This is a genomic window from Halobacillus seohaensis (assembly GCF_042663045.1).
Classification (GTDB): Bacteria; Bacillota; Bacilli; order Bacillales; family Halobacillaceae; genus Halobacillus_A; species Halobacillus_A seohaensis.
On the sequence record NZ_JBHSZV010000040.1, the window covers coordinates 57,672 to 113,717 of the forward strand.

The window sequence follows — 56,046 nt, forward strand, 5'->3', positions numbered from 1 at the left end:
AAACTGACTAAATTGGAAACCTTCCTTATAGATAAATAATGCGACAGAAACGGTGCCATCCAATGGTCCTCCATCTGTCATGACAAAGGGTTCTTCGAAGAACTGCATCCATCCAATTAAAGTGGTAATGGTAACAAAGAACGTTGCATATCTCAGCAATGGCAACGTGACATTAAATAGAACTTGGAAGCGATTGGCCCCATCCATTTCCGCTGCTTCATAATAAGATTTCGGAATGCCTTGTAAGGCTGCCAAGAAAATGATCATATTAATCCCAATACCTTTCCAAACAGCCAAAATAATAAGTGAAATTTTGGCTATCGTCGGCTCTTCCAACCAAGGAATATTTTCAACAGTAAGCAATGAGAGTAAGAAATTAAATAGACCATATTCTGTGTTATATAAATAACCCCAAATGACGGCAACAGCAATAATGTTTGTGATGGAAGGCATATAATAAACGGCACGAAATGTGTTAAAAATCCTGCTCGTGCCATAGTTCAACAGCAAAGCGATTGATAACGAACTAATAATCACGAGTGGTACACCAATGACGACATAAAACACTGTATTGAATATCGACTTAATAAACGTATTATCTGATAAGAGATCTTTATAGTTCTCGATTCCAATAAAATTGACAGAGGACCAATCGACCAAACCTTTTAAATTTAAATCTGTAAAGCTAATAACAAAAGCTATAAGTATAGGGATGATACTAAATAATAATAGCAAGACGACAGCCGGAGCTATGAACATATAAGGGTGTCTGTTTTTGAGCAACTTATTCATGAAAACCCACCTATCTATACATGACAGGTACAAAAGATGATGAAATGAAGAACTTGTACTCTCCTCCCATCACCCTCATACCTTTGTGTTTTATTCTTCTATGAAGCTTTGTGCTTTCTGATTAAATTCTTCAAGTTCTTGATCTACATCAGCACCGCCTTCGGTGATTCGCTCAATTGAACTTAATAACTCCTGTGCAATTCGTTCAAATTGCTCGATTTGAAGTCCTGGCTTGGCATCTTCCAATTGCGTTCCGAACGTTGCATACATAGGGTCTTCCTTCATCACAGGATCTTCCCACGCTTCGGTTCGAGAGGGTAGTGTATTCGATACATCTAACCAATCCAGTTGGGTGTCCACATCAGTCATAAAGGAAATATATTTTAGAGCTCCTTCTACGTTATCAGAGCTATCAAATACTGAAAGAACGGATCCCCCCATGCTTGACGTATTCGATTCTTTTTCAGGCATAACAGCCGTTGCCCATTTTCCTTCAAGGTCTGGTGCTTGATCATTGATTATGTTGATCATCCATGGACCACTAAAGAACATGGGCTTTGAACCTTCTTTAAAAGCTTCAGTGATATCTTTCCCTTGCTGTTTTTGGCTAAGTCCTTCTTCAAAGTAACTCGTATAATATTCGATGGATTCCTTAAATTCTGGTGTATCGAAGTTCAACTCTTTCTCTTCTAAATTCGCTTCATATCCATTTTGCCAAGCAAAAATGAATGGAGTAATCTGGTCATTACGATCAATATCCAACCCATAAGCATCCTCACCGCGGTCGGATAATTGAGTAGCTGCATCCTTCATATCATCCCACGTTTTAGGTGCTTCTTCATATCCAACCTCTTGCAACAAATCTGTACGGTAATACATGACACGAGTATCCACATACCAAGGAATTCCTACGACTTGGTCGCCATGTTCCATCGTTGTTACAGAACCATCAAAATAGTTTTCTTTAGCAAAGGTTTCATAATCTCCCATGTGTTCTGAAAGGTCTTTCAATGCTCCAGCTTCAGCAAACTCAGGCACCCAGGTTGTCCCTAACTGAACAACATCAGGACCGTTTCCAGAAGCTACAGCGGTAAGTAACTTGTCATGCGCTGTATCCCATGGAATTGCTTGAACGTCGACAGTCATATCTGAATGCTCTTCTTCGAACCTTTTACTAAAGTCTTGAAGTTTTTTACCTTCCTCTCCCATCGCCCAAACAGTAACCGTATTCTCATCTCCACCAGAAGATGAACTATTATTTGAACATCCAGCTAACACACTTGATAAAATGACTACCACAACAAAACTTAACAATTTCCACCTCAATGAAAGCACCCCTTAAAATTTATTAGAATATCATCGAAACGTTTCAATAACTGAATTATAGTTTATTTTGAATCCGCTTACAATACATTTATTAAATTTTTTGAAAAATACATTAAAAACTCTATATATAACGCTTTTTATATTGACTATTGAATATACCACGCTTATACTTCAATTATAAAATTAAATCGAAACGTTTCACTAAATAACTTTTAGGAGGATATATATTAATGAATGATAACCAAGTGACAAATTTACTGAAACAAATGACGCTCGAAGAAAAAGTAGGACAGCTCGTGCAATTAGCTACACCGTTTTTCAAAGGGGCTACGGATCGAGGAGAAATTACGGGACCCATGGAAAACATGAACATTAGTGAAAAAGATATTCAACACACTGGCTCGGTATTAGGTGCTTCAGGTGCGCGTGAAACGATCAATATCCAAAAGGTACATATGGAAGAAAGTCGTCTCAAAATACCTTTATTATTCATGTCTGATATTGTTCATGGATTTAGAACGATTTTCCCAGTCCCTTTAGCTATCGGATGCTCGTGGGATCTTGGTCTTGCAGAAATAAGCGCCTCCATTGCTGCAAAAGAAGCATCTTTGTCTGGAGTGCACGTAACATTTGCACCCATGGTCGATTTATCACGAGAACCTCGATGGGGACGAGTGATGGAAGCGACCGGTGAAGACACTTACTTGAATAGTGAATTTGCCCGATCATTCGTTCGAGGTTTTCAAGGAGATTTAGAAAAAGACCCTTATAAAGTCGCTTCCTGTGTTAAGCACTTTGCCGCTTATGGTGCTCCGGAAGGCGGTAGAGATTATAATACCGTCGATATGTCAGAATGGATGCTGCGAGAAAACTATTTACCTGCTTATAAAGCCGCACTAGATGAAGGCTGCCAAATGGTAATGACTGCTTTTAATATTCTAAACGGAATCCCCTCCACAGGCAATGAACCGTTAATGAGAGACATCCTAAGAGGTGATTGGGATTTTGATGGTGTATTAATATCAGACTGGGGAGCTGTTAAAGAACTTATCCCCCATGGAGTGGCAGAAGATCAAAAGCAAGCAGCGATGAAAGCGATGAAAGCCGGCGTCGATATTGAAATGATGACATCATGTTACGTCAACCATGTCCAAGAATTAATTGAGAACGGGCAATTAGAAGAACAAACGTTAGATGAAGCCGTGCTACGAATTCTTACATTAAAAAATAAGCTCGGATTATTCGAAAATCCATATCGCGATGCAAATGAAGAGGATGAAAACAAATATATCCTCTCGCCTGAACACCGTAATGCCTCTCGTGACCTTGCATCTAAGTCCATTGTCTTACTAAAAAATGAAGATACCTTACCTTTAGATAAAAATAAAAAAATTGGTTTGGTTGGTCCGTTTGCAAACAGCACGGATATTTTAGGTCCATGGTCTTGGGGAGGTTCTTCGAAAGATACCATTACCATCGATGCCGGTTTAATCAACCATATAAGCCAAGACCAACTATCCATTTCAGAAGGAACCGATATTGAGTCAGGATCTGATGCCCAATGGCAGGAAGCCTTACAAAAAGCAGAAGAATCAGAAGTGATTATCTTAGCGCTAGGAGAGCATTCCGATATGAGCGGAGAAGCTGGATGTCGTGCTGATATCCGCCTGCCTGAAGTACAATTGCAGTTATTGAAAAAAATGAGATCCCTCGGAAAGCCAATCGTGGCTGTATTATTCAATGGCCGCCCATTGGATTTAAGAGAAGTTGTCGAACATGCCGATGCCGTTGTAGAAGCCTGGTACCCAGGTACAGAAGGTGGAAATGCTATAGCAGACATCCTTTTTGGTGAAGTCAATCCATCTGCTAAACTATCCATGTCCATGCCTTATTCTGTTGGACAAGTGCCAATCTATTACAACCGATTTAATACAGGCCGGCCTAAAGGTGCCCCCGACGCTCAAGAACGCTATGTATCTCAATACCTAGACATTCCAAATGAACCACTCTATCCATTTGGTTATGGGTTGAGTTACAGCACTTTTGAATATGGGGATGTACATCTTTCCTCCGATCAAATCACAGCAGAAGATACACTAACAGTCACCGTTCAATTGTCCAATACAAGTAAAGTGGCGGGTGAAGAAACGGTTCAACTATATATTAGGGACCTCGTTGGGGATGTTGTGCGTCCTTTGAAAGAACTGAAGGCGTTCGAAAAGGTAAATCTACAACCTGGTGAAACAAAAGAGGTAACATTTACAATAAATGAAGATCAGTTGCGCTACTATCACTCCAACCTCGAATTTAAGAGTGATGCAGGAGAATTTAAAGTATTCGTGGGTACCAATAGCAATGATGTCAAAACGAAGAATTTTCATTTAATGAAAGATTAATAGATATAACAAAGCCGCATGGTATTATACCATGCGGCTTTGTTATTTGATTCTTATTATATTTTTACTAGATATAGTAGAAGAAGGTAAAAAAATAAACGCCCTATAATTACACTGTATATTAATTACCACAAGATGAAGTGGTGTCTGGTGAACCCAGATTTTAACGATTTTCTTTTATACGTAGTAAACATGACACTTTTCCTTGATCAGAAAAATTTTACAACCATAAAAAATAGGCAAGCACTCTGACTCGAATACTTGCCCCTAGTTAATGATTTTATTTTAAATAATGCGAACAGTAACGATACCTTCAATCTGGTTAATATTCTCTTCTAAGTCAGGAATAATTCTATCGTCTACTTTATTGTCAATATCAATCATTGTATAAGCAGAATCTCCTCGGCTTCTGTTAACCATGTCAGCGATATTCAAGCTATAGTTTGATAAAGCGGATGTGATTTGTCCGACCATATTTGGAACGTTATAGTGGTAAGCAGTCACACGGCGCTTCCCTGTATACGGAAGAGAAGCATTTGGGAAATTCACTGAATTTTTGATGTTCCCTGTTTCCAGAAAATCCTGCACCTGGCGAGCAGCCATCACAGCACAGTTTTCTTCCGATTCTTTCGTGGAAGCTCCAAGATGAGGGAGGGGAATAGCATTTGTCATTTTTAACACGTTTTCATTTGGAAAATCGGTAACATACTTCCCTACCTTTCCACTTTCAAGGGCAGCAGCCATATCACCCTCGTTAACCAGTCCTCCCCTAGAGAAGTTTAGAATATGAACACCCGGTTTCATCATGTTAAATGCTTCTTTGTTGAACATGCCATTATTCTCATCTGTTAGCGGAACGTGTACGGTAATGTAATCAGCATGGGCAAACATCTCTTCGATCGTCATAGCGCGTTGTACCTTGCGTGACAAATTCCACGCTGTATCCACAGAAATGAACGGGTCAAAACCGATAACATCCATGTCCAAATCTAGCGCATCGTTTGCTACTAGGGAACCGACTGAGCCTAAACCGATTACGCCTAAGGTTTTTCCTTTAATCTCTTTTCCGATAAACTGTTTCTTACCAGTCTCTACAAGATTCGGAATTTGTTCTCCTTCTCCTTCCAACGTCTTCGCCCAAGTCACACCAGAAAATAGGTTACGGGATAAAGCCATTAATGATGTTAGTACAAGTTCTTTCACGGCATTAGCATTGGCACCAGGTGTATTAAAAACAACAATTCCACGTTCGTTACAATCTTCAACTGGGATATTATTAACACCCGCACCTGCCCTTGCAATTGCTTTAATATTTTTGTCGAGCTCCATCTCATGCATGTTATTACTTCGTACAATAATGGCGTCAGGTTCCTCACTATTATTATCTATTGTAAAACTTTCCTTATCGAATACATTCAGACCGCATTCAGCAATATTATTTAACGTCTTTATTGTGTTCGTTTTGTTTAACGTTAGTGTGGTCATTTTACTTCCCCCTTCTACTTATAGTGGCTCTTCATGCTTTTATAATGACAAACTTCCCCTTCGATTCCACCCTTCTTTTGTTGGTTTGATATACTCGCAGTTTTGGTCAAAAGGAAAAGGTCTAGAAATGTAGAATGATTTCTACCTTCTAGACCTACAGAAGTCAAAGCATAAATAATTAAGCAAAAGTGAAGCTAATGCTAAATCATAAAATTAGCTGCAATAAAAAAAGCCGAACAGCCAAATACTTTAACTCGTAGTCTAGTTCTTTCAATGGGAACCAGGTAGAGACACTCAGACCATATTACCGAGGATATACGAGTAATGATATTTAATGTTATTACTATGATAATATAGCAGACACATCATAGATAATCAACGAAAAAACGAACTTTATACAAAAATTAATTATTAATGTTCGCTTTTTGAGAGGGTAAAAGAACAGTACCTAAAAATTCAGCGAACTAATGAGTGGCTCATTAAATATAGCATTATCTTCGTTATGTATTACATGAGCAGGATGTTTCTTGGTATCAGGTGCAGTGCGTAATTAGTCTTGCTGCCAATACATTTAGTAGTATAAATACAAAATCTTACGTTCCCAGTAAATCTTCGATCGCATTATTTTTGAATTCATTCCCGCGATTCCACATGAAACAATTCCACGTCATGTAAATGGGCATCGATGGAAGTAAAGACTTGTTGAACCAATGCAGCATCTTCTTTCTTTGGTTTGAACTGAATCCTATAATTTTTCGATTATACAAGCTGGCCCAAGAATGAACCAGCTTTATTTATTAGTAATATAATGCTTCTGCCTTATTACATTTCAAACATCTTTCAAAGTTGTGATTCCTTTTAAAATCATGATCACAATTCTTTTGTATCTCTTTTAAACGATTCTCCAAAAAAGCAAGATGATTTTTCGTTTGATTTATTTCTTCTTCAATATTTTGAACCTTCACTCGTAGCCCCTCCTACGGAATTTACTGATAAATATTACCCCCTGATTTCTTAAATTCCTCTGCTTTATCCTTCATCCCTTTTTCAATAGCTTCTTTTGTAAAAAGTTCATTCTCTTTTGCGTAGTTACGAATATCTTGGGAAATTCTCATACTACAGAATTTTGGTCCGCACATGGAACAAAAATGCGCCGTTTTTGCCCCTTCAGCAGGTAACGTTTCATCATGATACTCCGTAGCACGTTCTGGATCCAAAGATAAGTTAAATTGATCTCTCCAACGAAATTCAAACCGTGCTTTCGACAAGGCATCGTCCCTTTTTTGGGCTCCAGGATGTCCCTTTGCTAAATCAGCGGCATGGGCTGCGATTTTATAAGTAATCACTCCTTCACGAACATCATCCCTATTGGGTAAACCTAAATGTTCTTTTGGAGTTACATAACAAAGCATAGCTGTTCCATACCAGCCAATCATAGCTGCGCCAATTGCAGAAGTAATGTGATCATAACCAGGAGCCACATCTGTTGTAAGAGGTCCAAGTGTATAAAAAGGAGCTTCTTCGCACTCTTCTAATTGTTTGTCCATGTTTTCTTTAATAAGATGCATGGGCACATGGCCGGGTCCTTCAACCATGACCTGAACATCATGCTCCCAAGCGATTTTTGTTAACTCTCCAAGCGTTTCTAACTCCGCAAACTGGGCTTCATCATTGGCATCTGCAATGGAACCAGGACGTAATCCATCCCCTAAGGAGAAGGTAATGTCATAGGTTTTCATAATCTCACAGATTTCCTCAAAGTGAGTATACAAAAAACTTTCTTGGTGGTGATACAAACACCACTGTGCCATGATCGATCCCCCACGAGAAACGATACCCGTTAATCGCTCTGCTGTTAGTGGGACATATCGTAAAAGAACACCTGCATGGATTGTGAAGTAATCAACTCCCTGCTCTGCTTGTTCGATCAACGTATCACGGTAGACCTCCCACGTAAGATCCTCGGCAACGCCATTCACTTTTTCTAATGCTTGATAAATGGGGACTGTGCCAACCGGAACGGATGAATTTCGAACGATCCATTCTCGAGTTGTGTGAATGTCTTTCCCCGTTGATAAGTCCATGATATTATCAGCTCCCCAACGTGTAGCCCAAGTCATTTTTTCGACTTCCTCTTCAATAGAGGATGAAACAGCCGAATTTCCAATATTCGCGTTAATTTTGACATGGAAATTACGCCCTATAATCATTGGTTCAATCTCTGGATGGTTAATATTAGACGGAATAATCGCACGGCCTTTTGCCACTTCATCTCGGACAAATTCCGGATCCATATGTTCCCTTAGTGCAATAAATTCCATTTCAGGAGTGACCATACCCTGTTTAGCGTAATGGAGTTGAGAGACATTTCTTCCCTCTTTAGCACGCCATGGTTTCCGGTTTAATTCAGGGAACACTTTATCGTTTACCCGAGGATCGTTTTCGTCCTTATACCCATTATCTTCAGGACGGATTTCTCGTTTTTCATATTCTTCAACATCGCCACGTTCCTGAATCCATACACTGCGAGGGGTTGGAAGTCCTTTTGTAATATCAACAGAATAGTTTGGATCTGTATAAGGTCCACTTGTGTCATAAACCCGTAAAGGAGGATTTTCCTCTTCTCCAAAAGTACCTGTCGTTGGACTTAAATTGATTTCGCGCATGGGTACTTTTATGTCGGTTCTTGAACCTGGCACATATACTTTTTGACTTCCTGAAAAATTAGACATAATTGAAATGTTTTCTTTGTTTAATGAAGATGGTGACATCCTAAATCTCTCCTTTTTTTAAATATGAAGGACAAGATAAAGAACACACGAAGCAGGAAAGCTTATCGAAGCACATAAAAAAGCCGGGTCCATAATAAATGGTGGAACCCGGCTAATATGTATATAGAAGTTGTGTTACGTTGATGATTGTTCTAACTTCCCTACGCTGGCATGATCCAGATCAGGTCCAAAGAGTCAAGAAACTTTAACGCGTTTCCTTCTCAGCCCAGCTTATTGGGCTCCCCTAGTTATTTCTATTCAATTTGACTATAGTATATATGAGTTTTTTAAAAATTCCAATACCTAACCTGAGAATCGTTCTTTTAACTCATTTATTCCTAGAACAAAATATATATTTAGACCCTTATCATTACTGATTGCATTCCTCTATAATCTTAAAAATAATGATAGGAATCTTACTTTGACGACCTTATCCTGAAAAGACTGGTCTGATAACCTTGAAAGGAGTTTACGGTATTTTGTTTCGGTTGGGCTGGAGAATATAACGAAATACGTTTAGTCCGGTTCCGTTCTCTTCGGTCTGGAATGAGCAAGGGGAAACAGGGATACTCGCCGTACACCTACGGAAAGCGAACCATTTCCCCTGATCCCCATTCCTCTTTCTATAAACGGAACTTCCTTTCTTAAACTCTTTCAAAAATCCTGCTCGATTGCTTAATACCAACTATCCATTTTATAGAGAATAAGCTAACGACTTGGTGTTATGGATGAATGGATAAATCGAGCTAAATCGTTACTTACCTTTCCAAACTCTGATGCATGCGGCCGATCATTTCCCTCAGAATACCCATAGTCGACCATCCGATTCCGATTCAAGCATAGCTTCGTCAGTTTAGGTTGGAAGAAGTCAAACAACTTGAAACGTTCATATAAATGCGGGAAGCGATTTTGATAATCAGTAATTGATTGAGCCAGTAAGCTCCAAAAAGTTTCTTCATCTACCAGTTTATGATTTACTAATAAATTACTGAGGTACCTCAAGTGACAAATGAATAGGCCAGTAAAAATAAATTGAGTCAATCCTTCAGGTGGTTCCGTTCTTAGGACATGTTTAAGTTCACTTGTAACCCCTTTTAGTTCTGGAAAGTCTTGATCCGTAACATTGACATCATCCACAAAGTCCTTGATCGCTAACCGATGCGGCTTGGCATCTTTTAAGACAAGAATCGTGTTTTGCCCGTGTGGGGAGAAAACAGTCCCATATTGGTAAAGATAATGAAGAAGTGGATCCATAACGACTTTGAAAAATTGCCTCATCCATTCCTCTGCTTCAATATCAGATGCTTCTATTAAACTCATCACGAATGGATGGTCTTGATGATCTTCGTGTAGTAGAGCTGCTAAGGTAATTGCCTGCTCCCCTTCTTCAAGATACGTATAAATGCTCTCTCTCCAAATTGCACCGAGCATTTCGAGGTATTGATAGGGGGTATTCTCTATTCCACTATAAAAACGTTGATCGACGTTGATACTGGCATTTTCACCCGGCAAAATCACCCGGCACTCTTCTTTAAGAAAGGAATCATTCTCACACATACCTTTAATCAATTCAGTAACCTTAGGTGTGATCAACGTACGTTCTGAAGGTAAACCTCGATAAACGAGGGTATTTAAAATGCTCATCGGAAGTTTCACATGATGTTTCTTCTTGGAACTTTGATTTACGAAAGTTCGAATCGATTGTTGAGGAAGGTACAGATCTTCCCCATCCCCTAAAGGAATCAATTGTTTCTTAGCTATTTCTTCAGGAAAGTTCTGAATTAAAATATTTTTCCATTGCCATTCATGAACGGGTAAAAAGAAATAATCGGAAGGATCCTTACCATTTCCTTTAATTTCCTCATAAAAACGCCCCCTCTCTTGTTCGCTTAATTCTTTTGCTAATAAATCTTGATAGTTTAAATCGGACACAGATTGAAAGGATGCTTTATTTTGGTGGACGGCTATCCAGGATAATCGTATTTCTTTTTGTTGCTCAGGAGCATAAGAAAGATAATCATCATAACCAAAACCTATTCTTCCTTTGTTATACGTAATCCACGGGTGCCCCTTCATAAAGCCTTCTAATAGGGTATAATCTGTGTTCACAAGATCATCTGAATTGTTTGAGTCTTTTTCAAGCAGATGAACGTCAGCAATTAAAGTTGCGTTCATTTCTTTGATAAGATGACCCGTCGTTTCAGCCGACATCCCAATCAGTGGCTTAATATCAACCAATAACTCAATCACACTATCCGCATTTTTTCTCTCTCCACATTCCATGATTTCAATGGACCGCCATTTTACATCGAAGCTATCAAAGAAACGTTCCTCGGCTAAAAAGCAATACTTTTTGTCCTCCGAAACCTCTAGTTCATACTCACCTTGATTATCAGTCTTGGATCGTAATGTAGGCTTAATCATGTCCTCATACATATATTCGGAAAGCATTTTTGCTAACAATTTTTGATTAACCTTTATCCAATTTTCATGATTAAGTACATTCTTTATATCTTTAGTAAACAACATTAAATCCCCGCTTTCTTTACTTTTATCTAATCAGTCCATTTCGGAAAATGAATTAGAGAGAGTTTTCTCCGTTTTCCTGTGAATGCCAAACGTTTGAAATACATGTTCAGAATAGAGCGTATACACTTCTCTACCTGCAATCTGATTAATAATCACCGCGTTTCGATGAGCCCCAAGCCCAAGATCAGGTGCACCCACTCCATGGGTATGAAGTTCTCCATTTTGCACGAAAATCTCGTGATCTGTACTTAAACAGGTCTCTAATCCATATCCTTTTTTCACTTTATACCGACCGTGATCATCTATGTCTATCCACTCTTTCATATCATCTAGAAATTCAGGGAGTTTAGGTTTATAACCAGTTCCCAAGATGATAAGATCAACTTCTACTTCAAAATATTCCTCGTTCACATGATGGTAACCTACAAGCCTTAGATTATCCTCCTTCTTTTCAAGACTGATAATTTCTGTCATAGCCTGCAAATGGATATCAGGATATTCGTTTCCAATGGAACTTTCATATAAATAATCATAAATTTCGGCAATTGTGTCTGAGCTGATCCCCTTGTAAAGTAAATCTTGCTCTTTGAGGAGCTTATCCTTTTTGATCTGGGGTAGTTCGTAAAAAAAATCGATATATTCGGGTGAAAAATATTCAAGACCCAATTTCGAGTATTCCATGGGGAAAAACCCTTTCGATCGTGTGTACCACTGTAAGGAAACATCTTGATCTTGCTGGTTCTTTGCTATATCGAGAAAAACTTCCGCTGCACTCTGACCTGAGCCTATGACTGCAATAGAATCCGCTTCCCGACAAGTCTCTTTATTCGATAAATAATCAGCCGTGTGAAATACCGATGCACCTAAATGATCTTTCACATGTTCTGGTACAGAAGGTATAGAACCAATTCCCATGACAATATGTTTTGTTACATATTGCTCCAACGCTTCTGTCTGTTCATTCCATGCTGTGACTTCATAAACAATTTGCCCTGATTGCTGTTCGATCGGATTTACCTTTTGAACATTCATACCGAACCGACATGGTTTCAACTGTTCACTCACCCACCGACAATAGTGGTTATATTCTCTACGAGGAATATGGAATTTCTCAAAAAAATAAAAGTGGTACAGTCGATTATGTTCTTGAAGATAGTTAAGAAAACTGTAGGAACTTTTCACATCAACCATGCTTACAAGGTCAGCTAAGAAAGGAACTTGTAGGGTTGTTCCTTCTATAAGCATGTCCGGGTGCCAATTGAATTCCCTTTCTTTTTCTAAGAATAGGGACTGAACTTCAGATACAGAGTCTAGTAAAGCAGCCAATCCTAAATTGAATGGACCAATCCCTATTCCGATCACATCATAAATTGGGTTGGAGTGGTTCGTAGAGCCGATCATCTAAACCACCTCTTTTCAAATTCATTTCGTTCACAAAACATTAACAGTCCCGTTTTTTCTGGAAGGGAGATAGGTTTTAAAGGGACAAAACCGCACTTTTTAAAGACATGAATCATTTTTTCATTTCGAATATCTGGTTCAGCGATAATTTTTGTCGTATTTGCAATTTGGAATTGAAAGCGGATCATAGCTCGCAATAAAGGGAACGAGTATCCTTTTCCAAGAAACGCTTTTTCCCCTAAAAGTAAATGCACTCCTTGATCATAAGCGGAGGACGAATACGTGTGTTCTATAACGTCCCCCTTCACCCAGTACGCCTCCCAATAGCTCATTACCTGACCGTCTAAGTAACCTAAGTAAAGCGTATGGTGTTGATCCGCCAAGGCCTCTTTTAAATGCTCTTGAAACTTATGAAGCGGCAGGTTCAAATTCCAGAAAGGGTGGACATGCTCTTCATTCATCCATTTATGAAGGAGTTCATGATCTTCATAAGTCACTTGCCGAAAAGCTATCGTTTTCTTAATATCGTGGTCATAGCATTCGAATTCATAAGACATAGGTTCATTTACACCTCTCTAGCCAAAGGGTTATTCACGTTTGTATAAACAGATTGGGACTCCATCGGTCCAACAAGTTCATCCATATCATGAAAACGTGTCAGTAAGTTCGCTTTACATGGTAGGACTGGCTCTTCTAACAAACTATTTAAGAGTCTCATAGATTGGTTGGAATTTTGGTGATGCCCAACTAAACGCTCTCTTAGTACATTCAAAAGTTTCTCTTCTTGAATCAGGCCACTAGTACCAAAGCTGTTAATCAAACCAAACAAATGATTAAAGATAAAATAATAGCGCAAACGCTCCTCTGCCACTTCATCATCACAAATCGTGTCACTTTCTTGATTTAAACTAGGAAGTAACCTCTTGAGTTGATCAGATTTGGATTTACAGAAGTAGAATCCTTGATTATCCCGATAATAGAATGTGTCTGGATAACCATTTTTCATCCTAACAACAGAATTTTGCTGGTGTGCCTCTAGTGCCATTCCATAGGTCTTAAATAGCCATAACATAGGGTCCACAGTCAGAGACAGATATTGATTGAACCAGTCTAAACTTACTTCATCAACTGGACGTCCTTCTCTTTGAGCGATCCCTTTAATAATCGAGTAAATTCTAGGTCTACCTCCATATGCATGGTCTTGACCTAAGGCAGCGATCACACTCGTATTCTCGGCCTGTTTATAAAAAGGATTCTCACGTATGACCATTTCAAATCCTGATACTTCTTCATCTATATTCAAATTAAGATAAGCAGGATCGTTTACTATATGGAAGTTAGGAAAAGCCTCCTTCAACTTCCCTCCAAGTTCTGTACCAAGCAACCTTGAAACTTCCACCCCTCGCGCTAGTTCTTTTCGTTGGTTGATACGCAGAGAGTTCGTAATTTTTATCGGCACTGAGAATTTATACATATACTTGGACTCCCGGCAATAAACCGTCCTAAACGATGATGTCGGTGTAAACGACTTCCCAAGCGGTCCTATATACTCTAATTCTCTTTTTGCCAAAAGCGCTTGAATCTCTGATTTATCTAATAGGTACGGAACCTGGAGTGGGTGTACAGGAATCAAAATACGTTTTTTAGCAATGAAAGTATCCAGCCACTCTTGACCAACATCTCCCGCTTCATATAAATCTTCATATATAATATCGGAGGCTGATTTTTGGAGACTAGAATCTTGTACAACCGATGCTGTTTTTGCACTAAAATAATGAAGCTGAAATTCCCCTTGATGTTCTGGGGAATATTTTTGATCTTCTTGGTCCGTCAACCCTTGTTTACTTTTTGGTGTTGGATGAAGCAAATGACCGAATATTAAGGATTGTTCAGCATCGATATATTCAAAGTCTTCATTGTTAAGAGCCTCGGCATCCTTCATACGATAGTCAATATAAGTTTTTATCTTTTGGCAGCTCAGGATCACTCTTAAGATCAGCTCATCTTCCGCCTGCTCGTTCCCCTTTTCTAGTAACCACTCCTTGACTAAGAGAGTGACTAACGTAACATAGTCTATGTTCTTTACATCTTCATCGTCTCCTATCTGATAATAAAGAGGGAATTGAAATAAATGGCGATCCGTCAGCGACCAATACCTAACAGGAATAATCAATTTGATTTGCTGCCTGTTCAACTTGATGCTGATTACTTTCTCCACTTCACTGGATAAACGTGACATAAAAGAATCACGCTTATACGCATACTCTTCTTCATACTTGCCTACCTCTCGCAAATAGCAATTTAAAAAGCTTTGCATCGTTGCGTTTTCGGCTATTACTTTGGAATTCATCAACACTTGACACCCCCGTTTACTAATTGATTCCCTATCCCTTCTATATCATGGATGACTTCTTTCATATCACTAAACGTTGTTCTTGGGTTTAATAAAGTGAATTTTAGATAAGTGTCTCCATTGAAAGAAGTTTTGGCGACTACCGCTTTCCCTTCGTGAAGCAACTGTTGCTGGATCGACCGATTCAAGTCATTTCCATCGATAGAAATAGATGCTTTAGGTTGAAATCGAAAGATAACCGTGTTCAATTCAGGATCTACATTTTGAATGGAAAAGCTTTCAAGTCCTTTTAAATAATTAGCGGTCTCTTTGGCCAGCTCTAAGGTATCATCGATCATACTCCCCAATAAGTTGGTTCCTAACGTTTTTATCGTAAGAAAAAACTTCAATGCATCAAATCTTCTTGTCGTTTGGACCGACTTATTGACAAGGTTCACAATGCCATCTTCTTCATCTCGAACTGGATTCAAATAATCCGCATGATGAGAAAGGTAATGAAAATTATTTTGATCTTTAACTAGAAACAAGCCGCAGCTGATTGGTTGATATAATAGCTTGTGGAAATCGATGGTGATGGAGTCGGCCAATTGAAGTCCATTAACTTTTTTACAATGGGAATGACTGAAAAGAAGCCCTCCCCCAAAAGCTGCATCTACATGAAACCATATGTTATGTTCCTCAGATACTTCAGCGAGTTCAGGTAGAGGATCAATACTGCCAAAATCCGTCGTCCCACACGTTGCAACGATTGCGAATGGTAACAAGTTGTCTGTTTCCATTTGTGCCAGCGTTTGTTTAACATCGTCCACTTTCATACGATGATGTGCATCTGTTTTAATAGTCACTACGGCCTGTTCTCCTAAACCAAGGTGGGCGGCAGATTTTTTCACAGTAAAATGGGCTTCTTCTGAACAGATAATCCTCAAGCGACCAAATCCTTCTGGTAACCCATCCTGCTGTACACGTTGATCCCAATAGGTATGGCAGAAAGAATCTCGTGCTAGTAAGAGACCCATGTAATTAGACTGTGTCCCTCCACTAGTAAAGACACCGTCCGCTGTTTCAGGTAAATGAGCTTTTTCTGCTATCTTCTTCACCATCTCTTCTTCCACATAAGTAGCCGCAGTGCTTTGGTCCCATGAATCCATCGATTGATTCAGTGTCCCGATAACCAACTCTGCTACAATCCCAGGAAGCAGAGGCGGGCAGTGTAAGTGGGCGATGCTTTTTTCATGGGAAATGTGAAGACTATTTTTTAAAATAGGATCCTCCATAGAATCAAGGACTTCCTTTAATGATTGAGTCTCTTTGGTAAATTCCATCATGGGCTGGATCTCACTCTTAATGTCTTCCGGACTTTTTCCAATAAACGGATTATCTGCTTCTGTAATAACTTCCTGTAACTTCTGACTTACCAGCTCTACTTGTTTCCTAAAAGCATGGATCCCCTCTTCCCCTTGATGGAGAAAAAAGGATTCATACGCGTCCACATTCGTACGTGAATTTTCTAGGGTAATCATTCCATCACTCCTTCAGGGAAGCAGATACGGCGTCTTTGAAAATACTTACCACTTCCTTCACTTGTTCTTCCGTTATAATTAGTGGTGGAAGGAATCGAACGATTGAGCCATGTCTTCCGCCTACTTCCAAAATCAAGCCGCGCTTAAAACATTCATGCTGAATGTGACTGGCAAGTTCAGGATTTGCAGGTAAACTTCCAGACGAGGATGGAGCATGTGTCGGATCTACAATTTCAACACCAATCATTAACCCTCTGCCTCGCACATCCCCAAATTCAGGAAAGTCACTTTGCTGCTGTTGCAATGATTGAAGGAGCAGATTTCCCATTTCTTCAGCATGGCGATCTAATTCATTTTTTTTAATATAGTTTAGCGATGCTGTCCCTGCTGCCATGGCCATTTGATTCCCTCTAAAGGTTCCAATATGAGCCCCATGTTCCCAACAATCTAACTCTTGATCGTAAATGACAACAGAGAGTGGAAGACTACCACCAATTGCTTTTGAAAGAACAAACACATCGGGAACAATTCCCGCGTGCTCGAAGGAAAACATCTTACCTGTCCGACCAATTCCAGTTTGTACCTCATCAATGATCAATGGAATCCCACGCTCTTTGGTAATTCGTCTTATTTCCTGCAACCATTCAATTGGAGCTGGAATAGATCCCCCTTCTCCTTGTACCGTCTCTAGGATCATCGCTGCGGGAGGGAGAACTCCACTTTCAGGATCATCGAGTAAATTTTCAATATAAGTACTGCTCAGTCGATGGCCTTCTTCTCCACCTTTTCCAAATGGGCAGCGGTACGTATAGGGATAAGGTAAGAAATGTGTATCTGGCATTAACCCTTGAACTTTTTTCTTTGGACTTAAGTTTCCACTAATGGACATCGTTCCATGGGTAGAGCCATGATATCCACCCTGAAACGTTAGGATACTTTGCCTCCCTGTAGCCGTTTTGACTAATTTCAGTGCGGCTTCGATTGCATCTCCACCTGTAGGACCACAAAATTGAATTTTGGCTCGTTCACAAAACTCTTCTGGTAAGCAAGAGAACAATTCATTAACAAACTCTTCTTTTATTGGTGTTGTAATGTCTAATGTATGTAATGGCCTTTTATCTCTGATAACTTTCTCCATCGCTTCAATAACCACTGAATGATTATGACCTAAAGCTAACGTACCCGCTCCTGCTAAACAGTCCAAATACTTTTTCCCATCCATGTCGGTCACATATATGCCCTCAGCTTCCCCTATCGCTAAAGGAATCCTTCTTGGATAAGATCTCGCATTCGACTCCCGTTGTTCTTGTTGATTAAGTAATTCTTTATTTGAATGTTGTGTTTGAACTGTCATTAATTTCCTCTCCCTTTTGTAGATATTAGGTTTTTCTCTTGCAACGTCATACTAATTGAAAATGATTATCATCGTCAATAGTAATTGATAACCATTATCAATGTGAATGCATATTGTAATTGTTCAGTTTGAGTGAGAAAAACATCGTTCTTTTACGATAAAAACATTGATATAAAAAGGTTTTAAAGGTAGCAGGATGATCTTTCAAATCATGTATAGATGGTCAGGATCTAGTTTAAAAATAAGCATAAAGGCCTCGATGGGGTAAATCGAGCTATTTTCAAGTACATTTACTAGATAAAATCCTTTCTCCACTAAAAACCCTGTGCAAAATTTTTGGCACAGGGTTTTTGGTGGAGAACCATAATTTCATATAGACAATTTACTGGTTGTTAGATAGCTAGCTTACCTTTACAGGAGCAAATACGGACTTCCATTTCTTTATCACTATTGAGCCTTGTTTAATATCTTCCTCCGTTAACAGAGTTTGAACATTTGCTTCCCATAATGTACTAAATTTCGTTCCATAAAATTAGCATCGAAACTGTACCTTTCATCTAAAACCGTCGGACTTTTGATTTAGAAGTTCCTCTTTAGAAAATAAGAGATACCACTTTCTGATAAGTAAAGATCATTTCTAAATAATAAAGAAGCCGAAGACCATGGTATAGGTCTTCAGCTTTCGATACCCTTTTAGTTAAAATTGAATAACTCTTTACCAAACAGGCTAAAAGGAAAGTCCAATTTCTGCACAAAACTTTTTTAATGCTCCATCATTTCATGGGCAATATCATTACCATCCATATCTGATGGGTAGTAGGTAGGCCAATTGGTAACCTCATCCAATAGAGCTCCACGGTCGTCGCCCCAATATAGGTGATAATGATCAGCTTTCGTCGGATAGATACTATGATCACTAAATTGAATATATTGAGGAAGCCCTTCAGTATCTTCATTTAATTTGAAGATGTATCTTACCCCCCTATTTCCAGCATCATATGTTAGAATTTCGTACCCATCGGAGATATACTCACCAGAATTTTCTTCACCATTTTTGAAGAACGTTACCGTATCTTCCTGAATCAAAATACGGTCAACATCGGTTTGATACCCTTCTCTATAATACTTCTTATATTCTTCCGCTGTCTTGTCACCTTCATGTGCTTCTTTATGGTCAAATACTTCGTCAAGTGTGCCATCTTGAAGGTATGGGTAGACAGACTGCCAGTCTCCTTCCCAATCGGAGAGCGAACGGTCCTTCACTTGACTGTCTTCAAAATATCCCTCATAAATTTTTTCGGATTTTTCATCATCTGCACGCCCATGGTCGTGTTCACTGTGCTCATCATTTTCTGTATCGTCCTCTGAAACTGATGAAGGTTCAGACAAAGCTTCTGTTAATTTATCCAAATTGTGCTGCATGAGTGTAAAGTAGTCTTCATTATTCTCAAGATCTTCTTCTGTTAAAACAGATAAATTGTGGATGCGTAATGTCTCTGCATCGATTTCTTTTCTAACAACTTCCGCCACTTTAGGGGTTACATTTTGCTCAAAAAATACATAATTCAAGCCGTGCCTTTCAGCAGTCTCAATGATATTTTCCACTTCTTTTTGTGAAGGCTCGTTAGCAGGGCTTAAACCAGACATGGGCACCTGCTCGATCCCATAGGCTTTCTCCCAATAGCCGTAAGCTGCATGGGATACAATAATTTTATTCTCGGGTAAAGTCTCTAGTTGTGTATGGAACTTTTCGTCTAAGTTCTCAAGCTTTCCTTTCAACTCTTCAAAGTTTTCGTTAAAGGCTTCTTCTTGCTCAGGTTTTAATTCAACTAATGTATCTTTTATATGTTCCGCCATCTGAATAGAACGAACAGGATCGAGCCAAACGTGTGGGTCTTGATCTCCATGATTATGCCCATCATGTTCGTTCTCGTGGCTATCTTCTTCTCCTTCGTGGTTATGAACGTGCTCTTCCAAGTCAATTCCTTTTGATGCTTCTAGTATCTTAACGTCTTCAGATTCAATAGATTCGGAGATTTGATTAGCATACGGTTCTAAACCGGCTCCATTATAAATAAAAGCATCAGATTCAGCGAATTCTATCATTTCTTTGGTAGTTGGTTCATAAGTATGCGGATCTGATCCAGGTGGTAGAATAGAGTCTACAGAAGCTTGATCCCCTGCAATTTGTTCAGCAAAAAACTGAAGAGGATAAACCGTTGTAAAAACCTTCAACTCCTCATTCGAACCTTGTGATTCTCTTTCACTTTCATTACTGCTTGCCTTCTCTCCATCACACGCAGCTAGTGTAAAGATGACAGTAAATAAACTTAGTACTCCTGCAAATTTTTTAAACAATTGCTCTCCTCCTTTTATTCAATAAAATTTTATCGTAATGATTACGATTTGTAAATAGTAATCATTACTCTTAACCTCAGCAACTAAATAAACCATTTTATTGTATGTAGGACATATCCCATAGACATCAAATTTATAATTCATAATAATAATGATTCAGGTTTTTTTATGATATTCATTGGGTAGAAATCAATCGCTTAAGTTTTTCTACAAATCTTAAACGTGTCGGAGAGGAAGCTTTCTAAGTGATTTATAATCTCCTTTAGCTTTTAGCTCTCTTCTCGGTTTAGCATATTTTACTACCATTTCTTGTCTCTTTTTTCCTTTGCTTCGTTAGATTTTTCAGCCATTTTTCTCACCTTTCTTTTTAACGATAATGATTATGATTTATTGGTTTAAAAATATTCTCGTTATCTTTTTAAACTCCTCATAAATTACCTATAAAAATGTATAAAGCCTCACAAGAGTTCAGGAAACTCTTGTGAGGCTTGTGCAATTTGTGCTTTAATAATGTCCTGCAAATTTTCATTTACAGGTTTAGTTGAAATGAGCTTTCCAGCTAGGCCAGCTAGATTACACCGTCATTCCACCATACCTTGGGCAGTAAAAATAATAAAAAAACATCTTTAAACTCCTTATAAAATAAACTATAAGCAAAACAGGCTGCTAAAATTAGGAGCCTGTACCTTCTTTCAATACCAATTTTGTAACAGCTTCAACATGCATCGTCTGCGGAAACATATCCACCGGCTGAATACCTTCAACGTCATACCCATTTTTCTCCAAGTACTTTAAATCTCGCACCTGCGTTTCCGGGTTACAGGACACATACACGATCCGCTTCGGCTGAAGCTGAACGACGCTTGATAAGAATGCTTCGTCACTCCCGCTTCTCGGTGGATCCATAATTACTACATCAGCTTTATCACCACGCTTCGCCATCTCTATCATGAATTCTCCAGCGTCACCTTGATAGAACCGTGCATTTTTCACGCCGTTACGTTTCGAATTACGGATGGCATCACGTACCGCATCCTTATTCACCTCTACGCCAATGACCTTTCCGGCTTTCTGGCTGGCAACAAGACCGATCGTCCCAATGCCACAATAGGCATCAATCACGGTTTCCTCCCCGGTCAACTCGGCCATTTCAATGGCTTTTCCATACAATTTCTCCGTCTGAACCGGATTGATCTGATAAAAGGATTTTGCAGAGATCTCGAACTTCAGGCCGCACAAAGTGTCTGTTATCGTTCCCTTGCCGAACAATACATACTCCTGATCGCCCAGAACTACGCTGGTGTCCCGTTTATTAACATTCAGTAGCATTGTCGTAATTTCTGGATGAGCTTTTCGTAAAGCTTTCACAAAATTCTTTTTACCCTTAAATTCAGAAGATGCTGCGACCAGCACTACCATGATTTCCTCGCTGACTTTGCCAACTTTGATTAGCACGTGCCGCAAGAAGCCACGGCCAGTATCTTCGTTGTACGGCTGCATTTTCGAAGTCTTCATGTAGTCCTTGATGGTCTGCACGATTTCGTCCGCTTTCGGATCATGAATGAGACACCAATCCACCGGAGTGATTTCATGTGTGTTCTGAGCGTACAATCCTCCAATGATCTGTCGCTTGTGATTCAGACCGAATGTCGTATGGCTCTTGTTCCGGTAATTATAAGGGTCATCCATCGTCAAAATGGGCTCCGGTTTTCCGAATGGCTTCATTAAACCATCTATGGTTTGCTGCTTTAAACGCGATTGCGTCTGATTGCTCATATGCTGCAGCTGACATCCCCCACACTCATAATAATACGCACACGGTGGCTCGACTCGTTCTTTGGCTGGATTGATCACACGTTTCAACTCTGCGTTTACAAATCGACCTTTTTGGAACACTGTCACCTCAGCCTTTTCACCAGGCAACAGATGAGGTACTTCCAGCTGCTTTCCTTTCCACTGGGCTATGCCTTTGCCTTCATTGGTCAGGCCTGAGCAAGTCACCTCAGCGGTTACGGATTTCTTGACACGTTGAGATGAGTTCTGTTTCTCGTACGGTTTCTCAGAACGGTTGTGTTTATTTTTGGATTTCTTATATGTCTTATTCTTTTGTTTACTCATAGGCACTTCCTGTCTTTGTTATGTTGCCCCTCATTATAAACTACCCATAACTGATGGTAAAATAAGCGATAGTAAAAAAAGGTGCTCCTAACACTTGACCATGTCTGTTCACCTCTTTGGAAATCATTAAATCTAGAAACTTTAGCTTGTCTTCATCGATTAAGACCACTTTCCGTTGTGGACTCTTTTGATGTACAGCTGCCCCCTGTTATGGAAGTCAACTCAATAACTTATAACAATTTTCCAGAAAAAAGAGAAGGCACTCTATCATAAATGTATGCTTCTAGAGCAAATACATTTTGAAAGAGACCTTCTCACGGAAAGCGTTATTTGGTTACTGTGCCTGCACCGGCTGGATGTACTCCATGACGATAGAAATCGGTATCAATTGGCTCCAGTGGTTTACGTCCAAGGATAAGGTCTGCTGCCTTTTCCGCCAACATCAACACAGGTGCATGGATATTGCCATTCGTAACGTAAGGCATGGCAGACGCATCAACCACCCGTACATTGTCTAGCCCGTGAACTTTCATGGTTTGCGGATCTACGACAGACATGGAGTCTGAAGCAGGTCCCATTTTTGCGGTACAAGACGGATGAAGTGCCGTTTCAGCATCTTCTTTCACCCATTCCAAAATTTCCTCGTCTGTTTGAACAGTAGGACCAGGTGAGATTTCACCAGCATTGTAAGATGACATCGCTTGTTGAGTCATAATCTTACGGGTGACTCTTACCGCTTCAACCCATTCGCGTTTGTCCTGTTCAGTAGAAAGATAGTTGTAGACCATGCTTGGATGCTCTTTAGGATCTTTCGAACGAATCTTTAATGACCCCCGAGCATCTGAATACATAGGTCCGACATGGACTTGGAAGCCGTGATCCGTTGGCGCCTTTTGTCCATCGTACCGCACTGCTACTGGAAGGAAGTGGAACATCAAGTTAGGATAATCGACGTCCTCGTTTGAACGGACGAAACCTCCGCCTTCAAAATGATTGGTAGCTGCCGGCCCAGTGCGTCCAAGCATCCACTGTAAACCGATCCAAGGCATGCGCGCTTTATTTAAGTTGGGCTGTTCAGAAACAGGCAGCGGACAAGCGTGTTGGATATAGGCTTCGAGGTGATCCTGGAGGTTTTCCCCTACACCCGGAAGGTCAACTACGGGTTTAATGCCAAGAGAGCGAAGGTGTTCGGCATCTCCCACACCTGACAATTGAAGTAGCTGCGGCGTGTTGATTGCACCACCTGAAAGTATAACTTCACCTGCTTTAACATGATGAGTCTGCCCGTTTCGTTGATATGTCAACCCTTGAGCTTGAGTACCATCGAAGTCGACACTCTTAACGAAAGCACGAGTCCTCACCGTTAAGTTCTCACGCTTCATTGCTGGATGCAGATAGGCACGTGAAGCTGACAACCGCTGGCCTTTGTACACATGCTTATCAAAAGGTCCGAATCCCTCTTGGCGAAAACCGTTCACATCAGGGGTTCTTGAGTAACCAGCCTCTACACCTGAGTTAAAGAAGGCTTGGAATAATGGGTTGGTGGCTGGCCCACGTTCCAATTTGATAGGACCGTCGTGGCCGCGAAGATCATCATCTGGTGATCCTAAAGCATTTTCCAAGCGTTTGAAATACGGAAGACAATGCGCAAAATTCCACGTTTCCATACCTTCGTCGGCTCCCCAGCGTTCATAGTCCATCGGATTACCGCGTTGATAAATCATACCGTTAATTGAACTTGAACCTCCGAGCAGCTTTCCTCGAGCATGCTTGATACGTCTTCCATTCATATATGGTTCAGGGTCCGATTCGTATTTCCAATCGTAAAGGCTTTTGCCTGCAGGAAACGGCAAAGCTGCTGGCATTTGGATCAATAGGTCCCATGCATAATCACTGCGTCCCGCCTCTAAAACAAGAACACTTTTTTTTCCATCTTCACTTAGACGGTCACCAAGTACAGAACCCGCACTACCGCCTCCAACGATGACAATATCATATGTTTCACTCATATTCTGTTCCTCCTCGTTTTGAAATTGAAAGAAAGGGCTTCATACAATAGGAATAGCATTGCTCAAAACCCTTCTTCATTTATCAAATCTAGTTAATAGTTTGTATTTATAGCATTTACTTTTAAAAAAATCAGTAGCTCAAGCTTGAGCTTGCGAGAGACTTTCAATTTTCTTCCTCATAGTGCGTGTTCAAAAAGATGCCAAATTAGAAGCAAGCAGGTCGAGGCGGCGAAGTTTCTGAGGACCAAAGTGTAGGCTTTTCCTACATGAGGACCGGAAGAACAAGCCAACGAAGAGATGCGCCGCTTATCATTTGGTAACTTTTTGAACATCCTCTCATAATGATTTTATAGAGAATGAATAATAATTTGTTAGCTTAGAACCAGTTAATAGGTTCAGGTTTAAGGTTTTGGAATATATGCTTTGTTTCTGTATATTCTTCCATGCCTAGTCTGCCTAGTTCGCGTCCAATACCAGACTGTTTAAATCCACCCCACGGGGCGTGTGGGAAATAAAGGTTGAATTCATTGATCCAAACAGTACCCATGCGCATTTTTGCTGCACAGCGTTCAGCCTTTGCAATATCGTTTGTAAAAACGCCGCCAGCAAGTCCGTAGATCGAATCATTCGCAAGCTTCACCGCTTCTTTTTCTGTACTGAATTTCTCAACCGTGATAACTGGACCAAAACCTTCCTCTTGAACAACGGTCATGTCTGTTGTGCAGTCTGTGAAAATCGTAGGCAAGTAGAAAAAGCCATTTTGCAATTCCGGATCTTCTGGACGTTTGCCCCCAACTGCTAAGGTAGCACCTTCTTTAATCCCTGCTTCTACATACTTTTCTACTTTCGCACGGTGGTCAGCTGAAATGAGTGGCCCCATTTGAGTATCTTCGTCAAATCCGCTTCCGAGCTTGAATTGTTTCACTCGCTCCACAAGCGCATTCACGAACTCATCGTGAATACTTTCTTCCACAATCAGTCTTGTACCAGCGGAACAAATTTGTCCTGCGTGGAAGAATACTCCGTTTAACGCTTGGTCGACAGCTATCTCAAAATCAGTATCAGCAAATACGATATTCGGGTTTTTCCCACCAAGCTCAAGTGCTAGTTTCTTCACATTCACGCTTGCCGCTTGCATAATTTTTTTCCCGGTAACAATACCGCCTGTAAAAGAAATAAGGTCTACATCTGTGTTATTAGACAGCTCTGCGCCAACTGTATCGCCTGTACCAAGCACCAGGTTAGCAACACCAGCAGGCACCCCAGCCTCTTCCATTAGTTCAAATACTTTTATAGTAGTAAGCGGTGTAATTTCACTTGGCTTCATGATTAAAGTATTTCCAGTCGCAAGCGCTGGAGCCAGTTTCCAGGACGCTTGAAGTAAAGGATAATTCCAAGGTGTAATCTGCCCACAAACCCCAACAGGTTCGTGAACCACTTTACTGGTAGAGTTTGACACTGGAGAATCCACTAGCTCTCCGCCATCTTTATCTGCAATTTCTCCATAATAACGAAACACACCAGCGATATCATCCATGTCTCCACGGCTTTCTTCTACTGTCTTGCCAGTATCCAATGATTCTAAATGAGCAAGTTCTTGTTTGTCTCTTTCAATCAATTCAGCAATTTCCCTTACGACAGCCCCTCGCTCAGTTGCTGTAGTAGAAGCCCATTCCCCGTTATCAAATGCTTCTCTTGCTGCAGCAATGGCTGCTCTTGTATCTGATTCATCACCTTCAGGAACAGTAGCAATAACTTCCTGGTTAAATGGATTAATAATCTCACGCGTATTCTCCGAGTTCGCGTCCACCCATTTGCCATTAATATATTGTTGTAGTTTAAGATCCATATCTATCAACTCCGATTTTGAATAAAATTAAGTTTATTAAAAATTTATTTAACGTTCTTAACAATAACACGCCTTTTTATGGCTGTCAAAATAAGTTCAAACATAATATATAGAAAGAATTAGAATGAACTAGAATGGCTATGATTAGTGAAATAGCGGACATTTTCAATTGGTGAAAAATATAATTTTCCCATTTGACTTTTTATCTGAACACGTTAACATAAAGTTCGTGAAGAAGATTTAATAAATTTTTAACACGATTTACTTTATATTGAAGGAGCGACCTTATGAGTGAATCTACTGAAAGATCCAGAGTCAAAATAGAAGAAGCCGAAGATAAAGTCATTGGTGCCATTGCAGAGACTATGGATTTATATGGGGTCACACCAGCTGCTGCAAATTTATATGCGACGATGTACTTCAAAGATCAGATGACGCTTGATGAAATGCGTACAGAACTCGAAATGAGTAAACCAAGTATGAGTACTAGCGTCCGCAGGCTCCAAGAAATAAAAATGGTAAAAAAACATTTACACGCGGTTCTAGGAAACATACTTATGTAGCAGAGAAAAATTTCTTCCGTTCCTTTATGGGGTTTTATTGTCAGATGTGGGAACGAGAAGTGAAAATGAATATGGAAGCAATTGAGGAATCACAAGGAGATTTCATAGATATTATAAAAGATTCCACCAGCACACCAGAAATTGTTGCAGAAGCAAAGAAATACTATGATCAATTAGAAGAGTCTAAAACATACTATCACTGGTTGGATGACTTAGTTGCAAGTATAAGAAGCGGTAAGATATTTGAATTTTTACCGAAAGATTAACAATATAAAGTGGACAAGAAGTTACCTACTTATTTGAATGAAAAATTGGAAGATGTATGATCAACAAATCCGCAAGCTTATTGACTATGCAGAAAGTACCGAAGAGTTTCTGGATGGGGCCTAAGAAATGGTGTGAATAGAATCAACATTTAATTGGTGAATGGGGAACATAAGGCATAGACGTAGGAAATCCAGAAGTTAGTCGCTCATTTATTGTGGGGGCTAGCTTCTTTTTTGGTATTGATGAAAATATTGTCGCAGAAAAGTTACTCTAACAATCACTTCCATAAAGTCTGTGGTATTTTTTCTTTTTTTCAGTGACAGTTTACCGTACTTAAAAAGAGACTACTTTCCAATATAGGAAGTAGTCTCTTTAGTTTAATAGCTTTAATACATATGGAGGTAATGTAAGTAAAACCTATATCATGCCGCCCGTAAGAAAAGAGTGCGGTATATGTAACATCTTTGACAGGAGTTTATTGTTTTTCACTTGATTGCGTTAGCAGAATGTTAGCGCTGACAAAATGATGTAGGAGTATTTATCTTAACCTGAAAACTCTATTGTATTTTTTTACTAAGTGTTTTTAATTTATTGTACTTAAATATAGGTTTAATGACTCTTCTACTTCATTGGTGACTAACTTAATAAAGTCATCGTATTCTTCTTGTGTATGTGCTTTATCTAATGCTTCATAATAAGCTATTCGATTTTCCACTTTAATAACAATTGGTGGAAAACCATCTTTCATGAGTTCTAAATTTAATAACAAACGTGATGTCCTACCATTTCCATCAATAAATGGGTGAATTCCAACAAAAATAGCATGTAGCATAGCTCCACGAGCAACCGGATGCAATTTTTTCGTTTCTGCTTGTTCATACCAAGCCATCAACTGCTCCATCTCTTCTTTTATGAGGAAGGGAGTTGGAGGTGTATGCTTAGCACCAGAAATAAAAACTTGCTGATCCCGATATATACCTGCGTATTCATCATCAATTCCTTTTAATATAAGTCGATGTAGATTCTTAATTTGCCACTCCGAAAAAGGTTCATCCTTTTGTACAATCTCCTCTACATATTTGATGGCATCCCGATGATTAATAACCTCCAAGTGTTCACGTAGCGTTTTGCCACCAACAGTAATTCCTTCTAGAACTACCTTCGTTTCGTTGATAGTTAAGGTGTTTCCTTCAATTGCATTTGTATTATATGTCCATTCGAGTAATAACTTTTCACGTAGGCTTTTTACTGTATATTTAGGTAATGGTCGATTGGCATCTAGATGTTCCTTCTTTTGATTAATAAGTTCGAACATTTGCTTCACCTCTCTCACTGAGACAATACTTAAATTGAGAATACCAGTGTTGCTCTGAATATACCTTCTAAACCAATTTTAATCAAATATTTGATTAAAGGTATTTCTATTTTGCACCAATCTATTTTCCTCAGTTTCATTACCCGATTGTCATTAATACTGTTCAACTTAGAATGGCATGGCTTTTAACCAACCGAGTAACTTTCTTGTCCATATTTTAACTTTACTCAATTATACATACTATTCCGATAATATTAGTATCATCCGTTTGACTTATATATCAAAGAAAGCTTAACATTTAACGTTTTATAACTTAACTAGCAAAAAGTGAAACCGTTCTCCGTTTTTTCTGAGGGAAGCCATGAGAATGGTTTTCCTCCTTTATTGTCTTGTGGAGAGTACATAGGCATATCTTCATATCAAACTCCGATTTGTGTTATTCTTGAAGTATTATAGTAACAATTTGTCGAGGAATAGGAAGGACTCAAAAGGGGGTGATGAACTATGGAAAACTTCTACTCTTCTACGCTTGAGAGTTTGGAAAGAACATTCATGCCGCATACCTCCGAATACCAGCGCTACATCGATTTTCACACGATGAAAGAAATGAAGCAGGTCATCAAAGGGAAACTCCCTGTTTATTTCGGTCTCCATGTAAAAGAACTGGTAGAGATGAACACGAGATATATTTTGGATGTATTTTGGAACGGTGTCTTTTTTACCGTAGTTATTCCAGCTTCCAACACATTCAAGGGTACGATCGAGGTGTGCGGAAAGCCGCCGCATATGCTGCTTGGCCGTTTCGAAATGAGAGAAGAAGAAAAAACACTTTCCACTACGTTATTGAAAGATGAATTCACGAGAAGAAAAGGACTAGGGGACACATTGCGTGATTTTTCGAATGCCTTGTTTACGTATCTGGATTCCTACGTGGAGCAAAAGGAAAAATCCGGAGAGGACACAACTTTGGAACATCCCGGAGAAGCCATCCTCGAAAGCTGGGACTTCCCGTTTCTCGAGAAACACCCTGACCTCCAAAAGGAATGGGCGTCTCTAAAGAAACGGACAGTGAAACAATTCAAACGAATGGAAGAATTAGAAATAGAAGAACAACACGCCCTTGAAACGATGATGGACAAAGACGTTCCTAACTTCATCAAATCGTTTCAGCGATTGTCGGATGTCAATAAGGAAAATCGGAAAGACGAACTGTTGGAGACGATGTACGATTTGCGTAAGTTCATCACCACACTTGAGCAAAAAGAAGAAGAAAGTTATGCGCATAATTTTTCCAGAAGCAAGGGAATTATTACTTCCAAGTATAACAAAAAAGAAGAGAACTTCTTCTCGCAGAAGTAAAAAAGATGTTTAGCAACCGGACGTTTTACTTTTCTCGAAACCAACTAATAGCAGATAGGAGATAGACATGAGTAAAAATTCTTTCCATAGAGACAAAGAAGCTGAAATGAATCATCAGGACTTGAGAGAAGCGATGACTCTTATTGAAAAAGAAGATATCGACCGCCTGAATGCAGAGGCCGAAGCCTACGCGGAAAGGTTCAAACCTTCCAGTGACGACTCCCTTTCAGAAGTGATGAGAGAGCTCGGGGACCTCGGAGAGAAGGAACAGCGAATCGCTGGGGAGACGATGGAAACGTTGAAGCGCCCGGTAAACGATCTTATGACCAAAGGCAATAACGAGATTCCTGAAACGTTGAGTGAACTCGAGGTTATCGTGTCGGACCTTGATCCGAAGCGTACCGAAGGCAACAGTGTTCAGAGATTCTTTTATAAACTTAGTAAAAAACAGTCAATCGACCGCTACATGAAGAAGTATGAAACGGTAGACTCGAAGATTGATACGGTTGTTCGCAGTCTGCTGGCGGGGAAAGACCGCCTTGAAGAAGACAGCGTCGAATTACAACTTATCAAAGAAAACGCCCAGAATCGCATTTATGACCTGGACAAGCAAATCTATCTTGGGAAGAAGCTGTTTGAGCTTTTGAAAGAAAAAGAAGCTAACGGCGAATACGACCTGGCGCTGCTTAATGAAGGAAAAGAGAAGATCATTACGCGCACGAGAAACATGACCCAGATGAAAAGCGTGCTGCATCAGAGTATTTCTTCTGTGGATATTATCAAGAAAAATAATGAAAAGCTGAAGGAATCGATTCGTAATGCAGTTACGCTAACGAAAAATATTATTACCGTCTCCGCTTCGATTCAGTTGGCTTTGAATAATCAGCGGAAAGTGATCGATACCGTGAACGGCGTCAATAAAGCGACCGAGCAGATGCTAGTCTCGAACTCCAGGAATCTGAAGGAGAATGCGGAAGAGACGACACAGATGATGGAGAATCCGGCGATCAGTATGGAAGCTCTTCAGGAGTCTTTTGATAACGTATTCGAAGCACTGAAAACGACTGAGCAGTCGTCCGAGCGTATCATCACTTCGAGTGAACAGTTCATTGAAGAGATGGATGCTTTAAACGAAAACGTCCGGCAAAAATTATCCCAGACCAGGAACCATACACAAAGAGCGCTTCGTGACTGAAGCGCTCTATTATACATTGCGATTTGTGCGACACTAGAGAGTTACTTCTATACAATGACCCCCAACTCCCTTCCTTTTTCCTGCTAATAAAAAGTAAATCCCTACAAAGTTTCAAGGACCGTAACAATCGCGTGATAAGTCACATCCCAGATTCACTGCTTAGCCGTACTAAAGAAAGTCTGCTGGTTCATCTGCCAATGGTTTTTAAAACTATTGCTCTAATCCTGCTACGCCGAATCCCCCGGCTCCAGAATGAGTCGAAATCATACCGCCCGCTTGGATCCATCTTATATTTTGGAATCCGTTTTCTTTGGCAACCTCATTCATCCGCTGCTTGACCCTTTCATCGAGTCCGATTGAGTAGATAAAATAAAGCTGCTCTCTATCGATGTTGAATTCATTTAAGTAATCACTCAAGAGTTTTTCAGTAGCACTAATCATTTTCCCGCGGTACTTCTTTGTAGACATAAGCTTTCCATCCTTCAACTCTATGCATGGCTTTATTTTCAACAGAGCTCCAATCAGAGATGCCATATTGCTTACCCGTCCTCCCACTTTAAGAAACTCCAGGCTGCCTGGGATGAAAGCAAGCCTTGATTTAGGAACGATTGCCTCTATTTTTTCGACTAAGCGTTCCGGTTCAATGCTAGGTTCTTTTTCTAAAACTTTAGCGGCATACAATACTATCGCAGCTAATCCTCCAGTAACGTTCAGAGCATCAATGAGAAAAATGTCTTCAAATTCTTCCGCAGCAATGACAGCATTTTGAAAAGAAGAAGACGCTTTTGATGTATAACCAATATGTATAATGATGCAATCTGGGAAATTCTCTCTTATAGTTGCAAAAAACTCTTGATACTCATGAGCATTTGTGGAAGTAGTAGAGGGTATTTTCTTCGTACGTCCGTAATAGTCATAAATATCCTGGACCGGCAAAGAACCGTCTAAATAATCCTTTCCATCCATAATGATGTGCATGGGAACTACTTGAACATCGTACTTTTCAGCTAAATCACCCGGTAAGTCGGCACCACTTTCGGTCGATAAGATTATCCTTCGCATTCTATTTCCCCCTTGGTTATATTTAAGCCCGCGTTCACTCTTCCTACATTATACTTTAACTATACATGAGAAAACCGTATTAGCATTGTGATAACTTTTATTTGCCGTGCTTTTAGTGCACATTTCGGGGATTTGATCACTACTGCAGATGTGAGGATCTATGAAAAACCGGCTTCTCTTTTATCTCCTCCATACACATCTCTACCAAAAACTCGCCACTCTTGCCTCCACCCTCAACTCCCTGCCTACACCTCAAAACCACGAATATAATATATAAAAAAGACCCGATCCCAAAATGGAATCAGACCCTTCTGTTATTCAGCTTTTATGTGTATTGGGCGAGATTGAGACAAGGAACCTATCCCTCCACCCCCCATGACCAATCCAACCCATTAAATGATTAAAAAACAACTTATCAGAATATGGACGGTTCGTATAGTAGAAAAAAAGCTTATACACTGAATTAGAAGATTTTATTGAAATTACGTCAATGGCAAAGAGAAGCAATGCATACACAGAAATCCAGTGACCTCTCCTCTTTTCGCCTCAACTTATGTTCCATTGAGCATGAGGTGGTACCAAGAGTAAAAAGCATTGTGGCAACAAGTGAAAACTGGTTTTTTTAAGCATTAAATTATCCCTCCTAATAGAAAAGCAGAAAAAAATCAGCTTCAATATTATGAAGCTGATTTCTAGAAGTTACTTAGTCGATAATAGCCCAATAGGCTGGCTTTAATTTGTAGTTTGGATCAAAAACAAATGGTGCATCTTTGCCCAGGCCATCATCACTGTACTGAGTCGCACGGTCATCCAGCCATGTATGGTTGTCGGCAATACCCCAGAACGTTACACTGCTGATATCAGCATCTAATTCTTCATATAGATTGAACAACTGATCATAGCGGTCAGCCTGTGCTTCAAGGATATTTTCTTCACTGTTTACAATTTCTTCATAAGTGTTGTACTTGCCACTTGGTGGCCAGCCGTACAAGCTCACATCTAGCTCAGTAACCTGGTTATCTAATCCAAGGCTAGAAAACATTTCAAAAGAAGTTCTTATATCATCGATGGAAGGCCATCCAATTTGAACGTGCGCTTGATGACCCACACCATCAATCGGCACTCCTTCAGCTAACAACCCTTTCACAAGATTATATAAATTTTCTCTTTTTTGCGATACTTCTGTATTATAGTCATTGATATAAAGATTGGCATCTTCTCCGCCATACTCTCTAGCTGTTTCGAATGCTACTTTAATGTAGTCTGTACCAGTAAGCTGGTACCAAGTACTGTCACGCAAGCCATCGGTTTCTGGAGAGGCCACATCAGCAACTGCTTCGTTAACAACATCCCATGAATCGACTACATCCTTATAGCGTGTAACGACTGTTTTAACATGAGTTCTTACCCGCTCCAGCAAAAGCTGTTTGTTTTCCTCGCGTTTTTCTGGATCGGTTTCATCGACCATCGGTTTTCCTTCTTTATCTAAGAAGAACCAGTCCGGTACCTGGCTATGCCAAATCAATGTGTGAAAACGAAGGTCCATGTCATTCTCTTCAGCAAACTTTACGATCTTATCCGCTTCTTCAAAGTTGAATTTGCCTTCTTCAGGCTGAATGTTAATCGGTTTCATCACATTTTCAGCTACAATACTATTGTAATGCTTCTTTAAAACCTGGGCGCTTTTTCCTTTTAGCTGGTAAGGCTCCACAGCTGCGCCAATATTAAAAGAGTCATCGTATCTTTCATCCAGTTCCACAGGGGCACCCATCGCGTTTCGGGAGTTTTCATATGCAGCACTACCAACTCCTGGCAGTAACAAGGCCAAAGCTAGTCCAGAAATAATTGGTAAACGTAAGACTTTTAACATGTTTTAATCTCTCCTTTTAAAAGATTTTTTCAAGCTTTAAAAAGTCTCTACTAAACCCCCTTGTAAAATCAGTCGTTTTGAAAGGGCTTTCACTTTTGGGCAAACCCATATGTAAGTAACCCTTTCACAGAAAATCATATCACCATAAACTTAGTTGGTCCAGTGTACAAACTAAGTTTTAAGAAAATTAAGAAAACGGAACTATTCCTTTCTCTACTTAATATAGTTCATTTGGCCTGTATTCTTCTATATCATAGACTTTATAACGATTCTCCTTATCTATCTTCTTATTTAAATCTCGTTTCCAATCAATAAAACATCTTTATATTCTTCGAGTATGTTCCAGCCACACGGCTTTTTGTACAGAATGCATCAGCCACTTCTTTGGTGTACCAATGGATCGCTTCAATAGTTGTTAATTCATTAATTTTAGGAAGCTGCTCTTTCATATCTAAACTCTATTTCTTAGAATACCATCTTTTCTTCTACCAAATAGTTAAAAAATGCCCTGATACGTTGCAGCTTCGTGTTGATAGTTCCAGCTGAATTCCCATTGTTTTGGCAGTAGATAAGATACCTTTTCACATGTTGACTATCAACTTCTTCTACATTCAAGACTTTATTTTCGTGACAGTAATCAACAAATCCACCTAACAATACTTTGTAGTTTTGTATATTTACATTAGTGGTGTTCTTAAATTTACTATCTTCAATTCTTTAAATGCAAACTTTAACAGCACAAAAAAGACTCCCCCCTTTTAGGAAGTAGTCCTCTATACTAACTATTTATACATTAAACAGCTTCACAAAAGCTAGGTTTGGGCGTGTAGGAATTCTCCTACACGCCCTATTCACTTGGCTAATTAATAGGACAATAATAAGACTCGCAGTACATTGTTATATTAAGGTTTCCATCGCTAAGTTAATTTATAAAACACCTAGTGGATTAACAGACACAATTCAAGAATAGGATTCAAAATATTTTTTTAGAACAAATAAGGATTTTATTTTATGACCAACACACTTCGTCGATCTCATAATCTTCTGAGGCATCCGCTTCCCCAGTTATACAAGAAAAACATCCCTGGTAAGCAACTGCACTGCCAATAGCCCAAATTTCCTGATTACAGTTGAAGCAGCTTGCCCCATTTTTCTTATCCTTAACAGCTTCTTTAATCCTTTTCTTTAATTTGCTTGGTTCTTCGGCAGGATTACTCTTACAATGCTTATTTACAAATGAGTCTATAGAAATAGGTACCATAAATGATTTCCTTTCTTATCGTTATTCTTTTATTAACTAAAGTGCTTTAACTTCTTTTCAATACTAACTAAGAAATGTATTTACTCTTTTGTGTATTTTAGTTAAAGATTTTTTAAATTCAATATAAATAAACACCACTGTATTGGAAGTTTGATTTAATATAAAGTTCATAAACCAAAAAAACTTCTCTGCGAACTATAAATCATAAAGCTATTTTTATATAAACAAGTCTATAGACGTCGATGTAACGACTGGAGCCTTATCTTTTAATGACTTTCCCATTCATCCGTTCAACCCATTGATGGAGAAGGCTATTATACCGGGCCAAATTTTTGTGGATTTTAATGGCCACTTCTTCATTATAGGTATGGACGGTCAAATTACGATCATTTACCATTTCCAACGCCAGAACGGTCTCTTCATCCTTCAATAAGTAGACCTCCCTGCAACTGATTGCAAATGGTAGCACCGCTTGCTATGGGCTTAGCAAAGCTTGCACAAGAGTTTCCTTTTTTAACGACTTTAGCACCCTGTTCGCCGTAATCGTTGACGTAATCTTTCCATAAAACCCCCTCCTCTTTCACTTGTTGGACTAGAGCTTCTTTGGCATCATGTCTTTTGTCTATCAAAATAACTTCATCTGCTGCCCACTACTATTTTCTTCATCGTTGCCTTGAAGCTTGTAATTCATCGATTTATACCCCTGTATGCGCTTTTCATACATGGCCTTCAACTCGGGCACCTGATAATCAACATAATCATACACTTTCACCACATTCTTATCCGTATGAACGCGATGCAATCTACCGACATATTGCTGGAGCGTTCCTTTCCAGCCGATTGGCATGGCAAGGAACAGAGTGTCCAACCTGGCATTGTCAAATCCTTCTCCGATATACTTTCCGGTTGCAATAATAAGCCACTCTTCATTTTCCGAAAGGTTTTTTATAAGCTTTAAGCGTTCTTTCTCTTCTTGCTTACTCAGCTTGCCTGTTAACACGATTATATTCTTAGCAAATCCATCAAAGAGCTTCTCCAATTCATGCACATGTTCAATCCGCTCTGTCAAAATAATTGGATGCGCATTATTCTCAAGTTCTTTTAATACATCATTGAATATCATCTTGTTCCGTTGTTCATTAATAGCCAAATTTGCATAAACCTTCTGAATGTTGTCACCGTTATTTTTGAAACTAGTGAACCGCGGAATAAGCACATGGTCAAACGGATGGAGTTTTGACTGACTTTTTGCGGTAACCTTATAACATACTTCTCCACACTGCATGGCAACTATTTTTTGCAACCCGTCTTTTCTAGTTGGTGTTGCAGTTAGTCCGTGAACATAAGTAGCCTCAACTTCCCTTAATACTTTTTCAAAGCTTACCGCTGAAATATGGTGGCATTCATCGACAATTACCTGTCCATAGCCTTTGATTTTTTCGCGCCCATCTTCTGATCTGCTCAAAGTCTGAATCATAGCAATATCCACTTTACCTGTTGGTTTCTTTTTACCTCCACCGATTTGACCAACCTTGTTTCCATCCAAATTAATAAAGGCCTGCAAACTTTCTTTCCACTGGGTAAGCAGTTGCTTGGTGTGCACGATGATTAACGTGGTAATATTTCTCTCTGCAATTAGCGCTGCCGCCACAACAGTTTTACCAAAACCAGTTGCCGCTGATAGGACACCACAACTACTTATCTTCATAGCGTAAACCGCTTCATTTTGTTGTGGCAGAAGACTCCCACGAAAATGAATATTGTGACTGCTGCCTTTGTTGGTTTGATCATCGATGTAGAAGTTGATTTTGTTCCTAGATAAAATAGCTTTTATATCTTTCAGACAGCCGCGCGGAATAACCACCGAGTCCTCCACCTCATAACTACAGTCAATTTTTCTGGGGATGTTGTAAGTAGACAGCCTTTTGGATTGTGCTTTAAAAAATTCAGGATTATTGATGACGGATAGCTTTATTAACTCGTTCAAAATATTTGATGGAAGCTTATTTTTGGGGATATGTATGCCATTTTTTCTTATGATGGTTATTTCAGAAGGTATATTTACATCATATGATGTTGGTTTACTTTTCACAGTATAGCTGCTGGAATCATTGTGCTTCACCAGAATTGATTCAACCGTTTTATTACTGATTTTTTTTACAGACTCCAGATACGACCATTGATCAATGTATGGTTCAAATTTTTCATTAACAAAGACACTATAGCCATTTTTCCTAGGGTATTGCTGTAAAGGTAGTGCAATCAGGTTTCCAAATCCGCCTTTTGGCATTGTATCCTGATTTGGAAAAAACCGATCAAACGAATCGACACCTGTCTCGTAACGCTTTTCTAGGGTCCGGTTCATAAGAAGATTTCCTAATCTACGAGCAGTTTTCGCCGCCATTTTATCGCTGAAAAAAATCCAGACATGGCAACCATCTCCGGATCTGGAGATTTCCATGCTTGCGGGTACGCCTACATCTTTACAAACACCAATGAAAGTGAGAGCGTCCTTTTGCCAGCCTTTTTTATCAAAATCAACAGCCAAAAACCAGCATGTTTCATCTTTTAATAAAGGATAGATGCCAATAGTTTTATTGCCACGCAAGTGATTCTCAATGACATTATCCGTTAGTGGCAACAACTCACGCTCTTTATATTTTTTATTGGGTTCATATTTACGTGCCGGCGCATAGTTTGACTCTCCATTGAACCCCCACTGCACCGCATATACGTCTGTCCGTCCTTTAAACAGACTTCTGAAAATAGTGATGCGCTTCTGTAAGATTTCAGCTTTCGCAAGGTGTTGACCATGTTTGTCTTGATGGTTAGAGACAGAAATTTGATGTTTTGCCAGCAATTCTTTCAATTTGTGATTTTCATCTTTTAGCTGGGTGATTTCTTCTAATGCAATTTGCAATCTCCGCTCCAAATCGTTCATAGATCATCCCTCATCATGCAGTTTGATCTCGCTTTAAAATAATTTGAGCCGTGCCTAACTAATATCATTCATTTGCTTATGAAACCTATTTCTATTGTAAAATGAGGATGTCCATCTGTCTATTAGAAGAATATTCACTTTTTTCATGTCCTAACAAGCTTTGGATAACTTCGATTGGCGATTAATTATTAAGTATATAAGTAGCATAACTATGTCTTCATAAAGAGAGAACAGCATTCAATCCATTGTTATACCTCCAAGGGCCGTTGATACTGAACTCTATTCATCCATCAATCATAAAGAAAATCGGGAATGGGTTAAAATAAATCAAATAACCTGAATTAAGCATGAACTTGAAGATATCACAAATGCTAATGCTTATGTAGTAGGTACAACAAATAATGTTTCTATAGAAGAAATGAAAGAAAGCGCGAAATCAAGATTTTCATATCTGATTACACGCGCTTTGAGGGCAAATAGCTACTCTATTTATCTATTACAAACCAACTTGACCGACAGCGTATGTTGCGTGCTCTGTGCTGAATCCTTCATAAGTCAATTGGTCAATTAAACCCTGTCTTGAAAAAGAAGTGTAATCAAGATAGTTTTGAGCCATATTAACCGCTTGTTCTTGCCAATCAACCGTGATGTTTTCTACACCATATGTTGCATCTTCTGTGCTAAACCCCTCATACTCTAATTGATCGATCAATCCTGATTTAGAGAATGCTGTGTAATTCAGATAGTCTTGAGCCATATTAACCGCCTGCTCCTGAGAAACAGTTACACTGGCTTCTTTAGCTTCTTGTTCTTCTTTAGCTTTACGCTCTTCCTCTTCTTTAGCTTTCCGTTCTTCTTCCTCTTTGGCCTTACGTTCCTCTTCTTTCTTCGCCTGTTCCTTGGCTTCTTGCTCTTCTTGCTCTTTCTGTGCTTGTTCCTCGGCTTTCTTAGCCTCTTCTTCTTGTTGTTTAACCTTCTCTTCAGCCTCTTTATCTTCTGCGGAAGCTTCAGCTGTAACCTCTTGAGCAACAGGTGCTTCTTCACCTATCGATGCTAAAATCAGCGCTATGACTACAAGTGCGAACAGGCAACTACCTGATTTCGCAAAGTTCTTTAGCCTGTTCCCCTTGCCTTTCACAAAGGCTAAGACAATAAAGACTATCATACCTGCTAGAGCCGTTAACATTAAAATCATTAAGAATGTTTCCACTGATTATTCTCCCCTTATTTAGTTTTAAACATCCCATACTATTACATCATGTATAAATCCATATTTACCATTTAATTCATGTTATTAAGCCTTTTTAACCAAAAGGACTCGCTGACTGCCAAGATACCCTTCAATTTCGTGAGGACAGATATTCATTGGGTATATCCTCCCCAGTATCGGTTTTTAAAATGAATAAGGGCTTATGTGCCACTATTAAAATGTCCCCATTCGAACACTAAAAGTGGATGGGGGGTGGTTCTCAAAAATAAAGATCTCACTCCCCACTCTTTACGACATACCGACACCTCTCTCCTAATTGAAGCTGGCGTAGGAGTTAAGGAGATCATCCAAAAGCGTAGGCCATGGAGACATAAATACAACTATGAATATTTTACGCGCATATTACTAAATAGCTGAAGAAAAAGCCTCCCAAAAGTTCAGCTAACTTATGAAAGGCTCTTTAGATTTATATTGTTTTTCTAGCTAGGTATGTCAAAATTATGTCAATCTGACTTCCAGAGTAAAGTTAAACCCTTGATATCAAGGGTTTTCTAAGTGATGCTGTAACATCTTTACGTCTTTTTACGGGCAGTTATCTTGAAATCAAGTCTTCCACATAAGGGCAGAATAACGGAAAACTTGAATTCGAGATAATGCAGAAATTAGAAAGTTTTATGGAAATATTTACTGTGTAGTAATTCGTTTGATAACAGTATTATCAACGGTTCATGAAGAGGAAAGATTGATTTTTTATTCCTCCAAGATGTGAAGAATGAGAGATTAATATTACAACGCAGTATTAGCAGTATTATAAGTACCCCTACTATTAATCAAGGGATATTGAATTAAAGTTATTAATAAATTTTTGGGTTATGCTGATTTTAATGTTTAATCTAAATCGTTTGAAGGAAACAAGAATACAAGCTATGTAGCTGAGAACCAAGGAGGAATGATAGTGGACGTAACTCTTTTACTTGAATATGGATGGATACTTCTTGTGCTTATAGCACTTGAAGGGATATTAGCAGCTGACAATGCTCTCGTGATGGCCATTATGGTAAAACACTTGCCAGAGGATCAAAGAAAAAGAGCGCTCTTTTATGGGCTTGCCGGAGCATTTATTTTCCGTTTTGCTTCCCTTTTTGCCATATCGTTTTTGGTCAATGTCTGGCAGGTTCAAGCACTCGGAGCTATTTATCTCCTGTTCATTGCCATTAATCACATATTTAGGAAACTAGTCAGAAAAAAACCAGCTGCCCATACTGATGAGGTTAGGGAAGAGAAAAAACATTCTGGATTCTGGATGACTGTCTTGAAAGTAGAGCTGGCAGACATCGCTTTTGCAGTGGATTCTATTCTGGCTGCAGTCGCATTAGCGGTATCCCTTCCAGTAACTCCACTGCCTGCGATTGGAGGACTTGATGGAGGTCAATTTCTTATCATCTTTGCAGGTGGATTAATTGGATTGATTATTATGAGATTTGCGGCTAATTTCTTCGTCACATTACTACACAAAAAGCCCGGCCTTGAAATCGCAGCATTTATGATTGTCGGGTGGGTCGGTGTTAAATTAGCTGTTTATACAATGTCACATCCAGAACTTGCTGTTTTATCTGAAGGATTTGCAAAATCACCAATTTGGAAAGGAATATTTTACACAGTATTAATAGTAATCGCACTTGGCGGTTGGTTTTTATCTAAAGAAAAAGAAGGTAGCGACCAAGCAAATGAATAAAACAAATTGACACAAGTTGCTTCTAGAGAGTTAGCGAAAGATAACATTACAGTTAATGCGTATTGTCCTAGAATCGCAACAACAGGTATGTGGGACTGTTTAGACGAAAAATTCATGGACGTAACAGGCACTTAAAAAGGTGAAGCATTAGAACAATATTCTTCTTCCATTTCATTAGGTCGTACACAAAAGCCAGAGGATGTTGCAAACTTAGTAGCATTCTTGGCTTCTGAAGATGGAGATTATATTACTGGACAGGCGATTTTAATTGACGGTGGCATAATATACAGATAACCACGTGGATGACTTAAAAATAAGCTCCATATATGATTACAGACCCCAATTCAAACATTTTAGAATTGGGATCTATTAAGACCTTATATAGAATCGCTAAACCATCATCGAGCGATGGTACATTGAAAAGTTCAGCACCTACACCTCACCATTAGATATCATTATCTTCTGATTGATACACATTAACTGTAAAGATATATCCTTTCTTTAAATATCTCGACAGTAATCTTCAATTATCTCAATATTTAAAAATAAAAGGAAAGCCTCTCAAAAGTTTATAAACTCTTGAGAGGCTTTTAGATTTAGTAAAAGATTTTAAAAACCAGTCAAATTGTTCTCAAACCCTATGTTTAAAGAGCTTTGGGCGCTATCACATCATGCCGCCCATTCCACCCATGCCGCCCATGTCTGGCATACCGCCGCCACCAGCACCAGCGTTTTCTTCATCAGGGTGATCCGCTACAACCGCTTCAGTTGTTAGGAACATCGCTGCTACAGATGCTGCGTTTTGCAGTGCGGAACGTGTAACTTTTGTTGGATCTACGATACCTTGTTCCACCATGTTGACCCATTCGCCTGTTGCTGCGTTGAAACCAACGCCAACTTTTTCGGCTTTAAGTCGTTCTACGATAATGGATCCTTCAAGTCCAGCGTTGAAAACGATTTGGCGAACTGGTTCTTCAAGCGCACGTAGTACAATGCTTGCACCAGTTGCTTCGTCGTCTACTAGGCCAAGACCTTCTACGGAGTGGATGATGTTTACAAGAGCTGTACCACCACCGGCTACGATACCTTCTTCTACCGCTGCTCGTGTAGAGTTTAGGGCATCTTCAATGCGTAGTTTACGTTCTTTTAGTTCGGTTTCAGTTGCAGCACCAACTTTGATAACTGCTACGCCGCCTGATAGTTTAGCTAGGCGTTCTTGTAGTTTTTCTTTGTCGAATTCAGAAGTAGATTCTTCTGCTTGGGCACGGATTTGAGAAACGCGGGATGCGATTTGCTCTGGGTTTCCGTTTCCTTCGACGATTGTTGTATTTTCTTTCGTAATGACTGCTTTAGAAGCGCGTCCTAATTGATCTAATGTTGTATTCTTCAGATCAAGTCCAAGGTCTTCAGTAATCACTTGGCCGCCTGTTAGAGCCGCAATGTCTTCAAGCATCGCTTTACGGCGATCTCCAAAGCCTGGCGCTTTAACAGATACAGCGTTGAACGTTCCGCGAAGCTTGTTTACAACGATCGTTGCTAGGGCTTCTCCTTCTACGTCCTCAGAGATAAGAAGTAGAGGCTTGGACTGTTGAACAACCTGCTCAAGTACCGGAAGAACTTCTTGGATATTGTTGATTTTCTTGTCTGTGATTAAGATATAAGGATCTTCAAGAGTCGCTTCCATTTTATCCTGATCAGTCACCATGTATGGAGAAGCATAGCCGCGGTCAAATTGCATACCTTCTACGACTTCTAGTTCTGTGTTAAATCCTTTAGATTCTTCAATTGTAATAACGCCATCGTTACCTACGCGCTCCATAGCTTCAGCGATTAGCTGGCCTACTTCATTATCAGTAGCAGAGATGGAAGCTACTTGGGAGATAGACTCACGGCCTTCGATTGGCTTAGAAATTTTACGTAGTTCTTCAGTTGCTACGGCTGTCGCTTTTTCAATTCCACGACGAATGCCCACAGGGTTCGCACCAGACGTTACGTTTTTAAGTCCTTCGCGAATCATGGCTTGTGCAAGTACAGTTGCAGTCGTTGTACCGTCACCTGCAACGTCATTTGTTTTAGAAGCAACTTCGGATACGAGTTGTGCTCCCATATTTTCGAAGTGATCTTGAAGTTCAATTTCTTTTGCAATGGTTACCCCGTCATTTGTAATTAGTGGAGAACCGTATTTTTTATCAAGAACGACGTTACGTCCTTTGGGTCCTAGAGTTACTTTAACGGCATCTGCCAATGTATCTACACCACGAAGCATTGCGCGGCGTGCGTCTTCACTAAATTTAATTTCCTTAGCCATAAAAAATGCCCTCCTTATCAAAATTCGTATCGATAGAATTGTTCAATTTAACTAATTACTCAACGACAGCTAGAATGTCACTCTCGCGAATGATTAAGTATTCAGTACCTTCAAATTTAACCTCAGTACCTGCGAACTTAGAGTAAATCACATGGTCACCTGTTTTTACTTCCAGTGCAACCTTTTCTCCATTGTCTGTTACACGGCCTGTACCAGCTGCAATCACTTTACCTTCTTGTGGTTTTTCTTTTGCAGAGTCGGGAAGTACAATTCCGCTTGCAGTCGTTTGTTCTTCTTCTACTAATTCAATTACAATACGATCACCTAATGGCTTTAACAATTAGGACACCCTCCTTAGTCAGGTTCATATTACGATTTTTGTCGGTTATTAGCACTCTGTTACGATGAGTGCTAACACAATTCTTATCATAAGCAATTCATCATCTTTTTTCAAGTAGAAAGTATTAAATTTTCATCAACATTTTCCTACAAATTTCTCGCTTGTCCGAACCCTTATTCTTATCTGTCGTTTTTAAATTGTGATAAAATACATAAAGTATGGAAAGTCCCTGTTTTTTATTAAAAAAGGAGTCGTGTAAATGCCTAAACGATATTGGTTTATCATTTTAGCCTATGTGATCGCTCAGCTGTCCTCATTAGTTGGCGTTCCTCTTTTATATGTTTTTGGTTTAAGTGAGTCTGATGCCATCGCTATTTGGTCGATCATCAGCTTTTCGATTGCTACCATCGTCATTCTGCGTTTATTAAAACCAGATATGAAACAAGCCCAAACGAGAGGTGATCGTTCAAGCGCTGGTAAAATTGCGCTCTGGTCGGTTCTCGGTGTATTCATGGCTTTATTTGCACAAGGAATTGCCGCTGTGATTGAAACGGAATTACTAGGTATACCTGCAGGATCTGAGAATACAATGGACTTAATGAACATTGCGCGAGAAGCTCCTCTGTTTATTTTGTTACCTGTTGTATTTGCTCCGATCATGGAAGAGATTATCTTCAGAAAAGTAATCTTCGGAACGATTCATAAGAAAACGAACTTCTTTCTAGCGGTTCTAATTTCTGCGTTAATATTCGGTGCATTTCACTTTGATTTTATTCACATGCTCGTTTATTTTTCCATGGGTATCGTATTCGCTTTCTTATATGTAAAAACGAAAAGTATCATTACCCCAATCGTTGCTCATATGGCAATGAATTCGTTTGTTGTGCTTTCTCAGTTTTTCTATACAGAAGAAGACATTCGCCGGATGCAGGAACAATTACAAACTATTTTAACAGGAGGGTTCTTCTAAGATGAGGGCTTCTCCTTTGATAATGGCCGCTATTTATTTCTTTATGGGTATTGCCTTTACGTATATTGCTACCTATTCCGCTTCGGAAACGGTTTGGAATTTCCGTACATTACTTCCAGTCGTAGTGGCTACATTTAACTTTGCTGTAACGATTCGATTAATTAACATCCACCTAAAGATTAAACATTCGAAAGAAAATGAAAGGAACAAGTAATTAGTCACGGGGGAGGTTGTTCAACTCATGAAAGCCATTTTGCACGGAAATAGAGTTCGCTTAGGGAGTGTCACTGATCAACATTTAGAAATCATCTCCGAATGGTTTCATAACTCTCACTTTCTCAGACGCTTTGACGCCGTTCCCGCGGAGCCAAAAACGTGGGAATCACTGCAAGAGTGGCGAGATGAAGCGATGAAAAATAATAACCATTTTCTTTTTTCTATTTGCGACGGTAAGACCTTTATCGGTTATGTAGAACTTGACGGTATTCTTTGGAACCAGCGCAATGGCTGGGTGGCGATTGCCATTGGTCATCCAGACCACCAAGCTCAAGGATATGGCACGGAAGCTATGGAATTATTAATCAATTATGCCTTTCATGAACTCAACCTTCACCGCTTGCAGTTAACCGTTTTTGAATACAACCAGCCAGCTATATGGCTCTATGAAAAACTTGGTTTTAGGTATGAAGGTGCTCAACGAGAATTTATCCTTCGTGATGGAAAATCGTATGATATGTTCTTATATGGTTTACTCAAACATGAATGGGAAGAAAAAACTGCTGAAGAGCAACCGTAGCACTTCAAAAGTAGTTCTGTGGAGAAACATACGGAATAGCATACGAATAAGAGACCAAATCGCATATGATTTGGTCTCTTATTTTATCCTTATATATAAATGGTTATTGGATAATAACACTTGAATTAACATACAAAATCGCAACCCAAATATAATATCGAGATGATTGTGTAGAGAAAGGGGCGGATTTCATCGGAATCATGCTGTTCTACCGTTACTGTTAAAGTATGAGGTATCTGTTATATCTATTGAGCTACTAGTTAAAAAACGTGGTATGGCTAGGAGCTTAATTGGCGTGTATGCCTACCCTTGTAAAATCATTTCCAAATTTACATTACAGGTTAATTTGATGTCCTAAGCCGATCATTTCAATGGCAATAATTACACAACCCCACGATTTTCACGTGTGCCCACGGAAAGCGAGTGATTTCCCGGACCTTCTAACGCCATCCTTTGTAACGGAAGCCACTGGAATGTCTCAAAGCTGCCTTCCCATAAGGGCAGAAGTAGATCATTTCAATGGCAATATTCACACAGCATCCCGATTCTCACGTATGAAGCTTCTGCTCACGTGAAGATGTTTCCGTTCTCCTCACGAAAGCAAGAAGGTCCGGGAAATTGTGAGACTCCTACCTTTAAAAGCGGAGGCGCCTTGGTCAGCGGCGTATGGACTGGACTGAGCTGTCGGAGATAAAGGAAACACGAAGAACATCGTGATTCGATGTTGACTTATCGTACAGAAGCGAGGGAAGTCTCACTAGCCGCTAGGCGCCGGAGCTGGATAACGCCCGGTAGGATTAATGAACTAGATGTAGCCTTCGTCCTTATAAGGCATTAGAGCTGGGATGAACATGACCGGTGAGATCCCGCAAGGCGTAGCCTGAGGAAGCTCACCACATGCCCACGGAAAGCGAGTGATTTCCCAGAACTTCAAACGCCACCCTTTGCAACGGAAACTATCGGAATGTCTCGAATCTGAGCATTCCACAATCTGGGGCTTTAGTTTAACAAGAAAATATAAAAAAGAACGCTTGGGCATTAAAAATCCAAGCGTTTTTGTTTGTTATTTGTACTGTTATTTTAGATTATCCACGGTATCGGAACTACTTAAACTCTTCAGCAGTTTTTTTAATCTTTTTTATCATCTTGTACCCCTTTTAAAATAAACGAAAATGGAATCGCAAGGATAAGTACACCTGCAGAAACGAGAAAGGCTTCATTTAAAGTCTGCAATGTGGCTGTTTGCATAGTAATGTCAGGTGCAGCTGCGACTTGTGCCCGTCTGACTTCATAGTAAATAGAGAAAAACACGATACCTAACGATGAAGAGATTTGCCGAATGATATTATTCATTGCCGAACCTTGTGCTACAAGACTCTCGGGAATAGCATTCATCCCTGACGTTGTCGCCGGCATATTTCCCATACCCATCCCTAACCCACGAATGGTATTTAACACAAGAATGAGCCAATAAGGTGTCGATAACTTCAGCATACCTAGACCAACCGTAGCTGCAGCCATAATAGCTAAACCCGGCGGAACAACATACTTAGGACCTCTTTTATCTAAAATCCTTCCCCCTATCGACATAAAAATACCACTTGCCGCTGCCGCTGGAAGGAACAAAAGACCAGTCATCACCTCATTTAACCCATACACATTTTGAATAAGTAATGGCAGTAGAAAGATACCCGAAAACAAGCCAATTGACGCCGCAGATGTCACCACGATGGAAACCGAATAGGTGGGCACCTTAAACACTGATAAATTAAGGAGCGGGTCTTCCTGTCGATTTTCATAAAGTACAAAGGCGATAATTGCCATAAGGCCTGCTGCAATCAAGGTGATATTCAATGGGTCGGTTAACAACTCCAAGGTTCTTCCCCGTCCGAGAGCAAACAAAACCGAACCGATACCAAGCGTAATGATCATAAAGCCGATGTAATCAAATCGTTTTGTTGGGTCCGTTTCCGTAGGCTCCAAAAATTTCGCCGACAAGAGCAATCCCGTAAGACCAAAGGGGATATTAAAAGCGAATAGCCACGGCCAGTCAAAAAACTGAATCATGAATCCTCCCACAGTTGGACCAATGGCGGGTGCTACCATTGCAGCTACACCATAGACTCCAACAGCTAACCCTCTTTCATTTTGAGGGAATGAATTAAATATTAGCGCCATTGCGATCGGCATCATTAAACCACCAGCCATCCCTTGTATGGCTCGCGAAATAATTACCATCGCTAACGTCTGAGATAGTAAACCAGAGAGTGAACCTACAATGAATAAGCACAATCCCACAAGATAAACTTTCTTTTTACCAAACCGATCACCAAAATAACCAGTTAGCGGCATGGTCATTCCCATTGACACCATAAAAATCGTTAAAATCCAACCAACTGAAACAGCATTTGAATCAAATACGTCAATAAACCTTGGCAGGATCGGATTAAGCATACTGTTATTTAAAATGACGGTAAATGTTCCAAATAGAACAGATAGAACGACTAGCCATTTCTGAGGTATCTTGCTCATTCTCGTCCCTCCACACTTTCCAAACTCAAAGCATCTTATCTATACCCATTTATTAAAATCCTTAAAACGCCAAAAAGGACAACCTTAATGGTCGTCCTCTTCTTCCTCATCGTTATCTAACGGATAATGCTTAAGGAAATAAACAAGCGCCTGAAGTTCCACAGCTAAATCAATATGATGAACACGAACACTTGTCGGAACAGTGATTCGGGCAGGTGTAAAATTAAGCACACCAGAAATTCCTGCTTCGACAAGACGGTCCGCTATCCCTTGGGCAGCTGAGGCGGGTACCGTTAAAATCGCAACCGATATGTTCTCCATATGTTTTTCTAAATCATCAATATGCTTTATCGGCACACCACCTACCTGTTCTCCGATCCTTTTCTCACTTGCATCGAAGGCCACTTCAATTTTCGTATTATTATTTTTCATAAAGTTATAATTTAAAAAGGCGGTACCTAAGTTCCCTACCCCGATAAGAGCTACATTGGTTGTTTCATCGTGATCTAATGTTTTTCTAAAAAAAGACAGCAAATACTCTACATTATAGCCGTATCCTTTTTTTCCGAGCGCTCCAAAGTAAGAGAAATCCCGACGTATTGTTGCAGAGTCGACTTTCACTGCATCACTAAGTTCTTTCGAAGACACTCGCAGTTTTCCCTGGCTATGTAGATTATTAATAAATCGATAGTACAGTGGCAGTCGTTTGGCTGTCGCTTGTGGGATCTTTGAATGTTCTGCTTCCATCTTTTTAAGACCTCCTTTCATCGACCTTCTTCTCTATGATAATCACCCGTTTTACCTCCTGTTTTTTCCTCGAGGTAGGTTGGGCCTATAACAATTCCTTTATCTACTGCTTTACACATGTCGTAAACTGTCAGCGCCGTTGCCGATGCTCCGGTTAACGCTTCCATTTCAACACCCGTGCTTCCTTTTGTTTTCACTGATACACGAATAGTTAAAGCATACCCTTTTCTAAGATCCCAATCAAAAGTTACATCGATCCCATTTAACGGTAGGGGGTGACACATTGGAATCCAGTCCGGCGTTTTCTTCGCTGCCATAATTCCCGCAACCTGTGATACAGCAAGTACATCACCTTTTTCGACTTCACCGCTAGTAATTTTATTATAAATTGTTTCATTGACTTCAACACTTGTTCTTGCAACAGCCGTTCGAACTGTATCGTCCTTCTCTGAGATATCGACCATTCGAGCTCGACCTTGGGGATTAAAATGAGTAAATTCAGACATGTACTTGCTCCTTTACCAATTTTACAGTTAGTTATACAAACATTACTCCTATTTTACCAAAAAATCAATGGAAAGTGTTACATCATTCACAATCTTGAGTACCTCTCCTTGCTACTCTCATCGTATATAAGATACACTTATTTTATTGGGGTGAAACGACATGATTCTCATGCAATTAAATCAATTAACGAAACGCTTTGGCGCAGAGTTAATTTTAGAAAATATTAAATTAGATGTACAAAACAATGATCGGATTGCCATTGTTGGCAGAAACGGTTCCGGAAAAAGTACCTTGCTTAAAATGATGGCAGGTGAAATGGCTCATGACACCGGTGATATTTTTAAACCGAAAGAAGTGACCATGGGCTATTTAGCTCAAAATACAGGTCTCCAATCCAACGATACGATTTGGAATGAAATGGAGAATGTGTTCTCTCATTTGAAAGCCATTGAAAAGGAATTACGTTCAATGGAAGCAAATATGGCCAGCCCTGACCTTTTAGAAGATTATGAAGCTTATCAGAAACTGTTGAAATCATATGATGATAAACAAGATTACTTCAAATTGTCGGGTGGCTATCAGTATGAAGCCGAGATTAAGGCTGTCTTAAATGGGTTGAATTTTCATAACTTCGACTGGAGTACACCTATTTCTTCATTAAGTGGTGGTCAGAAAACTCGTTTAGCTCTCGGAAAGCTGCTATTAACGAAGCCAGACGTACTTATTCTCGATGAGCCGACCAACCACTTAGACATTGATACCCTATCCTGGCTTGAAGGTTACCTATCAGGTTATCAAGGAGCAGTTGTTATCGTATCGCACGACCGTTACTTTTTAGACAAAATTGTTAACACAGTATACGAAATTGCTCATCAGGGATCCAAAAAATATACTGGTAATTATAGTGATTATTTAAAGCAAAAAGAAATTGATTATGAACTTGAACTTAAACATTATGAAAAGCAACAGAGCGAAATTAAACAAATGGAAGAGTTCGTTCAGAAAAACATCGTCAGAGCAACTACGAGTAAACGTGCTCAAAGCCGTCGTAAACAGCTAGAAAAAATGGACAAGCTTGATAAACCCAAAACGGAACAGCAATCTGCTAAATTTAGTTTTCAAATCGAAAAGAAAAGTGGCAACGATGTACTAAAACTTAGAGACTTAGCCTTTCAGTATCAAGTCGATACCCCTTATTTATTTGATCAGCTAACTATCGATATACAGCGTGGCGACTCCTACGCCCTCGTCGGACCGAATGGAGTAGGAAAAACAACGCTACTCAAAACAATAATTGGTGAGTTACAAGCCGCAAAAGGCGAAATGAAAATTGGTACTAATGTACAAATAGGCTACTATGATCAAGAACAAACGAAACTAAAGTCAAAGAAATCCGTGTTGGACGAACTTTGGGATGACTATCCTTACAAAGATGAAAAGGATATTCGAACCATCCTCGGTAACTTCCTTTTCTCAGGGGAAGATGTACTTAAACCAGTATCAGCATTAAGTGGTGGAGAAAAAGCTCGCTTATCCCTTGCTAAACTAATGATGCAAGAAGCTAACTTCCTCGTATTAGACGAGCCTACAAACCATTTGGATTTAGACAGTAAAGAAGTTCTTGAATCTGCACTTATTGACTATCCGGGTACACTGCTTTTCGTTTCCCACGACCGATATTTCATCAATAAAATTGCTTCTCAAGTTGTTGAAATGAGCCCAGAGGAATCACGGGTATTCTTAGGCGACTATGATTACTATGTTCATAAGAAACAAGAGGAAGCAGAATTATTAGAAATAGAGGAAAACGAGAAAGCCAAATTAGAAACCAACGAACAAGATCATGAGACAAAAAACAGTTTTCAACAAGATAAAGCTCTAAAAAGTGAAGAACGTAAACGCAAGCGCCGAATCGAAGAAATTGAACAGGAAATCGAACAACTAGAAACACAAATTGAAGAAAATGATGCTCTCTTATGTGAACCTTACATTTATCAAGATCATGAAAAATCTCTGCAACTTACTGAAAACAATTCCACCAACAATCAACGAATTGAAACATTGATGGAAGAGTGGGAAACTCTAGAATAAGACCAATCAACCAGCCATTTCTGCGAGCCTGCGTAGATAGCGGCTGGATTTTTTTGGGTGCATATAGTCGTATGTAAGTTATCCTATCTATCCACAAGGTTTTCAACAGATGTGAATTAGTTATATCAGTTCTCAACAAGTTTATTCACACTGTCCACAAAAAATCGTTTAGTTATCCACAATTTATGAGAGCGTTTAACAATTAGATACATTAGGTATGTCCTTGACTTATCCACTGAATAAATATACATTTGTGTATAACTTATTAACCAAAAAAAAGCTCCCTTTTCCATTTAAAAGGGAGTTTCTTTCATCGTATTTCTCATTCCATACTGTTCTAAATCAAGACCTGGATTCGCATTTAAATCATACCCTGCACGATGACCTTGTCGATAAGCTACAGCCCCTGCTGAAGCAATCATTGCAGCATTATCTGTACATAAGTGTAAAGGGGGAATAAGTAATTGTATATCTTCGTTCTCAAATTTCTCATGAAGTACCTTACGCAACCCTCGATTAGCCGCCACGCCACCAGCGACAATTACTTGTTTAACACCATAAGCTTTCGCTGCTTGATATGCCTTTGTGGATAACACATCAATTACACTCGCTTGAAAACTTGCTGCTACATCCACAGGTAAAATCTCTTCATTTTTCTGTTTCGCATTGTGCAGCTTGTTGATAACTGAAGACTTCAGTCCACTGAAGCTAAAGTCATAGGAACCATCTTCTAGCCAAGCTCTTGGAAAATCAATCGATACTTCCCCTTCACTTGCCAATTGATCGATTTGGGGTCCACCTGGGTAAGGAAGATTCAACGTACGAGCTACTTTATCATAGGCTTCTCCAGCAGCGTCATCGCGTGTTTCCCCAATCACTTCAAAGGAACCATGCTCTTTCATCAAAATTAGTTCGGTATGACCTCCAGAAACTACGAGAGATAATAAAGGAAATTCAAATTCTTCCTCTAGCCTGTTGGCGTATATATGCCCAGCAATATGATGGACACCAACAAGCGGTTTCTGCTTGGCAAAGGCAATCGCTTTTGCTGCATTCACACCTACTAAGAGCGCTCCTACAAGGCCGGGACCTTCTGTAACGGCAATGGCCTCAATATCATCAATCGTTAACTGTGACTGTTGTAAAGCCTCTTCTAGTGTAACCGTAATTTGTTCAATATGATGACGTGACGCAATCTCAGGAACAACCCCACCAAATCGTTTATGGCTTTCAATTTGCGAAGCGACAACATTTGTTATTAACTCTCGCTCGTTTTTTACAATAGCTACGGCTGTTTCATCACAGCTTGTTTCGATCGCTAATATATACTGATCTTGACTCATTTTAACCCCACCCACATGACCAATGCATCTTCCCCATTGTCACTATAGTAATTTTTACGAATGCCCCCTGGCACTAATCCGAATTTTCTATATAAGTACTGGGCTGCTGTATTGGATACGCGTACTTCTAAACTCAGTTGGATAGCCCCCATTTCAATCGCTTGTTCAAAAGATTGACGAAACAGCTGCTCACCATATTTCCGCCCACGATAATCTGGATGGATCGCAATATTAGTAACATGGGCTTCATCAATGATTAACCAAAGTCCACAGTAGCCAAAAATTTCATCATCTTCTTCAATTACTAAATAATGAGCGTATGGATTTTCCCCATTCACTTCATTAGAAAATGTCTCCCTCGTCCATGGAACAGCAAAAGTAGCCTGCTCCACTTGGAGTACCTGTTCTATGTCATCAACTTGCATTTTTCTAACTTGTATCATTTACTTATTCTCCTGCTCAGCCAACCACTTAGCCTCAGCCTCAGGTATTCTTAAGTAATTAGGAATAAGATCATGAATAAAGCTTGGCTCTCTTTCTGACGCAGCAAGAGCAAGATAGGAGGGCCTAGCATAATGATAAGCTGCACCTGGAAATACGGCATGTTTTCCGAGAGTTTCCTTGATAACCTCTTTATGAAGCTCCAAATCTTGACTTAAAAACAAAATCGGTTGATCGAGGTCATGTAAAGAATCCAGCCAATCCGTCATGAGCATATTCGTTTCCTTTTTTACATGGTTCATTTGAGAGTCATATAATCCTGTGTATACTAGACCTCTTCGGGCATCGAAAAACGGACAAATTAACCCGCTGAAGAGACGTCCTTGGCTAGCCAAAGCCTCCAAGCTTGATATCCCTATGACCGGAATATCAAGTGCCCATGCCATCGTTTTAGCTGTCGTTAAACCGATCCTTACTCCCGTATACGAGCCAGGTCCATGAGCAACTGCAATCCTACTTAAATCTTCAGGTTTAGTCTGTGTATCCATCATGAGCTGATCAATGGCAGGCATCAAACGGATTGAATGATTCTTTTTTATATTCGTTACGTACTCACCTGTCACGATTCCAGACTTTACAATAGCAATACCTAACACATCATTCGACGTATCGATAGCTAATATATTCATTGGCTCATCTCCTTACAAACTTGTTCAAAATGAGGAGAGTGAGCATATAGGCTGATTTTTCTCGACGCTTCACTCATGGACTCAATCGTCAGTTCTAAACGCTGCTCGGGTAAGTAATCGTATATGAACTGGGACCATTCCACAACGGTTATGCCTTCCCCATTAAAAAACTCTTCGAAGCCTAAATCTTCATCACTATCTTCCAATCGATAGACATCCATATGATAAAAAGGCAACCGTCCCATGTATTCTTTAATTATAGTAAACGTTGGGCTATTCACTGTTCGTTTCACTCCTAAGCCTTTTGCTAGTCCTTTGGTAAAAGTCGTTTTCCCTGCACCTAAGTCACCCTCTAACGTCAACACGTCCCCAGGCTCTAGAAAGCCCGCAAGCTTCTCTGCAAATTGCATCGTATCCTCTGTTGAATGAGTCACGTATTCTAAAGATTCCATATTAATCACGTTCCTCTTGCAAATGGGTATACCCCGATTTATTTAAAATTGATTTTTCACCGTTTTTTACCATGTAAACACGTCCCTCTTGATCGACGCTTTCTTTTACCACACCAATAGGAGTAACAACTGTATTCGTTTGTTTGGCAATCTCTTGGACTTTACTCCAATCCTTTTCAGAAACAGTTCCTAGCAGCTCAAAGTCTTCTCCTCCTGAAAGAATCCACTCTTCATACTTGTCAGGAAATAAGGTAGCTACGCTCGGAGAATAAGGAACTTTCTCAAAATCTAAATGTAAGTCAACAGCTGATGCCTCAGCAATCTCATTAGACTCGTTGGCAATTCCATCACTCACATCATTTAAAGTCACGCGCTCGAGCACCGTTAATTTTTCAGCAAAATGGACACGTGGACTAGGCATACGGTGTCGCCCCATCAAAAAAGGCTCATCTTGACCAGTAAGTATACATTCAAGACCAGCCCTCGCATCACCAAGGGTGCCCGTAGCAAAAACGATATCACCTGCTAGGGCTGAATTACGATAACGGGCCATCCTCTTAATAACATAACCAAAAACAGTAATAGAGACACACAGTTCTTTTCCAGATACCGTATCTCCTCCTATTAAATCCATCTGATACTTATCAGAAAGTTCCTGCATTCCTCTATAAAGTTCAGATAGCTCTTCTTTATTCCAACCCTTAGGAACCACAAGGGAGACTAAATAAAAAGCAGGTGTACTGCCCATAGCCGCTAAATCACTCAAGTTAGCAGCTAGTGCACGATAACCCACATGATAGGGGGTCATTGTCTTTTTAGAAAAATGCACTTCTTCTACCATCGTATCAACAGATGTAACAATATCTTGAGACGTTTGTCTAAAAACCGCAGCATCATCATTTATTCCTTTAATAAGGGACGACTGACGATATCCTGTAGGTTGAATTGATTTAATAAATGAAAACTCATCCATAATTAAACATAACTCCTTCCATGGGGAAACATAAGGTGACATAAACAAGCAAGAAGAATATACAAACCTTAATAAGGGTCTGATTGTTCATTCATGTAGGATATATCCATTATACCAAGGAAGGATATGAATTTAAAAATGAACAAAACAAAAGCCTTAGGAATAAATCCCTAAGGCTGTAATTTAAAGTGTAATGGCGGTCCGGACGGGACTCGAACCCGCGACCTCCTGCGTGACAGGCAGGCATTCTAACCAACTGAACTACCGGACCAATTAATTATGTATACTTTTAAAAAGTCTATAAAACTACGAATTTCAACTTCAGATGAGTTGAAATAAATTGGTTGCGGGGGCAGGATTTGAACCTGCGACCTCCGGGTTATGAGCCCGACGAGCTACCGAACTGCTCTACCCCGCGATATTGTGGGTTAATTGCTATGAATTTCCCATAAAATGAAACAATGTGGCAGCGTCCTACTCTCACGGGGATCGACCCGACTACCATCGGCGCTGAAGAGCTTAACTTCTGTGTTCGGCATGGGAACAGGTGTGACCTCTTCGCCAACACCACCACATCATTTGTTTATTAGGCACAAGAACTACTATATCATCCTTTAAATATAAAATCAAGAGGAAAATATATTTTTCATGAACCCTCAAAACTGGATAAGACATCGCATGTCATCAAACAAATAAACGTTTTTCACGATCTGTCCAGTTATGACACCTTGGTAAGGTATCATAACTTTTCTTTGAAGATAAGCCTTCGATTGATTAGTATCCGTCAGCTGCACGTGTCACCACGCTTCCACCTCGGA

The 56,046-nt window shown here is 39.7% G+C and carries 44 protein-coding genes, 2 tRNA genes, 1 rRNA gene, 4 pseudogenes and 2 riboswitches (1 of these 53 cut by a window edge); of the genes and pseudogenes, 12 read left to right on the plus strand and 39 right to left on the minus strand.

Annotation, left to right across the window (positions count from 1 at the left end):
• Both ACFQIC_RS15450 and ACFQIC_RS15455 read right to left on the minus strand, forming a co-directional pair.
• On the minus strand, positions 1 to 792 hold the 5' portion of the coding sequence (locus tag ACFQIC_RS15450) for a carbohydrate ABC transporter permease (protein ID WP_204710072.1). It extends 96 nt beyond the left edge of the window; the window shows 792 of its 888 coding nt (coding positions 1-792); it begins with the start codon at positions 790 to 792; the stop codon falls past the left edge of the window.
• A gap of 90 nt (positions 793 to 882) precedes the next feature.
• Positions 883 to 2,118 carry a sugar ABC transporter substrate-binding protein gene (locus ACFQIC_RS15455; protein ID WP_465260872.1) on the minus strand — a complete coding sequence of 412 codons (1,236 nt, stop codon included), beginning with the start codon at positions 2,116 to 2,118 and terminating at the stop codon, positions 883 to 885.
• A gap of 230 nt (positions 2,119 to 2,348) precedes the next feature.
• Between ACFQIC_RS15455 and bglX the strand changes: the two genes are divergently transcribed.
• Positions 2,349 to 4,514 carry a beta-glucosidase BglX gene (gene bglX, locus ACFQIC_RS15460; RefSeq protein ID WP_204710073.1) on the plus strand — a complete coding sequence of 722 codons (2,166 nt, stop codon included), beginning with the start codon at positions 2,349 to 2,351 and terminating at the stop codon, positions 4,512 to 4,514.
• Between the two features lie 285 nt (positions 4,515 to 4,799).
• On the opposite strand, the gene ACFQIC_RS15465 is transcribed toward bglX, so the two are convergent.
• The 14 genes and pseudogenes from ACFQIC_RS15465 to betB all read right to left on the minus strand — a co-directional run bounded on the left by ACFQIC_RS15465 (position 4,800) and on the right by betB (position 26,261).
• Positions 4,800 to 5,999 carry a phosphoglycerate dehydrogenase gene (locus ACFQIC_RS15465; RefSeq protein WP_204710074.1) on the minus strand — a complete coding sequence of 400 codons (1,200 nt, stop codon included), beginning with the start codon at positions 5,997 to 5,999 and terminating at the stop codon, positions 4,800 to 4,802.
• Positions 6,000 to 6,236: 237 nt separating this feature from the next.
• Positions 6,237 to 6,340: riboswitch (purine riboswitch) on the minus strand.
• A gap of 456 nt (positions 6,341 to 6,796) precedes the next feature.
• Positions 6,797 to 6,964, minus strand: a complete 168-nt coding sequence (locus ACFQIC_RS15470; RefSeq protein ID WP_204710075.1) for a serine protease — start codon at positions 6,962 to 6,964, stop codon at positions 6,797 to 6,799.
• 21 nt (positions 6,965 to 6,985) lie between these two features.
• On the minus strand, positions 6,986 to 8,770 hold the full coding sequence (gene thiC, locus ACFQIC_RS15475; RefSeq protein ID WP_204710077.1) for a phosphomethylpyrimidine synthase ThiC: 1,785 nt from the start codon (positions 8,768 to 8,770) through the stop codon (positions 6,986 to 6,988).
• Positions 8,771 to 8,911: 141 nt separating this feature from the next.
• Positions 8,912 to 9,026: riboswitch (TPP riboswitch) on the minus strand.
• A 452-nt stretch (positions 9,027 to 9,478) separates the two neighbouring features.
• Positions 9,479 to 11,299 carry an IucA/IucC family protein gene (locus tag ACFQIC_RS15480; RefSeq protein ID WP_204710079.1) on the minus strand — a complete coding sequence of 607 codons (1,821 nt, stop codon included), beginning with the start codon at positions 11,297 to 11,299 and terminating at the stop codon, positions 9,479 to 9,481.
• Between the two features lie 30 nt (positions 11,300 to 11,329).
• The gene (locus tag ACFQIC_RS15485) at positions 11,330 to 12,700 is read right to left on the minus strand and encodes a lysine N(6)-hydroxylase/L-ornithine N(5)-oxygenase family protein (protein ID WP_204710081.1); all 1,371 of its coding nucleotides are present in this window, start codon (positions 12,698 to 12,700) and stop codon (positions 11,330 to 11,332) included.
• The gene (locus ACFQIC_RS15490; RefSeq protein WP_390217381.1) at positions 12,697 to 13,224 is read right to left on the minus strand and encodes a GNAT family N-acetyltransferase; all 528 of its coding nucleotides are present in this window, start codon (positions 13,222 to 13,224) and stop codon (positions 12,697 to 12,699) included. The genes ACFQIC_RS15485 and ACFQIC_RS15490 overlap by 4 nt, the downstream gene beginning before the upstream one ends.
• A 41-nt stretch (positions 13,225 to 13,265) precedes the next feature.
• Positions 13,266 to 15,053 carry an IucA/IucC family protein gene (locus ACFQIC_RS15495; RefSeq protein WP_204710085.1) on the minus strand — a complete coding sequence of 596 codons (1,788 nt, stop codon included), beginning with the start codon at positions 15,051 to 15,053 and terminating at the stop codon, positions 13,266 to 13,268.
• Positions 15,050 to 16,573, minus strand: coding sequence for a pyridoxal phosphate-dependent decarboxylase family protein (locus ACFQIC_RS15500; protein ID WP_204710087.1), 1,524 nt, complete (start codon positions 16,571 to 16,573; stop codon positions 15,050 to 15,052). Before ACFQIC_RS15500 ends, ACFQIC_RS15495 begins: the two co-directional genes overlap by 4 nt.
• Positions 16,574 to 16,577: 4 nt before the next feature.
• Entirely contained in the window at positions 16,578 to 17,927 is a 1,350-nt protein-coding gene (locus ACFQIC_RS15505) for an aspartate aminotransferase family protein (protein ID WP_204710088.1), read from the minus strand.
• Positions 17,928 to 18,689: 762 nt separating this feature from the next.
• Positions 18,690 to 20,285 carry a metal ABC transporter solute-binding protein, Zn/Mn family gene (locus ACFQIC_RS15510; RefSeq protein ID WP_204710091.1) on the minus strand — a complete coding sequence of 532 codons (1,596 nt, stop codon included), beginning with the start codon at positions 20,283 to 20,285 and terminating at the stop codon, positions 18,690 to 18,692.
• Positions 20,286 to 20,516: 231 nt separating this feature from the next.
• Positions 20,517 to 20,635, minus strand: a pseudogene (locus ACFQIC_RS15515) (30S ribosomal protein S14); the annotation flags it as partial.
• A 322-nt stretch (positions 20,636 to 20,957) separates the two neighbouring features.
• A complete protein-coding gene (gene rlmD / locus ACFQIC_RS15520) occupies positions 20,958 to 22,403 on the minus strand; it encodes a 23S rRNA (uracil(1939)-C(5))-methyltransferase RlmD (protein WP_204710094.1) in 1,446 nt (481 codons plus the stop codon).
• A 326-nt stretch (positions 22,404 to 22,729) separates the two neighbouring features.
• A complete protein-coding gene (gene betA / locus ACFQIC_RS15525) occupies positions 22,730 to 24,412 on the minus strand; it encodes a choline dehydrogenase (protein WP_204710104.1) in 1,683 nt (560 codons plus the stop codon).
• A gap of 376 nt (positions 24,413 to 24,788) precedes the next feature.
• The gene (gene betB, locus ACFQIC_RS15530) at positions 24,789 to 26,261 is read right to left on the minus strand and encodes a betaine-aldehyde dehydrogenase (RefSeq protein ID WP_204710115.1); all 1,473 of its coding nucleotides are present in this window, start codon (positions 26,259 to 26,261) and stop codon (positions 24,789 to 24,791) included.
• Positions 26,262 to 26,548: 287 nt separating this feature from the next.
• Here betB and cudC point away from each other — a divergent pair.
• Positions 26,549 to 27,090, plus strand: a pseudogene (gene cudC / locus ACFQIC_RS15535) (choline uptake/conversion transcriptional regulator CudC).
• 584 nt (positions 27,091 to 27,674) lie between these two features.
• Here cudC and ACFQIC_RS15540 read toward each other — a convergent pair.
• Positions 27,675 to 28,406 carry a Fic family protein gene (locus ACFQIC_RS15540; protein WP_204710117.1) on the minus strand — a complete coding sequence of 244 codons (732 nt, stop codon included), beginning with the start codon at positions 28,404 to 28,406 and terminating at the stop codon, positions 27,675 to 27,677.
• A gap of 504 nt (positions 28,407 to 28,910) precedes the next feature.
• Here ACFQIC_RS15540 and ACFQIC_RS15545 point away from each other — a divergent pair.
• Together ACFQIC_RS15545 and ACFQIC_RS15550 are read left to right on the plus strand one after the other, a co-directional pair.
• Positions 28,911 to 29,765 carry a hypothetical protein gene (locus ACFQIC_RS15545; protein WP_204710120.1) on the plus strand — a complete coding sequence of 285 codons (855 nt, stop codon included), beginning with the start codon at positions 28,911 to 28,913 and terminating at the stop codon, positions 29,763 to 29,765.
• Positions 29,766 to 30,000: 235 nt separating this feature from the next.
• Positions 30,001 to 30,960, plus strand: a complete 960-nt coding sequence (locus ACFQIC_RS15550; RefSeq protein WP_465260873.1) for a toxic anion resistance protein — start codon at positions 30,001 to 30,003, stop codon at positions 30,958 to 30,960.
• 210 nt (positions 30,961 to 31,170) lie between these two features.
• Here ACFQIC_RS15550 and ACFQIC_RS15555 read toward each other — a convergent pair whose 3' ends face one another.
• The 9 genes from ACFQIC_RS15555 to ACFQIC_RS15595 all read right to left on the minus strand — a co-directional run bounded on the left by ACFQIC_RS15555 (position 31,171) and on the right by ACFQIC_RS15595 (position 39,304).
• Positions 31,171 to 32,022 carry a DegV family protein gene (locus tag ACFQIC_RS15555; protein ID WP_204710124.1) on the minus strand — a complete coding sequence of 284 codons (852 nt, stop codon included), beginning with the start codon at positions 32,020 to 32,022 and terminating at the stop codon, positions 31,171 to 31,173.
• Between the two features lie 703 nt (positions 32,023 to 32,725).
• Complete coding sequence (locus ACFQIC_RS15560) at positions 32,726 to 33,892, minus strand: endo-1,4-beta-xylanase (RefSeq protein WP_204710126.1); 1,167 nt, start codon at positions 33,890 to 33,892, stop codon at positions 32,726 to 32,728.
• A gap of 308 nt (positions 33,893 to 34,200) precedes the next feature.
• Positions 34,201 to 34,341, minus strand: coding sequence for a hypothetical protein (locus ACFQIC_RS15565; RefSeq protein ID WP_204710128.1), 141 nt, complete (start codon positions 34,339 to 34,341; stop codon positions 34,201 to 34,203).
• Positions 34,342 to 34,357: 16 nt separating this feature from the next.
• On the minus strand, positions 34,358 to 34,606 hold the full coding sequence (locus ACFQIC_RS15570; RefSeq protein ID WP_390217383.1) for a site-specific integrase: 249 nt from the start codon (positions 34,604 to 34,606) through the stop codon (positions 34,358 to 34,360).
• A gap of 295 nt (positions 34,607 to 34,901) precedes the next feature.
• On the minus strand, positions 34,902 to 35,153 hold the full coding sequence (locus ACFQIC_RS15575; RefSeq protein ID WP_204710132.1) for a hypothetical protein: 252 nt from the start codon (positions 35,151 to 35,153) through the stop codon (positions 34,902 to 34,904).
• Positions 35,154 to 35,412: 259 nt separating this feature from the next.
• Positions 35,413 to 35,583, minus strand: a complete 171-nt coding sequence (locus ACFQIC_RS15580; protein ID WP_204710133.1) for a nucleotidyltransferase substrate binding protein — start codon at positions 35,581 to 35,583, stop codon at positions 35,413 to 35,415.
• The gene (locus ACFQIC_RS15585; protein WP_204710134.1) at positions 35,573 to 35,782 is read right to left on the minus strand and encodes a hypothetical protein; all 210 of its coding nucleotides are present in this window, start codon (positions 35,780 to 35,782) and stop codon (positions 35,573 to 35,575) included. The genes ACFQIC_RS15580 and ACFQIC_RS15585 overlap by 11 nt, the downstream gene beginning before the upstream one ends.
• Entirely contained in the window at positions 35,779 to 38,094 is a 2,316-nt protein-coding gene (locus ACFQIC_RS15590) for a TOTE conflict system archaeo-eukaryotic primase domain-containing protein (RefSeq protein ID WP_204710135.1), read from the minus strand. Before ACFQIC_RS15590 ends, ACFQIC_RS15585 begins: the two co-directional genes overlap by 4 nt.
• A 496-nt stretch (positions 38,095 to 38,590) precedes the next feature.
• Positions 38,591 to 39,304 (minus strand): Ltp family lipoprotein, encoded by a 714-nt coding sequence (locus tag ACFQIC_RS15595; RefSeq protein WP_390217367.1) that lies wholly within the window; start codon positions 39,302 to 39,304, stop codon positions 38,591 to 38,593.
• 264 nt (positions 39,305 to 39,568) lie between these two features.
• Here ACFQIC_RS15595 and ACFQIC_RS15600 point away from each other — a divergent pair.
• The 4 genes and pseudogenes from ACFQIC_RS15600 to ACFQIC_RS15615 form a co-directional block, all read left to right on the plus strand.
• A pseudogene (locus ACFQIC_RS15600) lies at positions 39,569 to 39,749 on the plus strand (tyrosine-type recombinase/integrase); the annotation flags it as partial.
• Positions 39,750 to 40,259: 510 nt separating this feature from the next.
• On the plus strand, positions 40,260 to 41,039 hold the full coding sequence (locus tag ACFQIC_RS15605; RefSeq protein WP_204710136.1) for a TerC family protein: 780 nt from the start codon (positions 40,260 to 40,262) through the stop codon (positions 41,037 to 41,039).
• Between the two features lie 6 nt (positions 41,040 to 41,045).
• Positions 41,046 to 41,174 carry a hypothetical protein gene (locus ACFQIC_RS15610; protein WP_390217369.1) on the plus strand — a complete coding sequence of 43 codons (129 nt, stop codon included), beginning with the start codon at positions 41,046 to 41,048 and terminating at the stop codon, positions 41,172 to 41,174.
• An 18-nt stretch (positions 41,175 to 41,192) separates the two neighbouring features.
• Positions 41,193 to 41,333, plus strand: a pseudogene (locus ACFQIC_RS15615) (SDR family oxidoreductase); the annotation flags it as partial.
• A gap of 370 nt (positions 41,334 to 41,703) precedes the next feature.
• Here the strand turns inward: ACFQIC_RS15615 and groL are convergent.
• Positions 41,704 to 43,347: a chaperonin GroEL gene (groL, locus tag ACFQIC_RS15620; RefSeq protein WP_204710137.1), complete on the minus strand. Its 1,644-nt coding sequence runs from the start codon at positions 43,345 to 43,347 to the stop codon at positions 41,704 to 41,706.
• 55 nt (positions 43,348 to 43,402) lie between these two features.
• A complete protein-coding gene (gene groES / locus ACFQIC_RS15625) occupies positions 43,403 to 43,687 on the minus strand; it encodes a co-chaperone GroES (protein WP_204710138.1) in 285 nt (94 codons plus the stop codon).
• A 259-nt stretch (positions 43,688 to 43,946) separates the two neighbouring features.
• Here groES and ACFQIC_RS15630 point away from each other — a divergent pair, with 259 nt between their 5' ends.
• The 3 genes from ACFQIC_RS15630 to ACFQIC_RS15640 are packed head-to-tail and all read left to right on the plus strand — an operon-like array spanning position 43,947 to position 45,453.
• The gene (locus ACFQIC_RS15630; RefSeq protein ID WP_204710139.1) at positions 43,947 to 44,657 is read left to right on the plus strand and encodes a CPBP family intramembrane glutamic endopeptidase; all 711 of its coding nucleotides are present in this window, start codon (positions 43,947 to 43,949) and stop codon (positions 44,655 to 44,657) included.
• A gap of 22 nt (positions 44,658 to 44,679) precedes the next feature.
• On the plus strand, positions 44,680 to 44,871 hold the full coding sequence (locus ACFQIC_RS15635) for a YdiK family protein (RefSeq protein ID WP_390217371.1): 192 nt from the start codon (positions 44,680 to 44,682) through the stop codon (positions 44,869 to 44,871).
• Positions 44,872 to 44,898: 27 nt separating this feature from the next.
• Positions 44,899 to 45,453: a GNAT family N-acetyltransferase gene (locus ACFQIC_RS15640; protein ID WP_204710142.1), complete on the plus strand. Its 555-nt coding sequence runs from the start codon at positions 44,899 to 44,901 to the stop codon at positions 45,451 to 45,453.
• Between the two features lie 1,128 nt (positions 45,454 to 46,581).
• Here the strand turns inward: ACFQIC_RS15640 and ACFQIC_RS15645 are convergent.
• From ACFQIC_RS15645 to moaC, 3 genes are all read right to left on the minus strand, one after another.
• Positions 46,582 to 47,985 (minus strand): MDR family MFS transporter, encoded by a 1,404-nt coding sequence (locus ACFQIC_RS15645; RefSeq protein ID WP_204710144.1) that lies wholly within the window; start codon positions 47,983 to 47,985, stop codon positions 46,582 to 46,584.
• 84 nt (positions 47,986 to 48,069) lie between these two features.
• Positions 48,070 to 48,732, minus strand: a complete 663-nt coding sequence (locus tag ACFQIC_RS15650) for a redox-sensing transcriptional repressor Rex (protein ID WP_204710146.1) — start codon at positions 48,730 to 48,732, stop codon at positions 48,070 to 48,072.
• Between the two features lie 17 nt (positions 48,733 to 48,749).
• Positions 48,750 to 49,238 carry a cyclic pyranopterin monophosphate synthase MoaC gene (moaC, locus tag ACFQIC_RS15655; RefSeq protein ID WP_204710147.1) on the minus strand — a complete coding sequence of 163 codons (489 nt, stop codon included), beginning with the start codon at positions 49,236 to 49,238 and terminating at the stop codon, positions 48,750 to 48,752.
• A gap of 160 nt (positions 49,239 to 49,398) precedes the next feature.
• Here moaC and ACFQIC_RS15660 point away from each other — a divergent pair, with 160 nt between their 5' ends.
• Entirely contained in the window at positions 49,399 to 51,330 is a 1,932-nt protein-coding gene (locus ACFQIC_RS15660; protein ID WP_204710148.1) for an ABC-F family ATP-binding cassette domain-containing protein, read from the plus strand.
• 293 nt (positions 51,331 to 51,623) lie between these two features.
• On the opposite strand, the gene tsaD is transcribed toward ACFQIC_RS15660, so the two are convergent.
• From tsaD to rrf, 8 genes are all read right to left on the minus strand, one after another.
• Positions 51,624 to 52,673 (minus strand): tRNA (adenosine(37)-N6)-threonylcarbamoyltransferase complex transferase subunit TsaD, encoded by a 1,050-nt coding sequence (gene tsaD, locus ACFQIC_RS15665; protein WP_204710149.1) that lies wholly within the window; start codon positions 52,671 to 52,673, stop codon positions 51,624 to 51,626.
• Complete coding sequence (gene rimI, locus ACFQIC_RS15670) at positions 52,670 to 53,116, minus strand: ribosomal protein S18-alanine N-acetyltransferase (protein ID WP_204710150.1); 447 nt, start codon at positions 53,114 to 53,116, stop codon at positions 52,670 to 52,672. Before rimI ends, tsaD begins: the two co-directional genes overlap by 4 nt.
• Positions 53,117 to 53,803, minus strand: coding sequence for a tRNA (adenosine(37)-N6)-threonylcarbamoyltransferase complex dimerization subunit type 1 TsaB (gene tsaB / locus ACFQIC_RS15675; RefSeq protein ID WP_204710151.1), 687 nt, complete (start codon positions 53,801 to 53,803; stop codon positions 53,117 to 53,119).
• Positions 53,800 to 54,255 carry a tRNA (adenosine(37)-N6)-threonylcarbamoyltransferase complex ATPase subunit type 1 TsaE gene (tsaE, locus tag ACFQIC_RS15680; protein WP_204710152.1) on the minus strand — a complete coding sequence of 152 codons (456 nt, stop codon included), beginning with the start codon at positions 54,253 to 54,255 and terminating at the stop codon, positions 53,800 to 53,802. The genes tsaB and tsaE overlap by 4 nt, the downstream gene beginning before the upstream one ends.
• 1 nt (position 54,256) lies before the next feature.
• Entirely contained in the window at positions 54,257 to 55,228 is a 972-nt protein-coding gene (thiL, locus tag ACFQIC_RS15685) for a thiamine-phosphate kinase (RefSeq protein WP_204710153.1), read from the minus strand.
• A gap of 194 nt (positions 55,229 to 55,422) precedes the next feature.
• Positions 55,423 to 55,499, minus strand: a tRNA-Asp gene (locus ACFQIC_RS15690).
• A gap of 70 nt (positions 55,500 to 55,569) precedes the next feature.
• Positions 55,570 to 55,646: transfer RNA gene (locus tag ACFQIC_RS15695), tRNA-Met, on the minus strand.
• Positions 55,647 to 55,689: 43 nt separating this feature from the next.
• Positions 55,690 to 55,803 (minus strand): 5S ribosomal RNA (gene rrf / locus ACFQIC_RS15700).
• Between the last annotated feature and the right edge of the window lie 243 nt (positions 55,804 to 56,046).

Coding starts and splice junctions, on each gene's coding strand:
- thiC (WP_204710077.1), bottom strand. CDS start 8,770: ATGTCACCATCTTCATTAAACAAAGAAAACATTTCAATTATGTCTAAT.
- rlmD (WP_204710094.1), bottom strand. CDS start 22,403: ATGAGTAAACAAAAGAATAAGACATATAAGAAATCCAAAAATAAACAC.
- ACFQIC_RS15480 (WP_204710079.1), bottom strand. CDS start 11,299: ATGTTGTTTACTAAAGATATAAAGAATGTACTTAATCATGAAAATTGG.
- ACFQIC_RS15545 (WP_204710120.1), top strand. CDS start 28,911: ATGGAAAACTTCTACTCTTCTACGCTTGAGAGTTTGGAAAGAACATTC.
- ACFQIC_RS15565 (WP_204710128.1), bottom strand. CDS start 34,341: ATGAAAGAGCAGCTTCCTAAAATTAATGAATTAACAACTATTGAAGCG.
- ACFQIC_RS15650 (WP_204710146.1), bottom strand. CDS start 48,732: ATGGAAGCAGAACATTCAAAGATCCCACAAGCGACAGCCAAACGACTG.
- tsaD (WP_204710149.1), bottom strand. CDS start 52,673: ATGAGTCAAGATCAGTATATATTAGCGATCGAAACAAGCTGTGATGAA.
- ACFQIC_RS15660 (WP_204710148.1), top strand. CDS start 49,399: ATGATTCTCATGCAATTAAATCAATTAACGAAACGCTTTGGCGCAGAG.
- groL (WP_204710137.1), bottom strand. CDS start 43,347: ATGGCTAAGGAAATTAAATTTAGTGAAGACGCACGCCGCGCAATGCTT.
- ACFQIC_RS15540 (WP_204710117.1), bottom strand. CDS start 28,406: ATGTTCGAACTTATTAATCAAAAGAAGGAACATCTAGATGCCAATCGA.
- rimI (WP_204710150.1), bottom strand. CDS start 53,116: ATGATACAAGTTAGAAAAATGCAAGTTGATGACATAGAACAGGTACTC.
- tsaB (WP_204710151.1), bottom strand. CDS start 53,803: ATGAATATATTAGCTATCGATACGTCGAATGATGTGTTAGGTATTGCT.
- ACFQIC_RS15630 (WP_204710139.1), top strand. CDS start 43,947: ATGCCTAAACGATATTGGTTTATCATTTTAGCCTATGTGATCGCTCAG.
- bglX (WP_204710073.1), top strand. CDS start 2,349: ATGAATGATAACCAAGTGACAAATTTACTGAAACAAATGACGCTCGAA.
- ACFQIC_RS15465 (WP_204710074.1), bottom strand. CDS start 5,999: ATGACCACACTAACGTTAAACAAAACGAACACAATAAAGACGTTAAAT.
- ACFQIC_RS15500 (WP_204710087.1), bottom strand. CDS start 16,573: ATGATTACCCTAGAAAATTCACGTACGAATGTGGACGCGTATGAATCC.
- betA (WP_204710104.1), bottom strand. CDS start 24,412: ATGAGTGAAACATATGATATTGTCATCGTTGGAGGCGGTAGTGCGGGT.
- ACFQIC_RS15640 (WP_204710142.1), top strand. CDS start 44,899: ATGAAAGCCATTTTGCACGGAAATAGAGTTCGCTTAGGGAGTGTCACT.
- ACFQIC_RS15645 (WP_204710144.1), bottom strand. CDS start 47,985: ATGAGCAAGATACCTCAGAAATGGCTAGTCGTTCTATCTGTTCTATTT.
- ACFQIC_RS15485 (WP_204710081.1), bottom strand. CDS start 12,700: ATGATCGGCTCTACGAACCACTCCAACCCAATTTATGATGTGATCGGA.
- tsaE (WP_204710152.1), bottom strand. CDS start 54,255: ATGGAATCTTTAGAATACGTGACTCATTCAACAGAGGATACGATGCAA.
- betB (WP_204710115.1), bottom strand. CDS start 26,261: ATGGATCTTAAACTACAACAATATATTAATGGCAAATGGGTGGACGCG.
- ACFQIC_RS15555 (WP_204710124.1), bottom strand. CDS start 32,022: ATGCGAAGGATAATCTTATCGACCGAAAGTGGTGCCGACTTACCGGGT.
- ACFQIC_RS15505 (WP_204710088.1), bottom strand. CDS start 17,927: ATGACAGTTCAAACACAACATTCAAATAAAGAATTACTTAATCAACAA.
- ACFQIC_RS15635 (WP_390217371.1), top strand. CDS start 44,680: ATGGCCGCTATTTATTTCTTTATGGGTATTGCCTTTACGTATATTGCT.
- ACFQIC_RS15575 (WP_204710132.1), bottom strand. CDS start 35,153: ATGGTACCTATTTCTATAGACTCATTTGTAAATAAGCATTGTAAGAGT.
- thiL (WP_204710153.1), bottom strand. CDS start 55,228: ATGGATGAGTTTTCATTTATTAAATCAATTCAACCTACAGGATATCGT.
- moaC (WP_204710147.1), bottom strand. CDS start 49,238: ATGTCTGAATTTACTCATTTTAATCCCCAAGGTCGAGCTCGAATGGTC.
- ACFQIC_RS15590 (WP_204710135.1), bottom strand. CDS start 38,094: ATGAACGATTTGGAGCGGAGATTGCAAATTGCATTAGAAGAAATCACC.
- ACFQIC_RS15550 (WP_465260873.1), top strand. CDS start 30,001: ATGAGAGAGCTCGGGGACCTCGGAGAGAAGGAACAGCGAATCGCTGGG.
- ACFQIC_RS15560 (WP_204710126.1), bottom strand. CDS start 33,892: ATGTTAAAAGTCTTACGTTTACCAATTATTTCTGGACTAGCTTTGGCC.